Source organism: Paraburkholderia caribensis, assembly GCF_002902945.1.
GTDB classification, from domain to species: Bacteria; Pseudomonadota; Gammaproteobacteria; order Burkholderiales; family Burkholderiaceae; genus Paraburkholderia; species Paraburkholderia caribensis.
The window spans coordinates 1554234-1611632 of the sequence record NZ_CP026103.1 but is presented as its reverse complement, the minus strand read 5'-3'; the positions used below and the strand labels follow the sequence as shown (position 1 = coordinate 1611632).

General features: G+C 61.6%; 50 protein-coding genes and 1 pseudogene (1 of these 51 cut by a window edge). 23 read left to right on the top strand and 28 right to left on the bottom strand.

Annotated elements, in window-relative coordinates; translation table 11 throughout:
- Both C2L66_RS36870 and C2L66_RS36865 read left to right on the top strand, forming a co-directional pair.
- Positions 1-467 carry the end of an L-fuconate dehydratase gene (locus tag C2L66_RS36870; RefSeq protein ID WP_060608955.1) on the top strand. It extends 832 nt beyond the left edge of the window, so only the last 467 of its 1299 coding nucleotides appear in the window; its start codon lies off the left edge, out of view; the stop codon is at positions 465-467.
- A 30-nt stretch (positions 468-497) separates the two neighbouring features.
- Positions 498-1220, top strand: coding sequence for a haloacid dehalogenase type II (locus tag C2L66_RS36865; protein WP_060608952.1), 723 nt, complete (start codon positions 498-500; stop codon positions 1218-1220).
- Between the two features lie 55 nt (positions 1221-1275).
- On the opposite strand, the gene C2L66_RS36860 is transcribed toward C2L66_RS36865, so the two are convergent.
- The 4 genes from C2L66_RS36860 to C2L66_RS36845 form a co-directional block, all read right to left on the bottom strand.
- The gene (locus C2L66_RS36860; RefSeq protein WP_054931061.1) at positions 1276-2304 is read right to left on the bottom strand and encodes an alpha/beta hydrolase; all 1029 of its coding nucleotides are present in this window, start codon (positions 2302-2304) and stop codon (positions 1276-1278) included.
- Between the two features lie 39 nt (positions 2305-2343).
- Positions 2344-2769: an organic hydroperoxide resistance protein gene (locus tag C2L66_RS36855; protein ID WP_035993017.1), complete on the bottom strand. Its 426-nt coding sequence runs from the start codon at positions 2767-2769 to the stop codon at positions 2344-2346.
- 179 nt (positions 2770-2948) lie between these two features.
- Complete coding sequence (locus tag C2L66_RS36850) at positions 2949-3515, bottom strand: TetR/AcrR family transcriptional regulator (protein ID WP_054931060.1); 567 nt, start codon at positions 3513-3515, stop codon at positions 2949-2951.
- Positions 3516-3598: 83 nt separating this feature from the next.
- The gene (locus tag C2L66_RS36845; protein WP_060608950.1) at positions 3599-4519 is read right to left on the bottom strand and encodes a LysR family transcriptional regulator; all 921 of its coding nucleotides are present in this window, start codon (positions 4517-4519) and stop codon (positions 3599-3601) included.
- 72 nt (positions 4520-4591) lie between these two features.
- Between C2L66_RS36845 and C2L66_RS36840 the strand changes: the two genes are divergently transcribed.
- Positions 4592-5332 (top strand): SDR family NAD(P)-dependent oxidoreductase, encoded by a 741-nt coding sequence (locus C2L66_RS36840; RefSeq protein WP_054931058.1) that lies wholly within the window; start codon positions 4592-4594, stop codon positions 5330-5332.
- A 62-nt stretch (positions 5333-5394) separates the two neighbouring features.
- Here the strand turns inward: C2L66_RS36840 and C2L66_RS36835 are convergent, their stop codons facing one another.
- The 3 genes from C2L66_RS36835 to C2L66_RS36825 form a co-directional block, all read right to left on the bottom strand.
- Positions 5395-6045 carry an ureidoglycolate lyase gene (locus tag C2L66_RS36835; protein ID WP_060608948.1) on the bottom strand — a complete coding sequence of 217 codons (651 nt, stop codon included), beginning with the start codon at positions 6043-6045 and terminating at the stop codon, positions 5395-5397.
- Positions 6046-6226: 181 nt separating this feature from the next.
- Positions 6227-7456, bottom strand: a complete 1230-nt coding sequence (locus C2L66_RS36830; protein WP_060608946.1) for an MFS transporter — start codon at positions 7454-7456, stop codon at positions 6227-6229.
- 229 nt (positions 7457-7685) lie between these two features.
- On the bottom strand, positions 7686-8795 hold the full coding sequence (locus tag C2L66_RS36825) for an alkene reductase (RefSeq protein WP_060608943.1): 1110 nt from the start codon (positions 8793-8795) through the stop codon (positions 7686-7688).
- 323 nt (positions 8796-9118) lie between these two features.
- On the opposite strand from C2L66_RS36825, the gene C2L66_RS36820 reads away from it, so the two are divergent.
- Both C2L66_RS36820 and C2L66_RS36815 read left to right on the top strand, forming a co-directional pair.
- Positions 9119-10108, top strand: coding sequence for a zinc-dependent alcohol dehydrogenase family protein (locus tag C2L66_RS36820; protein ID WP_060608940.1), 990 nt, complete (start codon positions 9119-9121; stop codon positions 10106-10108).
- Between the two features lie 45 nt (positions 10109-10153).
- The gene (locus C2L66_RS36815) at positions 10154-11272 is read left to right on the top strand and encodes a Gfo/Idh/MocA family protein (RefSeq protein WP_082670509.1); all 1119 of its coding nucleotides are present in this window, start codon (positions 10154-10156) and stop codon (positions 11270-11272) included.
- A gap of 62 nt (positions 11273-11334) precedes the next feature.
- On the opposite strand, the gene C2L66_RS36810 is transcribed toward C2L66_RS36815, so the two are convergent.
- The 4 genes from C2L66_RS36810 to C2L66_RS36795 all read right to left on the bottom strand — a co-directional run bounded on the left by C2L66_RS36810 (position 11335) and on the right by C2L66_RS36795 (position 16107).
- Positions 11335-12465: an amidohydrolase family protein gene (locus C2L66_RS36810; RefSeq protein ID WP_060608936.1), complete on the bottom strand. Its 1131-nt coding sequence runs from the start codon at positions 12463-12465 to the stop codon at positions 11335-11337.
- Positions 12462-13766, bottom strand: coding sequence for an MFS transporter (locus tag C2L66_RS36805; protein WP_054931052.1), 1305 nt, complete (start codon positions 13764-13766; stop codon positions 12462-12464). Before C2L66_RS36805 ends, C2L66_RS36810 begins: the two co-directional genes overlap by 4 nt.
- 83 nt (positions 13767-13849) lie before the next feature.
- Entirely contained in the window at positions 13850-15124 is a 1275-nt protein-coding gene (locus C2L66_RS36800; protein WP_060608934.1) for a CaiB/BaiF CoA transferase family protein, read from the bottom strand.
- Complete coding sequence (locus C2L66_RS36795; protein WP_060608931.1) at positions 15121-16107, bottom strand: hydroxymethylglutaryl-CoA lyase; 987 nt, start codon at positions 16105-16107, stop codon at positions 15121-15123. The genes C2L66_RS36800 and C2L66_RS36795 overlap by 4 nt, the downstream gene beginning before the upstream one ends.
- Before the next feature lie 193 nt (positions 16108-16300).
- On the opposite strand from C2L66_RS36795, the gene C2L66_RS36790 reads away from it, so the two are divergent.
- Both C2L66_RS36790 and C2L66_RS41025 read left to right on the top strand, forming a co-directional pair.
- A complete protein-coding gene (locus C2L66_RS36790) occupies positions 16301-17077 on the top strand; it encodes an IclR family transcriptional regulator (RefSeq protein ID WP_060610547.1) in 777 nt (258 codons plus the stop codon).
- Between the two features lie 25 nt (positions 17078-17102).
- Positions 17103-17300, top strand: coding sequence for a hypothetical protein (locus C2L66_RS41025; protein WP_148654650.1), 198 nt, complete (start codon positions 17103-17105; stop codon positions 17298-17300).
- A gap of 546 nt (positions 17301-17846) precedes the next feature.
- On the opposite strand, the gene C2L66_RS36785 is transcribed toward C2L66_RS41025, so the two are convergent.
- A complete protein-coding gene (locus C2L66_RS36785; protein ID WP_409372583.1) occupies positions 17847-19118 on the bottom strand; it encodes an IS256 family transposase in 1272 nt (423 codons plus the stop codon).
- Between the two features lie 176 nt (positions 19119-19294).
- Positions 19295-20320: an AraC family transcriptional regulator gene (locus C2L66_RS36780; RefSeq protein ID WP_060608928.1), complete on the bottom strand. Its 1026-nt coding sequence runs from the start codon at positions 20318-20320 to the stop codon at positions 19295-19297.
- Between the two features lie 207 nt (positions 20321-20527).
- Between C2L66_RS36780 and C2L66_RS36775 the strand changes: the two genes are divergently transcribed.
- From C2L66_RS36775 to C2L66_RS36760, 4 genes are read left to right on the top strand one after another with little or no spacing between them, the layout of a single operon-like run.
- On the top strand, positions 20528-21466 hold the full coding sequence (locus tag C2L66_RS36775) for a beta-keto acid cleavage family enzyme (RefSeq protein ID WP_035993073.1): 939 nt from the start codon (positions 20528-20530) through the stop codon (positions 21464-21466).
- Positions 21467-21506: 40 nt separating this feature from the next.
- Positions 21507-22853 carry an MFS transporter gene (locus C2L66_RS36770; protein ID WP_060608926.1) on the top strand — a complete coding sequence of 449 codons (1347 nt, stop codon included), beginning with the start codon at positions 21507-21509 and terminating at the stop codon, positions 22851-22853.
- Between the two features lie 35 nt (positions 22854-22888).
- Positions 22889-23629: a 3-oxoacyl-ACP reductase FabG gene (fabG, locus tag C2L66_RS36765; RefSeq protein ID WP_060608923.1), complete on the top strand. Its 741-nt coding sequence runs from the start codon at positions 22889-22891 to the stop codon at positions 23627-23629.
- Between the two features lie 30 nt (positions 23630-23659).
- Positions 23660-24451, top strand: a complete 792-nt coding sequence (locus tag C2L66_RS36760; protein ID WP_054931022.1) for an SDR family oxidoreductase — start codon at positions 23660-23662, stop codon at positions 24449-24451.
- Between the two features lie 78 nt (positions 24452-24529).
- Here the strand turns inward: C2L66_RS36760 and C2L66_RS36755 are convergent, their stop codons facing one another.
- The gene (locus tag C2L66_RS36755) at positions 24530-25363 is read right to left on the bottom strand and encodes an oxidoreductase (RefSeq protein ID WP_060608920.1); all 834 of its coding nucleotides are present in this window, start codon (positions 25361-25363) and stop codon (positions 24530-24532) included.
- 139 nt (positions 25364-25502) lie between these two features.
- On the opposite strand from C2L66_RS36755, the gene C2L66_RS36750 reads away from it, so the two are divergent.
- Positions 25503-26414 (top strand): AraC family transcriptional regulator, encoded by a 912-nt coding sequence (locus C2L66_RS36750; RefSeq protein WP_060610544.1) that lies wholly within the window; start codon positions 25503-25505, stop codon positions 26412-26414.
- A gap of 79 nt (positions 26415-26493) precedes the next feature.
- Here C2L66_RS36750 and C2L66_RS36745 read toward each other — a convergent pair whose 3' ends face one another.
- The 5 genes from C2L66_RS36745 to C2L66_RS36725 all read right to left on the bottom strand — a co-directional run bounded on the left by C2L66_RS36745 (position 26494) and on the right by C2L66_RS36725 (position 31603).
- Positions 26494-27492, bottom strand: a complete 999-nt coding sequence (locus tag C2L66_RS36745) for a transketolase family protein (RefSeq protein ID WP_060608917.1) — start codon at positions 27490-27492, stop codon at positions 26494-26496.
- A complete protein-coding gene (locus C2L66_RS36740) occupies positions 27489-28334 on the bottom strand; it encodes a transketolase (RefSeq protein WP_060608915.1) in 846 nt (281 codons plus the stop codon). Before C2L66_RS36740 ends, C2L66_RS36745 begins: the two co-directional genes overlap by 4 nt.
- Before the next feature lie 40 nt (positions 28335-28374).
- Complete coding sequence (locus C2L66_RS36735) at positions 28375-29703, bottom strand: MFS transporter (RefSeq protein WP_060608912.1); 1329 nt, start codon at positions 29701-29703, stop codon at positions 28375-28377.
- A 77-nt stretch (positions 29704-29780) separates the two neighbouring features.
- Positions 29781-30530 carry an SDR family NAD(P)-dependent oxidoreductase gene (locus C2L66_RS36730; RefSeq protein WP_054931016.1) on the bottom strand — a complete coding sequence of 250 codons (750 nt, stop codon included), beginning with the start codon at positions 30528-30530 and terminating at the stop codon, positions 29781-29783.
- A gap of 173 nt (positions 30531-30703) precedes the next feature.
- Positions 30704-31603, bottom strand: coding sequence for a LysR substrate-binding domain-containing protein (locus C2L66_RS36725; RefSeq protein ID WP_060608909.1), 900 nt, complete (start codon positions 31601-31603; stop codon positions 30704-30706).
- A gap of 481 nt (positions 31604-32084) precedes the next feature.
- On the opposite strand from C2L66_RS36725, the gene C2L66_RS36715 reads away from it, so the two are divergent.
- The gene (locus C2L66_RS36715; protein WP_054931014.1) at positions 32085-33920 is read left to right on the top strand and encodes an ABC transporter ATP-binding protein; all 1836 of its coding nucleotides are present in this window, start codon (positions 32085-32087) and stop codon (positions 33918-33920) included.
- 6 nt (positions 33921-33926) lie between these two features.
- On the opposite strand, the pseudogene C2L66_RS42020 reads toward C2L66_RS36715, so the two are convergent.
- Together C2L66_RS42020 and C2L66_RS36705 are read right to left on the bottom strand one after the other, a co-directional pair.
- Positions 33927-34325, bottom strand: a pseudogene (locus C2L66_RS42020) (LysR substrate-binding domain-containing protein); the annotation flags it as partial.
- 258 nt (positions 34326-34583) lie between these two features.
- Complete coding sequence (locus C2L66_RS36705; RefSeq protein ID WP_060610542.1) at positions 34584-37262, bottom strand: TonB-dependent receptor plug domain-containing protein; 2679 nt, start codon at positions 37260-37262, stop codon at positions 34584-34586.
- Between the two features lie 1052 nt (positions 37263-38314).
- Here C2L66_RS36705 and C2L66_RS36700 point away from each other — a divergent pair.
- The 9 genes from C2L66_RS36700 (at position 38315) to C2L66_RS36650 (ending at position 51162) form a co-directional block, all read left to right on the top strand.
- A complete protein-coding gene (locus C2L66_RS36700) occupies positions 38315-38926 on the top strand; it encodes a MotA/TolQ/ExbB proton channel family protein (RefSeq protein WP_054931013.1) in 612 nt (203 codons plus the stop codon).
- Between the two features lie 30 nt (positions 38927-38956).
- On the top strand, positions 38957-39376 hold the full coding sequence (locus C2L66_RS36695) for an ExbD/TolR family protein (RefSeq protein WP_054931012.1): 420 nt from the start codon (positions 38957-38959) through the stop codon (positions 39374-39376).
- Positions 39373-40146: an energy transducer TonB gene (locus C2L66_RS42220; protein ID WP_054931011.1), complete on the top strand. Its 774-nt coding sequence runs from the start codon at positions 39373-39375 to the stop codon at positions 40144-40146. Before C2L66_RS36695 ends, C2L66_RS42220 begins: the two co-directional genes overlap by 4 nt.
- Before the next feature lie 120 nt (positions 40147-40266).
- Positions 40267-42147: an extracellular solute-binding protein gene (locus C2L66_RS36685; protein WP_060610539.1), complete on the top strand. Its 1881-nt coding sequence runs from the start codon at positions 40267-40269 to the stop codon at positions 42145-42147.
- Between the two features lie 10 nt (positions 42148-42157).
- Positions 42158-43210: a microcin C ABC transporter permease YejB gene (locus tag C2L66_RS36680; RefSeq protein WP_035996031.1), complete on the top strand. Its 1053-nt coding sequence runs from the start codon at positions 42158-42160 to the stop codon at positions 43208-43210.
- Positions 43164-44276, top strand: coding sequence for an ABC transporter permease (locus tag C2L66_RS36675; RefSeq protein ID WP_060608903.1), 1113 nt, complete (start codon positions 43164-43166; stop codon positions 44274-44276). Before C2L66_RS36680 ends, C2L66_RS36675 begins: the two co-directional genes overlap by 47 nt.
- Positions 44276-45889, top strand: coding sequence for an ABC transporter ATP-binding protein (locus C2L66_RS36670; protein WP_060608901.1), 1614 nt, complete (start codon positions 44276-44278; stop codon positions 45887-45889). Before C2L66_RS36675 ends, C2L66_RS36670 begins: the two co-directional genes overlap by 1 nt.
- 1122 nt (positions 45890-47011) lie before the next feature.
- Positions 47012-49273, top strand: a complete 2262-nt coding sequence (locus tag C2L66_RS36655) for a glycoside hydrolase family protein (RefSeq protein ID WP_060608898.1) — start codon at positions 47012-47014, stop codon at positions 49271-49273.
- A 431-nt stretch (positions 49274-49704) separates the two neighbouring features.
- The gene (locus C2L66_RS36650) at positions 49705-51162 is read left to right on the top strand and encodes a sensor histidine kinase (RefSeq protein WP_054931006.1); all 1458 of its coding nucleotides are present in this window, start codon (positions 49705-49707) and stop codon (positions 51160-51162) included.
- On the opposite strand, the gene C2L66_RS36645 is transcribed toward C2L66_RS36650, so the two are convergent.
- On the bottom strand, positions 51159-51656 hold the full coding sequence (locus C2L66_RS36645) for an acyl-CoA thioesterase (RefSeq protein ID WP_007747667.1): 498 nt from the start codon (positions 51654-51656) through the stop codon (positions 51159-51161). The two genes, C2L66_RS36650 and C2L66_RS36645, sit on opposite strands and share 4 nt — an antisense overlap.
- A 199-nt stretch (positions 51657-51855) precedes the next feature.
- Here C2L66_RS36645 and C2L66_RS36640 point away from each other — a divergent pair, with 199 nt between their 5' ends.
- Positions 51856-52308, top strand: a complete 453-nt coding sequence (locus C2L66_RS36640) for a CBS domain-containing protein (protein WP_060608895.1) — start codon at positions 51856-51858, stop codon at positions 52306-52308.
- A gap of 177 nt (positions 52309-52485) precedes the next feature.
- On the opposite strand, the gene C2L66_RS36635 is transcribed toward C2L66_RS36640, so the two are convergent.
- The 6 genes from C2L66_RS36635 to C2L66_RS36605 form a co-directional block, all read right to left on the bottom strand.
- A complete protein-coding gene (locus C2L66_RS36635; protein WP_060608893.1) occupies positions 52486-53133 on the bottom strand; it encodes a glutathione S-transferase family protein in 648 nt (215 codons plus the stop codon).
- 79 nt (positions 53134-53212) lie between these two features.
- Positions 53213-53959, bottom strand: a complete 747-nt coding sequence (locus C2L66_RS36630; RefSeq protein WP_054931003.1) for an SDR family NAD(P)-dependent oxidoreductase — start codon at positions 53957-53959, stop codon at positions 53213-53215.
- A 134-nt stretch (positions 53960-54093) separates the two neighbouring features.
- Positions 54094-54837, bottom strand: coding sequence for an SDR family NAD(P)-dependent oxidoreductase (locus tag C2L66_RS36620; protein ID WP_054931002.1), 744 nt, complete (start codon positions 54835-54837; stop codon positions 54094-54096).
- 9 nt (positions 54838-54846) lie between these two features.
- Complete coding sequence (locus C2L66_RS36615) at positions 54847-55242, bottom strand: DUF427 domain-containing protein (RefSeq protein ID WP_054931001.1); 396 nt, start codon at positions 55240-55242, stop codon at positions 54847-54849.
- A 16-nt stretch (positions 55243-55258) separates the two neighbouring features.
- On the bottom strand, positions 55259-56392 hold the full coding sequence (locus C2L66_RS36610; RefSeq protein WP_060608890.1) for an alkene reductase: 1134 nt from the start codon (positions 56390-56392) through the stop codon (positions 55259-55261).
- Between the two features lie 52 nt (positions 56393-56444).
- Complete coding sequence (locus tag C2L66_RS36605) at positions 56445-57191, bottom strand: SDR family NAD(P)-dependent oxidoreductase (RefSeq protein ID WP_060608888.1); 747 nt, start codon at positions 57189-57191, stop codon at positions 56445-56447.
- Positions 57192-57399: the final 208 nt, after the last annotated feature.

Below are 57399 nucleotides of genomic sequence, written 5' to 3'. Positions count from 1 at the left end.
GTCCCGACGATGTGCTCGGTCACGCTGCCATTCGTCAGCGGCTGGGATCGATCGGTGTGGCGACGGGCGAACATTGCCAGAACCGCGTGATGTTCAAGCAGTTGCTGCAGGCTCAGGCAATCGATTTCTGCCAGGTCGATAGCTGCCGTCTGGGCGGACTGAACGAAGTACTCGTCGTGCTACTGATGGCGGCAAAGTTCGGCGTGCCCGTATGTCCGCATGCGGGTGGCGTCGGATTGTGCGAGTACGTGCAGCACATTTCGCTATTCGACTATATCTGCGTGTCGGCGTCGCTGGAAAGCCGCGTGCTCGAATATGTCGATCATCTGCACGAGCATTTCGTCGATCCCGTCGTTATTCGCAATGGCCACTATATGCCTCCGCAAAAGCCGGGATACAGCATCGAAATGAAGGCGCCGTCGCTCGACACCTATGTTTACCCCGATGGCGAGGCATGGCAGCCTTGAGCCCGCCGCGCAACTGCAACTGGATTTCCTATGACAACAGCGGACGTAAAGGCTTTCGTATTCGATGTTTTCGGCACGCTCGTCGATTGGCGGAGTGGCGTTGCGCGTGAAGCGGCTGCATTTCTGCAAAGGCATGGACGAAGCGGACAGGAAGCCGACGCATTCGCGGATGCGTGGCGCGCGCAATATCAACCCGCGATGCAACGGGTCCGCAGCGGCGAGCGTCCGTTCACGAAGCTCGATATATTGCACCGTGAGAATCTCGAAGCGGTGTTGCACGAGTTCGGTATCGAAGCCAAACAGATCCCTGCCGCGGAACTCGACGAATTCAATCTCGCGTGGCATCGGCTCGATCCATGGCCGGATACTGTCGAAGGACTTGCACGGCTCAAGTCGCAATACATCATCGCGCCACTGTCTAACGGCAATGTCAGGCTGATGATCGATATGGCGAAGCACGGCGGCCTGCCGTGGGACGCGATTCTCGGCGCGGAAGTCGCGCAAGCCTACAAGCCATCGCCCGAAGCGTATTTGCGCACGGCCGGGATTCTGGCGTTGACGCCGGGAGAGGTGTGCATGGTGGCCGCGCACAATAGCGATCTGGCAGCGGCGCAGAAGTGCGGATTCAGAACGGCATTCATTCCACGTCCCCATGAACACGGCGCCTCGCAAACAACGAATCTAAAGCCGGAACACAATTGGGATTGGGTCGCCAACGACCTGGTGGATCTCGCGAAGCAACTTGGCGTATAAGTGAAAAGCGGCCCGATGGCGCGTCAAGCCATCGGGCCGCTATAAGAACCAGCGTTTACTTCAGCCGCGTCTTGATCTCATTGGCGAGTTGCTTCGTCGCGGCCTGTGTCGGTGCATCGGCAGCGAGTGCGTTGAGCAGACCGAAATCGTGGATCGTGCCGTTGTAGCGGGTCGTCGTCACTTCGTTGCCGGCTGCATCGAGCTTGCGCCCGTATGCCTCGCCTTCGTCGCGCAGCACGTCGAATTGCGCGACCTGGATCAACGCGGGCGGCAGACCCTTCAACTCTTCTTCAGACGCACGCAGCGGCGATGCGTAAATCTGCGCACGCTGGGCAGGGTCCTTCGTGTACGCGTCCCAGAACCACTGCATCATTGCGCGGGTCAGGAAGTGCTTGTCGCGGTACGCGAGATACGAGCCGTCGTTGAAGTTGGCATCCGTGACGGGCCACATCAACCCCTGGAAGCGGATTTGCGGACCGTGCTTGTCCTTCGCCATCAGGCTGACGACGGCGGCCATATTGCCGCCCACGCTGTTGCCCACCACCGCGAGGCGGCTGCCGTCCACGCCGATGTCGCTGCCGTGTTCCGCGACCCACTTCGTCGCGGCGTACGCCTGATTGATCGCGACGGGATAACGAGCCTCGGGTGACGGCGTGTAATTCACGAATACGGCAACCGCGCCGGACTGCACGACGAGATCGCGCACGAGCCGTTCGTGGGTCGGGAAGTCACCGAGGATCCAGCCGCCGCCGTGGAAGAACATGAACACCGGCAGTGTGCCCGTCGCGCCTTGCGGACGGACGATCGTGATCGGCACGCTGATACCGTCCTCTTCGATGGTGCGGTTCGACACGTCGATGCCGGACAGGTCGACCTTAACGCCGTTTTGCGCATCGACCAGCACCTGACGCGCCTTCGCGGGCGGCAGCGTGTTCAGGGCGGGGCCCGTGCCGCTGTTGAGCTGTTTCAGGAATGCCGTCGTGACCCGGTCGGGCGTCGGTTGTGCGGCGGGCGTGGCAGCGGCGGCAATGACGGCGTTGGCTGCGAGGACGGCGGCGAGGACGAGTGGCTTCAGGGCTTTCATTTTTTACGCTCCAATGTTCTGTCTAACAGGCGAAGTCGATCAAACCAGCGTCAACGTGACGTCGATGTTGCCGCGCGTTGCGTTCGAGTACGGGCACACGATGTGAGCCTTGTCGATCAGTGCCTGAGCGGCGTCGCGCGGCATGCCGGGCAGCGAAATTTTCAGTTCGACTTCGATGCCGAAGCCGTTGGGAATCGCGCCGATGCCGACGCTGCCGTCAATCGATACATCTGCCGGAATCGCCGTCTTGTCGCGCGCCGCGACGAATTTCATCGCACCGAGGAAACAGGCGCTGTAGCCGGCCGCGAACAGTTGTTCAGGATTCGCGCCTTCGCCGCCCGCGCCACCGAGTTCACGCGGCGTGACCAGCTTGAAATCGAGCTTGCCTTCGGGGACGACGGCGCGGCCGTCGCGGCCTCCCGTGGCGTGAGCGTGAGCGCGGTACAGAACTTTTTCGATCGACATGATGTAACTCCTGACTGGCAATAGTTGAGTGAACTGCATTTGTGCTATCTACTACTAGATAGACAACCGGGCAAATCTCTGTACTTCAACGACATCTCTTTACATCCGTTATTTATCTACTAGAAGATAGATAACCGGTTCCAACAAAAGGCGGTCAACAGCAACCGCCTCGAATACCACTATTTCGAAACCTTCCACGACGCCTCGACATCTTCCAGCCGTGCCTTCGTCCTGAACAGCCGGCTTGCCAGCACGCTGCCCTGATAAGCGGCGTACAGCGCCCGCGCGGCGTTTTCGGGCTTGCCGTTGACGTGCAAGGTGCGCTCCCTGGCGCCTTGCGCCAGCACCTTCGCGAGCCAGCTTTCGTTGGCCTTGAAGAATGCCTGCACGGCAGTGCGAACATCATCGGGCAACGCCTCGATATCCGCGGCGAGCATGCCGCACAGGCAGATCTGATCGCCTTCGCCAAGGGTTCTGCCGAACAGCTTCGTGTACTTGCCGAGCTTCTGATCCGCAGGAAGAGAGGACTCGATAGAGCCGAGCGCACTGAGTATCTCGTTGCTGTACTGGCTGACGGCTTCGAGCACCAGATCGTCTTTCGACGGGAAGTAATAATGGATGCTCGAAGTCTTCACCCCTACCAGCTCCGACAGGTCGCGATAACTAAACCCGTTGTAGCCGCGCAGCATCATCAGCGTGATGGCGTGCTCCAGAATCTGATCGCGAACTGTAGTGGTCGGTTCCATGGATCGAACTTTATCTACTACTAGATAGACAGTCAAGCACTTTTTTTGAGGGCTTCGAATTCATATGCCGCAATGGCGAAAAATCACGAACGCGTTTGCATGAAGTCGATGAACGCGCGCAGCTTGCGCGGCACGTGCACGCGGCTCGAATAGTAGAGATGAAAGCCCGGAAAGCTGGGCCACCACGGCTCGAGCAGCGGAATCAGGCGGCCGGTGCGGATATCGTCGGCGATGACGGCCTCCAGCGTGCAACCGATGCCCGCGCCGCTGCGAATCGCGGAGAGCAGCAAATCGCCGTCGTTGGTCACAAACGGTCCGGGCGTATCGACGCTGAACTCGCGCTCGTCCGCCTGATACACCCAGCGGAAAATGCCGTTTTGCAGGCGCACATTGAGGCAGCGATGCGCGGCGAGATCGCGTGGCTCCCGCGGCAAGGCTCTTCCGCTCAAATAGTGTGGCGCGGCCACGGTTGCGAGGCGCTGCGTGCCGCCGAGCGGCACGGCCACCACATCCTGCGACAGATTCTCCGAGAGCCGGATGCCGGCGTCGAAGCCGCCGCTAACGATATCGATCAGCGCATTGTCGCAATGCAGTTCCACCGTGATGTCCGGATAGGCTTCGAGAAACGGCGTGAGATGCGGCATCACGAGAATCTCGGCGGCCACGCGCGACACGTTCAGGCGCAACAGGCCAGCCGGTTTGTCGCGCATGTCGTGCACTTCGTTGACTGCGCCGCGCAGTGCCGCAAGCGCGGGCTGCGCGCTTTGCAGAAAGCGCTGGCCGAGCTCGGTCAGGCCGACTTTGCGCGTCGAGCGTTCGAGCAGGCGCACGCCGAGGCGCGCTTCGAGCGTGCGCAGCGTTTGCGAGAGGGCCGACGTCGAGACACCCAGTTCGTGCGCCGCCTTCGTGAAGCTGCGGTGATGCGCAACCCGTGCGAACGCCGCTATGCCCGGCAGCAGCTCGGGAAGATTCGCGGAAATGTGAAGCGCCTCTTCATGGTTCATCCTGTTTTGCCGCTTTATCGGGGGATGATCGGAGCCTAGCATACAGTTTGACTTCACAATCAAGGAGCAAGTATGAGTCGGCTGGCAGGCAAGGTGGCGATCGTCACGGGTTCGTCGAAGGGCATCGGAGCGGGCATTGCGGAGCGGCTCGCGGCAGACGGCGCGAAGATCGTGGTGAACTACACGCGGGACGCTTCGCACGCGGATGCCGTTGTCGCGGGCATCGTTGCGTCCGGCGGCCAGGCGCTGGCGGTTCGCGCGGATGTCGCGAAAGAGGGCGAGCCGAAGGCGCTCGTCGACGCGACGCTCGAAGCGTTCGGCAGGCTAGATATTCTCGTGAACAACGCCGGCATCTACGACATCGATTCGCTCGATACGTTGACGGCCGAAAGCATCGACCGGCATTTCAGCGTGAACGTGCGCGGCCTGCTGCTGATGACGCAAGCGGCGGCGCGCGTGCTGCCTCAGGGTGGCGTGATCGTGAACGTCAGCTCCGGCGTCGCGAAGAGTCCGAATCCGATGGCGCATGTGTATTGCGCGACCAAGGGCGCCGTCGACGTGCTGACGCGCTCGCTCGGCATGGAACTCGGCGCGCGGCAGATTCGGGTGGTCGGCGTTGCACCGGGGTTCACGGAGACGGAGGGCAACAGTCACTTGCCGCGCGACCTCATTCAGCCGTTCATTGCGAAGACGCCGCTTGGCCGCGCCGGTCTGCCGAAGGATATTGCGGCAGCCGTGTCGTTCGCGGTTTCGGATGACGCCGCGTGGGTGACAGGGTCCACCATCGATGTCGCGGGCGGTCTGGTTTTCTAGTTCGATTCCAGTTTGGCCGGCGGTTTCGTCTCGAACCGCCGCCTCGATCTAACGCTCTAGCATCACGGAAAAACGATGGGCGCTTCGAGCAGGCAACCGAACTCTTGCGCAAACTCGACGGACACACGTGCATGGACCGCGCCCTGCTTGTCGAAGAAACGCTGTGTCCCGTCGAGCGTGAAGACGCCTTCGTGCCAGATGTTCGGATGAATATACAGTCCCTGCCGGCCATCGAAGCGAAAGCACACGAACTTCCCGGGCGTCACGTCGTCACCCGGCAAGGCCAGCGGAACATAGAACGGCCGACCATCGAGAGGGAAGAACAGCTGTCCGCCGTCCGGGTGGTAGTTCGCGTGCCAGAGCAGCATGCGTTCGGGCGCTGCGGCGTTGTCTTCGCGCGCTTCGTCAGGCTCCGTCGCGTATGCGAGGACATAGTGGCCGCCCACCGCCTCGTTGCGGCCGTAAAGGATGTCCCCGCGCCATTCGCTGACGAAGACGCCCTCTGTCGTGCCCGCTTCGTCTCCCGTGCCGGGGTCGATCGGTCTCGATCCCGTCGCGGGCCATTGCACGATTTCAACCCGGCATTCGTTAGGGTCGTCTACCAGCCTGCCGTAGCCGTCGAGTGTGACCGGTGTCGCGTCGACGACGGGCATCGCCACGCGCCGAAGACCCTTGGGCAGGGCAGGGTTGAGATAGTCGATCGGAGTGGCCATCGTCGAAGCCTTTCAGAAGTCTGAGTATGGGGGCCGTGCGCAAAGATGATACTCGAACGCCGTTTCGGCTGATTCCTGGCGCGCGATTTCTTTGCACGCAAATAGTCGCTGCAGCCCCAACACACACACCTGGCTCAAACGAGCGACCTGCCGAAAAGCAATCGGGCGGCGCAAATGGCGCTCAACCTTCGAGCGCGCTTGCCAGTGTGCGCCGCGTCGTCGCGAACGATGCGAGCACTGCAAGCCCCAATGCCGACAGCAGCACGCCAAGATGCATCGCGCCCGTAGCACCCGCGTGATCGACGGTCACGCCGCCCGCGAGCGAACCTGCGGCGATCGCCGTCTGCACGGCGCTGACGAACAGCGCCGATGCGGCTTCCGGCTGCTTCGGCGAAGTCATCTGCATCCACATGCTCAGGCACAGCGGAATCGCGCCGTAGGCGATGCCCCACGCGAGTACACCCGCGACCACCGCACCGTGCATGTGGGCGAACGCGGGAAGCGCCACCAGCGACGCCATCACGAGTGCAGTCATCGCGAATAGCGAGAGCCGGGGATGCGATGTCACGAACGCCGACGCGACGAAGTTCGACATGAAGCCGACGATGCCGAAGCCAAGCAACAGCGCCGTCACCCAGGTCGCGCCGAGCGACGCGTTGTCTTCGAGAAAGGGCGCGATATACGTGTACGCGCAGAAGTGAGCGCCGAACAGCAAGGCGACCAGCACGAGGCTGCGCAACACGGTCCCACGCGCCAGCATGCGGCCGAAGTCGGCGATGCGGGCTGCCGCGCGCGGCGGCAGATCGGGCAGCAGCGTCGCCTGCATCAGCAGCGCTGCGAGCGCGAGCGCAGCCGTCGCGAAGAACGAGACGCGCCACGACGCCAGTTCCGCAATGAACGTCCCGAGCGGCACGCCAATGACAGTGGCGAGCGTGATACCCATGAAGATGGTCGCACTGGCCTTGGCGATTTCTTCTTCCGCGACGATCTGTCCGGAGACGCCGAGTGCGACGGTCCAGAACCCGCCAAGGCTGATGCCGAGCAATGCACGTCCGACGAGCATTGTCGTGAAAGTGCTTGCGAGCGCTGCAATGAGGTTCGACGCGACCAGCGCGACCGACAGCAACAGCAGAATCGAACGCCGGTTCAGGCGGCCCGCGGCAAGCAGCAGCATCGGCGCGGAGATGGCGGCGATGAGTCCGGGCGTGGTCGTCATCAGGCCTGCCGTGCCGGGCGTGACGCCGAGGTCTGCGGCGATTTTGGGCAGCACGCCGACGGGCAGGTATTCCGTCGTCACGAAAGCGAACGAGCCGAGCGCGATCGAGAACACGGCGAGCCAGCGTCGCTGGCTTGCGATGGATGAAGACGATATGGGCGCGTCGGCGAGCGACGCGGATTGATCGGTATTCATGTGAAAAGCTCCAGCAAACGCGCAACCGCCGCCACGCGCGAAGTGGATCGCGCGTGACGGCTGCGAAGTGCAATGAGAAAAAAACGGGGAGATGAAGAGGCAGCGTCAATTGAGTCAATTGACTTGAAGCAATTGACGCCGGAAGCGACCGTGCGTGAACGCAGGATCGCTTCCGGCTGCGCTATGAATCAGCTGAATCGGCTGAATCGGCTGTTACTGCCCACGCATCTCACGCTGCGACGGCGGCCTCGTCGTGGAACGGATAATCGGTGTAGCCCACATCCGTGCCGCCGAAGAACGTCGCGCGATCGTACGGGTTCAGCGGCAGACCTTTGCGCAGCCGCTCCGGCAGATCGGGGTTCGCGATGAAATGACGTCCGAATGCGACGAGATCGGCATCGCCCGATTGCAGGATGGCTTCGGCGCTTTCGCCGTCGAAGCCACCCGCCGCGATGATCGGCCCATGAAAATGCGTGCGCAGCGACTTCGCGGCGACAGGTTGCTGGTCGCGCGCTTCGTCCTCGACATTGCCCGCGATGCGCGGCTCGATCAGATGCAGATAGGCGATGCCGAGCTTGTCGAGTTCATCGGCCACATACGTGAACAACGCTTCGGGGTTGCTGTCCGACATGTCGCCCCACGAGCCGCTCGGCCCGAGGCGCACGGCAACCTTGTCCGCGCCCCACACGGAAATCACGGCACGCGTCGCATCGAGCAGCAGGCGCGCGCGGTTGGCGATCGAGCCGCCATACTCGTCCGTGCGTTTGTTGCTGCCGTCCTGAAGGAACTGATCGAACAGATAGCCGTTCGCGCCGTGCAATTCGACGCCGTCGAAGCCTGCCTTCACACCGCGCCCGGCAGCCGCGCGAAAGCTCTCGACGATGCCCGCGATTTCTTCCGTTTCCAGCGGACGGTTCGGCGTGTTGGGCACCCAGCCCGCTTCCGTGTACGCGACGCCGCCGTGCGGCACTTCGGACGGTCCCACGGGACGGCCGCCATTGGGCTGCAACTGTGCATTCGATTGACGGCCCGCATGATAAAGCTGTAGAAAGATCTTGCCGCCTTTCGCATGCACTGCGTCGGTGACGGCTTTCCAACCCGCGATCTGGCTGTCGTCGTACAGGCCAGGCGCGCCGAGATAGCCATTGCCGTTCGGCGCGGCGATCGTGGCTTCGCCGATCAGCAGCGCTCCCCGCGACGTCCGCTGTGCATAGTATTCGGCCATCAGCGGACCAGGGCGCGCGCCGCTCTCGGCACGCATGCGGGTGAGAGGAGCGAGGACCACGCGGTGCGCGATGTCGTACGAACCGACCGCGACTTTCGAAAACAGTTTGGACATTTCAATCTCCACAATCCAGTGATTCAGGGAATCTGCTGCGCAATGCCGGTGACCGGCGACGCTTGACGCTAATGTAGATGCGGCGATACGCCAGAAAAACAGCCCACGGGTTCGCTTACTCTGGACACCCGTGTCCGCAATCGCGCGAGCCTTGCTGCACGGGCTTCGCGCGACTAAGAAGCGATTGTTGGCGGCAAAAGAACAGTGATGTCGGCGGCGCCGCATTTATTCCGCACCTGGCGATTCCGATAATTCGAACCACTTGAAGGGGCGTGTCGTTTCGAGGCGCCTGTAATGGATGGATTGAACGAAAGGAACGAATCATGTCGAAAGTCATTACCTTTGCGCAGCACGGCGGTCCCGAGGTTTTCGAGTACACGGAAATCGGCACGCCCGAACCCGGCGTTAACGAAGTGCGTATTCGTGTGAAGGCCATCGGTCTGAATCGCGCGGAGTCGATGTGGCGGCGCGGCGAGTACGTCGAGCCGGCGAAGCTTCCCGCGCGCGTCGGTTACGAAGCGTCCGGGGTGGTGGATGCCGTTGGCGCGAACGTCACGCACGTGGCCGTGGGCGATAACGTCAGTACGGTGCCTTCGTTTTCGATGAACGATTACGGCGTGTACGGCGAACTCGTGCTGGCGCCCGCGCATGCTGTCGTGAAGAGCCCCGCGTGGCTTTCGCACGAAGACGCGGTGGCAATCTGGAACGTGTTCGTGACGCCCTATGCGGCATTCACGGAAAACGGACGCGTCAAAGCGGGCGATGTCGTGTTGATCCCGGCGGCGTCGAGCGGCGTGGGTATCGGTGCGATTCAGGTGGCGAAGCGTCTGGGCGCGACAGCCGTCGCGCTCACCCGAACGCGTGAGAAACGCGATGCACTTGTCGCGCTAGGCGCCGACCACGTGATCGTCACCGACGAAGAAGATCTGGTCGAAGCGGTGCAGCGCATCACCGAGGGACGCGGCGCGGACCTCGTATTCGATCCTGTCGGCGGCAAGACCTTTGCGCGTCTGATCGACGCGACGCGGCCCGGCGGCACGATCCTGCTCTACGGCGCATTGAGTCCCGACGACACCGTATTGCCCGTGCTGCCGCTACTCTATAAGCGCATCACCGTGCATGGTTACAACCTCTTCTCGACGACCACGGACGCGCAACGTCAGGCCGACGCTGCGGCGTTCATCTTCGACGGGTTGCAGTCGGGCGCGCTCAAGACGGCAATCGCGCGTCGCTTTGCATTCGACCAGATGGCCCAGGCGCATGCGGTGCTGGAACGCAACGAGCACTTTGGGCGCATCGTGGTGTCGGTGTGATACGCGAGTCATCGCCGTCTGTCATTGACTGGAGAATTCAGAATCATGGAAGCGTCACTTAACGTGCCATTGCGCGTCGGCGTGATCGGCGTCGGCAACTGGGCGAAGCACGGTCATTTGCGTGTGCTCGATCTGTTGCCGCAATACACGCTGCAAGCCATTTACAGCCAACGGCACGAAGCCGCTGAAGCCGCGGCGCGCGAATACCGGATCGGGCGCGTGGCTGAGTCGATCGACGCACTTGTCGACAGTCACGACATCGATCTGGTGGTCGTGCTGAACACGGCTGCGCAACATGCGCAGACCGTCAGGCGGGTGATCGCGGCGGGCAAGCATGTGTACTGCGAATGGCCGTTGACGACCACGCTTGCCGAGTCGGAAGAACTGTTGCGACTGGCGGGAGAGCGTGGCGTGCGTCATGTCGTCGGCTTGCAAAGGCGTCTCGCGCCGCATAGCCGTTATGTACGCGATCTGATCCAGCAAGGTTACGTCGGCGAATTGCGTTCCGTGCGCATGCATGTGAGCATGAACTACTTTCAGGCGACGCGGTCACGTGCGCTCGAATGGACTGTGCCGCTGGAGAACTTTTCATCAGTGGTTTCGATTTATGGCGGCCACTTTCTCGACATGCTGTTTTCGGCAACCGGCTGGCCTGTATCTATCGCCGCGCTCACGCCGAACCAGTTTCCGTCGGTGACGATTCGGGAAACAGGCGTTTCGATACCGACATCGACACCCGATCAACTCGTGATTGCCGGCATGTTGGAAGGCAGCGCAGTGGTGTCCGTTCATATCGAAGGCGGCAAGCGCAACGGCTCCGGCGTGCAGATCGACATCACCGGGACGCAAGGCGATTTGCGGATCACGAACGCGTCGGCTTTCGGCGATGTGGGCGACGACTATGCAATCTTCGGCGCGCACGGCGACAAGCAGCCGCTCGAACGGCTCGACGTGCCGGCCCATTATCTGCGCCTGCCGGAATCGGACCTGCCTTCCGCCGTATTGGAACTGGCCGAACTCTATTGGGCTTACGCGCACGACGTGTCGAATGGAACACGAACCGCGCCGACTTTCGCCGATGCAGTCCGTATGCATCATCTTATCGAGAGCGCGCAGAGATCTTTTGTCTCGCGTGAGTTCGCGCAACTGAATGCCACACTGTAATTAACGAATGAAACGGTCGGGCGATGTCGGGCACGAGGCAACATGGTGCGACACGCGTCCGATCAGCCAAGGCGATACACGTTGCTCACCGTGCCCCGGAACAACGCTTCGCGCTCGTCCTGGCTTGCCTGCGCCGTCAATCGCTTGAATGCGTTCCAGCCGTTGCTGTATGGGTACGAGCCCTTGTCGACCGGGAAGTTGCTTTCGAACATGCATCGATTCGCGCCGAACAGTTCGATGCAGGTGTGCATCCACGGTTTCCACGCTTCGGCGAGTTGCGTCGACGACGGCGGCCGCTCACCCTTCTCGAAGTCAAAGCCGTTGATCCGCATCCCCAGTCCGCCGACCTTGACATACACGTTGGGCAGTTGCGCCAGCTTGCGCATGGACTGGGACCAGCTTTCGAACACTTCTTTCCGCTTGTCGTCATAGCTGGCAATCCGCACGACGCCGCCGCAATGATTGATGATGACGGGCAGGTCGGGATTGGCCTTCGCAAGGTCGAACAACTCGGGAAGTTGCGGGAAAAAAAGCCATGCGTCATACGACAGACCGAGCGGCCCCAACTGCGCCACACCCGCGCGGTAGTCGCGGTCGAGCAGCAATCCGCGCGGCGCCGCCGAGACAGGATTCACCAAAGTCTGGTCGGCGTCCCACGTCACGAGATGCCGGACGCCTCTGAACCGGCCCTGTCCCGCCTGGAGATGCGCTTCGAGGACGTCGCGCACCGCCGCACCGCGACGAAGATCCGCATAGCCGACAATGCCTTTTGCGACCTGTGGCTTGCCGCCCTGCGTCGGCGCGGTTGCGGCTGTCACATATTCCACCTCGCCGACCGGCCGCAATGCGTCGGGGCCTGACTGCCGGTAACGGGTGAGCGCCTGCATGTACACGGAAGCCGTGATGTTGTGCCCGGACTGTGCGTCGCGAAGGTACTCGTCAAGCAGGTAGGTCCAGCCCGGGCGATCATAGAAGTGATGATGCGCGTCGATGATCGGCATATCCGGCTCTAGTGCCGTTTCCGTTCCTGAGGCGAGCCATTCGGAACGAACGGGCAGATAGTTGCTGGTCGGATTCATGGGGCGCGTCTCTTCGTTGGCGATTGCATGCGTGGCAAGGACGGGGAGGGCGATCGATGCAGCGGCGGCGCGAAGCAACTGGCGGCGCATCGGCGAATCAATCGTTGCTGTCATCGCGCCTCCCGATTGAAGGCATACAGGGAGAGCGTCAGCATCGTCGTCAAGCCGAGCACGACGGCGAGACCGAACATCCCAGCCGTGTAGGTTCCAAAGCTGTCCTTCAGATAGCCCACCAGATATGGACCTGCGAAGCCGCCAAGTGCGCCGATCGAGTTGATCAGCGCGAGTCCGCCTGCGGCTGCCTGGCCGGACAGGAACCGGGCCGGCAGCGTGTAGAAAATCGTGCGGCCAGCGATCGTACCGATCAATGCCAGCGTGATACCCGTCATCGCGGGCAACAGTTGGTGAAAGTATGTCGAGATACCGAGCGCGACGGCACCGATCAGCAGACCCGCGGCAAGGTTTGCGATATGCCCGCCGCGCCGGTCCACCCGTTTCGCCCACCAGAGCAGTGCGATGGTGGCAAAGAAGTACGGCACGGCAGAAACCCAGCCGGTTTGCGTCACGCTCATGCCGTGCGCTTTGAGCATCTGGGGCAGCCAGATGCCGATGCCGTAGGAGCCCATCGTGAAGCCAAACGAGATCATCGCGAGGAGATAGACACGCACGTCCTTGAGCGCCGCACGGAAATCCTTCTTTTTCTGCGTGGATGAACCTTCGCGATCGAATGCGCTTTGCAGCGCGAGCCGTTCTTCAGGCGAAAGCCATGTGGCATCGGCGGGCTTGTCCGCGAGCATTTTCAGCACCAGGTATCCCAGCACGCATGCCGGCAGACCTTCGATGATGAACATCCATTTCCAGCCTGCCAGACCGAGCAAGCCATCCATGTGAAGCAGCCACGACGATAACGGGCCACCGACGAGTGAAGACAGCGGCGTCGAGACGGTGAACCATGCAAGCACACGCGTGCGGTAGCTGGCGGGGAACCAGACGGCAAGAAAGAATATGACGCCCGGAAAGAAGCCGGCTTCGCCGATTCCGAGCAGCAGACGGATCACGTAGAAACTGGTCGGTCCGGCAGCGAGCGCCGTGGCTGCCGCCAACAGCCCCCACGTGATCATGATGCGTGCCAGCCAGCGCCGCGCGCCGAAGCGGTATAGCGCCAGATTGCTGGGCACCTCGCAGATGCAATAGCCGGCAAACATGATCCCGGCTCCCCAGCCGAACTGCGTTGCAGTCAGCCCAAGGTCGCGGTTCATCGTCAGCGCCGCAAAGCCGACGCTCGTACGATCCAGATAGTTGAAAAAGTAAGCGAGTGCGAGCAGCGGAATAAAGCGCCACGCCGCTTTTCTGACCGCCTGCTGTTCGAGGCTGGCGGGGGTGTCAGCCGTCATGCTCGAGGAAAGGGATGTCATTGTCGTCTCCAGACAATTCACTGGCCGGGCCTGGCCGCAAGGCGGCCGGCGCGGTGCTGTGTTTCTGTGCGATGGGTCCAGCGTCAGGCGCTGGCAAGCTCATTGGGCGAAGGACTCGACGCATCGCCCGACGGGCGGTGCTGGCATCTAACGACACCGGCCTCGACCAGTTGTCTGAGTTCGTCGTCGGTATAGCCGAGCTGCGACAGCAGCGTCTGCGTGTCCTGTCCGAGCGCGGGCGGCGCTGCGCGAAGCCGCAACCGCTCGCCCGCTAACGTCAGTGGGAGCAATGCAGTGCGCGTTGAGACCGGTTCACCCGCGCCGCTTGCATCGGGCGGCAACGTCACGTCGGCGAGCCCGCCCGTCGCGAGCAGATGCGGATCGTCGAACAGGTCTTGCGGCCTGGTAATCGGTGCATAAGGCAAGCCGATGCGCTCGAAGATGGCGCTGATTTCCGCCGCGCTGAACGCCTCCATGTGCTGGCGCAAGCGCGGCAGCAACCAGTCGCGGGCGCGGACACGCTGGTTGTTGGTGGCAATCCGTTCGTCCGATTTCAATTCCGCAAGACCAAAGGCGTCGCAGAACAACGCCCATTGCGTGTCCGACACGACCGCCAGAAAAATCTGCTCGCCGTTCCGGACGGAAAAGACGTCGTACACAGCCCAGGCGGATATACGGCTCGGCATCGGCGACGCAGCCTGACCCGTCACCGCGTACTGCATCATGTGCTGCGCGACGAGGAACACGTTGTTTTCGAACAGGGCACTCTGGACTTCCTGTCCCCTGCCTGTGCGCTCACGCTGCGCGAGTGCCGCCATCGCACCGATAGCGCCGAACATGCCGCCCATGATGTCGTTGACGCTGGTGCCGGCACGCAGCGGCCGTCCCTCGGGTCCCGTCATGTACGCAAGGCCACCCATCATTTGCACGACTTCGTCGAGCGCGGTCCGATGGTCGTATGGACCGGGAAGAAAGCCCTTGTGCGAGACATAGATCAAACGGGGATTGAGCTTGGACAGCGCTGCGTATCCGAGCCCGAGCTTGTCCATCGTGCCGCTCTTGAAGTTCTCGCTGAAGATGTCGGCGCTCGCGAGCAGTTTGTGGACGATTTCAATCCCGCGAGGATCTTTTACGTCCACGGCAATGCTTTTCTTGTTCCGGTTGAAGGTGCTGAAAAAGCCTGCCCCTGATCCACGCAGCGAACGTGTGCTGTCGCCTGTAATCGGCTCGACCTTGATCACTTCCGCGCCAAGGTCCGCCAGCACCATGCCGCAGGTCGGTCCCATCACCATGTGCGTCATTTCGATCACACGCACGCCGCTGTAGGGCAGGGATTGATTCGATTGGATGGCACTCATTGCGCGACTCCCAGCAAACATCCTTCCGGTTGCGGCGCGCTCGGCGCGCGTCCATCTGCGTAGCTGAATCCTTTCGGCAATCCCGCGTCCTGAAGGTGCCCGTACAACGCTTCGCCCGGCAGTGCTTCCGCGAGAATGGCGCGGGCAGCGACGAGCGCGTCAATGTCGATGCCCGTGTCATAGCCCATCGCTTCGAGCAGGAAGGCAAGGTCTTCCGTGACGATGTTGCCGGTCGCGCCCGGCGCGTAGGGACAGCCGCCCAGACCCGCCTGGCTCGCGTCAATGGTTGTCACGCCTGCATCGAGCGCAGCGACGACGTTCGCCAGTCCCTGGCCGCGAGTGTTGTGGAAGTGGGCGCCGCCTGCCCGGATGCCAAGTTCGGTCTGCAAGCGCCGGAACAAACGGCGGACTTGCGCGGGATTTGCATAGCCGCTGGTATCGGACAGGCCCACTTCGTCCACACCGCACGCGGCCATCGAGAGACACATCCGCATTGTCTGGTCGTCGCTCACCGCGCCCGCGATCGTGCAACCGAATGCCACAGATACGCCCGCTTCGATCTGCACACCGGGGAACTGCGCGTCGCGCAAGGCGACGATCTCACGCACCTCGTCGATCATCTGTGCGGTCGTCTTGCGAATGTTGGCCATCGAATGCTCGTCGGTCACCGAAACAGGCAACGTGACCTTGTGCACGCCGGCTTCGAAGGCGCGTTGCGATCCATGAAGATTGGGCGCAAGCACGGCGACGTGTAGGCCGGGGATCGTCAGCGCATGAGCGACGACTTCGTGAATGTCGGCCATCTGCGGAAGCAGTTTTGGCGGCACAAAAGAGCCAACCTCGATCTCCTTCAGCCCCGCGGCGGCCAGCGCGGAAATCCAGCGAAGCTTCGCAGCCGTCGGCATCACGCGCCTGATGTTCTGGAGCCCGTCGCGCGGGCCCACTTCACTGATGAGGACCGAGGGAGCGGGGGAAGTGTTCATGGCTAAGTCCTTTCGGTGGTTCTATTCAACGGAATGATGTTCTATTGAACAGAACTATAGAAGCAGAAACAGGACAATTTAAGGTGGGTAAACCCGAGATCTGGCCGATTTATGAAACTTGCGTTCTGCGTGACAGAACGCTACAGTCGATGCAACGTAGAGACCTGATAAGGAAACAGCCGTGCCCAGCGAAATGCAGGAAACGTCACCGTCGGAGACCGTCGCCTCAAGCGATGGGTCGAGCGGAGTGGCGGTACTCGATCGCGCGTTCGCGATACTCAACGCCTTTGGGCCGACGGATGACCGGTTGTCGCTCGCGGAGCTTTCGCGTCGCACGGATCTGTACAAGAGCACGGTACTGCGTCTGCTGGGTGCGCTGGAGCATGGCGGATTCATCCGCCGACTGAGCGACGGACAGTATGCGATTGGGCCGCAGCCATTGCGCCTGGCGGCGCTGTACCAGCGCTCGTTTCAGGTGGGACCGGTTATCGAGCCGATTCTTCAGCAACTGAGTCGGGACCTCGGGGAGACTGCATCGTTGTATGTGCGGCAGGGTGACCGGAGACTGGTGCTGTTCCGCGTCGAACCGGCGCGCGCGGTGCGCGTGTCGATTCGCGTCGGCGAGGAGTTTCCGATCGACAAGGGTGCGTCGGGGAAAGTTCTGCTGGCGTTCACGGACACGCACGATTCACGTTGGGACGAGGTGCGCGAGCGGTTGTGGGCTGTCTCGCATGGGGAGCGCGATCCTGAGACGGCGTCGGTGTCGGTCCCGGTGTTTGGGGCATCGGGGGAGTTGGTGGGGGCGCTGGCGTTGTCGGGGCCTAAAGCGCGCTTTGATATGGCGTCGACCATCACGGGTGCGCTGATTGCCTTGCTCGAATGCGCAAAGCGCGCGACGGCGGCGCTAGGAGGTGAGGGCGGCCGGTATGATGCGACGATCGAGAAAACGGCTCGGGAGGGGTTTTTGTAGGGGGGGAATTCGTGGCGCGGCCGGTTTGGATTTTGCTTTTGCTTTTGCTTTTGCTTTTGCTTTTGTTTTTGTTTTTGCTTTCGCTTTAGCTTTTGCTTTCGCTGGCATCCGCGAATTGTTAGCGTGCTTCACGCGTCGCCCCTGTGCGGGGCGGCACCTACTTTTCTTTGCCGCCGCAAAGAAAAGTAGGCAAAAGAAAGCGGCTCACACCGCCAGTGCTTGACGTTTGTCCACGGGCCCCCAACGGCCCCACGCTTCACACTGCAGCATATCTATTGCGTGCGTTGCCAACGCTCTGAATGAGCGCCTCACCCGCTGCACACACCCGTGTTTCAGCACGCCACGCCAGAAATTCCACCGCCGCCCGGGTGGCAAACTGTGTGTAGGTTGTCGCGTCGTATAGGTTACCGCTCTTAACGAGTGGGGCGCGTGCGTTGTCGGTCCGGAGTGAGACGTGCGAGGCACTACGGCCTACACACAGGTTGCCACCTGGGCGGCATATGTCATTCGCTGCCGCTTGCTCTTGTACGGGCGCATGAAGTGGGTGATGCGATGGTTCAACGCGCTGGCAACGGGTAAGGAATAGCGCGCTACCGTGCGAAGCGTGGGGACGTTGGGTGCCCGTGGGCAAAGGTCAAGAATTGGCGGTGTGAGCCGCTTTCTTTTGCCTACTTTTCTTTGCGGCGGCAAAGAAAAGTAGGTGCTGCCCCGCACAGGGGCGACGCTGAGCCTGTCCGCATTTTTGTGGGCGAGGCGGTTAAAGGAATCGTTAGCCGCGCGCCTGCGTAAATCGATCGCCAAACAGAATAGCAAACTGGTTCATGGCTGACTTCCAGTCGAAGGCTGAGCGCACGTTTTTGGCCAGGACGTTGCGCAATGCCAGCCAGAGTAGCTTGATTGCAGCCTCGTCATTGGGGAAGTGACCGCGGGTCTTGATGATCTTGCGCAACTGCATGTTCAGACTCTCAATGGCGTTCGTGGTGTACACGACCCGCCGGATCTCGGGTGGAAACACGAAGAACGGCGTGACGTGCTCCCAGGCGCGCTGCCAGGACTGCACGATAGTCGGGTATTTCGCGCCCCATGGCCCATCAGCAAAGGCCTGCAGAGCCTGCTTCGCTGCCTCTTCGCTGGCAGCTGCGTAGATCGGACGCAGCGCCTGGGCGACAGCCTTGCGGTCCTTCCAGCCAGCGTATTCCAGGCTGTTGCGGATCAGATGCACGATGCAGGTCTGCACCGCCGTCTTCGGGTAAGCTGCGCCGATCGCGTCGGTCAGCCCCTTCAGGCCGTCAACGACCGCAATCAGGATGTCCTGGCAGCCGCGGGTCTTGAGTTCGTTGAACACCTTGAGCCAGAACTTCGCGCCCTCGGTCTGCTCAATCCACAGGCCCAGCACATCGCGCTGGCCGTCCGCCTGAATGCCCAGAGCCAGATACACCGCCTTGTTGCTGACCACACCGTCATCGCGGATCTTGACCCGCAACGCGTCGAAGAAGACCACCGGATACATCGTCTCGAGCGGACGGTTCTGCCAGGCCAGCGTTTCGGCCATCACCTCGTCGGTGACCGAGCTGATGAAATCGGGCGACACCTCGGTGCCGTAGCTCTCGGCCAGAAAGGCCTGGATCTCGCGCACGCTCATGCCACGCGCGTACATCGCGATGATGCGCTCGTCAAAGCCGGTGAAGCGGCGTTCGTGTTTGGGGATCAGGATCGGCTCGAAGCTGCCGTCGCGGTCGCGCGGCAACTCGACCCGGACGACGCCACGATCGGTGATGACCGTCTTGCGGCTGGCGCCGTTGCGCTCGTTGGCCTGGCCAGCGGGTTTGGATTCGCCCGGTGGATACCCCAGATGCAGATTCATCTCCGCACCCATCGCGCGTTCGATAATCGCCTTGTTAAACGCCAGCATCAGATCCTGCACCTCGGTCGGCGTCATCGGCCCCTTGACCAGCTCGTCCAGCAGTGCTTTGGGCAGTTCAGGCAGCGGCCCTCGGGCCGCTGCCTGAGACGCCACCGTGCGTTTCTTCTTCATTGGCATATCCATGACTTTTACCTCTCATGATATGCCTCGCCCACAAAATGACGGATAGGCCCGCGACGCTTGAAGCACGCTAACGTAACGCGGATGCCAGCGCAAACCCAAAGCAAAACCCAAAGCAAACCCAAAGCAAACCCAAAGCAAAACCCAAAGCAAACCCACAGCGCCCGAACCGGCTACTTCCTCAACTCCCCCGGCCCCTTCCCCGTCCAGCGCTTCAATGCGCGCCGAAAATTCGCTGCATCGCTAAAACCCAGAAGCATCGCGACATCCTCGGTACTCATCTTCGTCGATTGCAAATACTCCAGCGCGAGCGAGCAACGCACATCATCGACAATCGCAACGAACGACGTTCCTTCCGCTTCGAGATGCCGCCGCAAGGTACGGCTCGTCATATTGAGCCGCGTGGCCACTTCTTCCATGCCGGGAAAAACGCCTGGCGTGCTCATCAGCACCTGATAAACCTCGCCCGCCGTTCCCACTGAAGTCTTGGCCTGCCCGATCAAACGATCGCACGTGTCCTGCAGCAGCGTCGCCGTCAGCCTGTGCGCAAGCTGCGGCTTCTGGTTCAGTATCGCGCTGTCGTAAACAAGCTCGCACTGCGGCGCGTCGAAAAAACACGGGCACCCCAGATACTGCGGATAGAGATCGGCATGCGCGGGCGCCGGATACGAAAAGGACGCCTCGAGCGGCGGACAGCTATGACCCGCGACATCCTGCAGATGCGTGACGTGCTGCGTGAATTGCTGCTCGATGATGAACTCGCGCAACTCGCGCGATGGGCTCGACACGAACGCATCGGGAAACGACCACACGGCTTGATCCGGATACTCGGTCCAATCGATTGTCACCGTCGGCGTTGCAAGCCGATGATATTTGACGCCAAGCCGGAAGTAATCGCGCAACGACAGACACGACATCAGCGCATAGCCATACATGCCATACGCGGACAGATGCAGCCGCGCGCCGGTCTTGAACGGCGTAGCCGGATCGGTCGACAGCAGCACCGCGTTGCGGGCCACGATCGCATATTGACGGACCGATGTCATCACCGACGCGTCGTTGAGCTGATCGACGCTCAGACCGCTGCCCTTCAGGCTATCTTCGGGCGCAATGCCTTGCTCCGCGAGCACGTCGACCAGTGCGGCGATTTTGTACGGCGCGTAAATGCGCTCGTTGATAAGAGGGCGAGTCGATGCCAAGAATGCTTCACAGAATGTCCTTCGAAGACATCCTTGTGTCCGTAAATGACCTTACGGGCGCCATCGTATCCCACTATTATCGGTATCACAAGCGCTGCGTCCCCGGACCGCCGGCGCGTCGGTACAACCACGGAGACAGCGTGCGCCGCGTCCTTTTACTGCGCAGGGACGAAGCGCCGCGCACGCCGAACAGATCAGGATTTCCCAATGAGCGACACCAGCCGCAAGGTCATCATTTCGTGTGCGATCACGGGCGCAACTCACGTGCCGTCGATGTCCGAACATCTCCCCATCACGCCCGCGCAAATCCGGGACCAGGCCATCGAAGCGGCTGAAGCCGGGGCCGCGATCATTCATCTGCACGCACGCGATCCCAATGACGGCCGCCCCACGCCGAGCCCGGAGATCTTCAAGGCCTTCGTGCCCGCAATCGCCGAAGCGACCGACGCCGTCATCAACATCACGACAGGCGGCAGCACGCGCATGACGCTCGAAGAACGTCTCGCGTATCCGCGACTCGCAAAGCCCGAAATGTGCTCGTTGAACATGGGCTCGATGAACTTCTCGATTCATCCCGTCGCGGCAAAGATTGCGTCGTGGCGTTACGGCTGGGAAAAGGATTACGTCGAAGGCATGGAAGACATGATCTTCCGCAATACCTTCAAGGACATTCGCAACATTCTTCTGGAGTTGGGAGACAACGGCACGCGCTTCGAATTCGAGTGCTATGACGTGGGGCATCTGTACAACCTTGCGCATTTCGTCGAACAAGGGCTTGTCAAGCCGCCGTTCTTCATTCAATCGGTGTTCGGCATTCTGGGCGGTTTGGGCACGGACCCGGAAAACATGGTCGTGATGCGCTCGACGGCGGACCGGCTGTTCGGCCGCGAGAACTATCAGTTCTCCGTTCTCGGCGCGGGCCGTCACCAGATGCCGCTCGTCACCATGAGCGCGATCCTGGGCGGTAACGTTCGCGTGGGCCTCGAAGACAGCGTGTATTTGTCGAAGGGTGTGAAGGCGGAGACGAACGCGCAACAGGTCCGTAAAATCCGCCGCATTCTCGAAGAACTGTCGTTCGAGATCGCCACGCCCGCGGACGCGCGCAAGATGCTGGGACTCAAAGGCGCCGACAAGGTAACGCTCTAGAGCGAAGCCAATAAAAAAGCAGAGATACAGGAGACACGTCATGGACACTACTTCCATTGACCATCGCGTTGAACAGCTGCATCGCATTGCCACGCACAAGGCCATGCTCAGGCTGATCCCGCTGATGTGCGCGATCTACTTCATGTCTTTTCTCGATCGCACGAATGTTGCCCTCGCGAAGATTCAGCTCGCGGCCGATGTCGGCATCAGCGCCGCCGCATATGGATTCGGCTCGGGCATATTCTTTCTCGGCTATGCGTTGCTCGAAGTACCGAGCAATCTGGCGGCACATCGCGTCGGTCCGCGACGCTGGATCGCGCGCATTGCAGTGACGTGGGGCATTCTATCGACGGCGATGATGTTCGTGCAGGGCACCACGTCGTTCTATGTATTGCGCGTTCTGCTGGGCATCGCGGAGGCAGGGCTGTTTCCCGCGCTGATGTATATGGTGACGCTGTGGTTCGCGCCGCATGACCGGCCCGTCGTGGTCGGCTGGATCTACATTGCCCCCGCGCTCGCGTTGATGCTCGGCAGTCCGCTCGGCGGCGCGCTGATGCAACTGGATGGTTTCGGCGGGCTGCACGGCTGGCAATGGATGTTCATGATCGAAGGCATTCCGAGCGTGATCGTCGGCATCGTGCTGTTCTTTGCAATGCCGGAGCGGCCGCGAGACGCGCGGTGGCTGTCGGCGGCCGAGCGCGACGTGCTCGAAACGCATGCTGTGATCGACGCGCATGGCCGCGCAGAGTACTCGTCCGCAAACTGGATTGCCGCGCTCAAACGGCCCACCACCGTGCTGATCGGCCTGATTTATTTTTTGAATCAGGTGGCGTTCGTGGGGCTGTACTTTTTCGCGCCCGCCATCGTTCACCAGATGCATGTCGATTCGCCGCTTCTGATCGGTTTTCTGGCCGCAAGCGTCGGGCTCGGCTTTCTGCTTGGCGTGCTGGTTCTGCCGCGCATCCATCGGCGCGTGAACAGTGATTGCGTGTTTCTAGGCGTGCTCACGGCGGGACTTGTCGTCGGCGCATGCGTTTATCTCGCGGTGACGACGCCCGCTGCACGCATCTGCCTGCTGACAGTGACTGCATTTTTTGGCGGCGGCGTGTTGCCGTCGTATTGGGCGATTGCGATGAAGCGCCTGCAAGGCATTCAGGCCGCTGCGGGTCTGGCGTTCATCAACACGATTGGTCTGATCGGCGGGTTTGTCGGACCGTACCTGTTCGGAATGGCCGAAACGTCTTCGGGCCGAAGCGATGCCGGTTTCTCGGTGATTCTGGTCGCCGCGGTACTCGGCCTCGCACTGGTGCCGCTGCTGGCGAAAGCGATCCGCGGCGAGGCTCGTGTAGAGTCGTTGCGCGAGCCGGCCGCACAGATGAAGCCATAGTCGGGTTTGCGTTTTCTGGAAGGAATAAACCAACAATGAAGTTGAACGGAAAAGTTGCGATCATTACGGGCGCGGGGCAGGGAATCGGTGCAGCCACCGCATTGAAGTTTGCGCGCGAAAACGCCGTCGTCATCGCCTGCGACATGAATCTGGATGCTGTCGAAACGGTCGCGCATCTGTGCCGTGAAGCGGGCGCGAAGGCGGAAGCGTTTGCCGTCGATGTCACGCAACGTGCGCAAGTCGATCAGATGGTCGCCAGCGTGCGCGATACCTATGGCCGCATCGACGTGGTCGTGAACAATGCAGGCATCACACGCGATGCGCGCTTGCAGAAGATGACGTTGCAGCAATTCGAAGATGTAATCGACGTCAACCTTCGCGGTGTATTTCATACCGCCCAGGCAGTCGTCGATTCGATGATCGAGCAAGGTTCCGGTGTCATCCTGAACGCAAGCTCTGTCGTGGGCATTTACGGCAACTACGGGCAGACGAACTATGCCGCGGCCAAGTTCGGCGTGATCGGCTTCACCAAGACCTGGAGCCGCGAACTGGGTCCGAAGGGTATCCGTGTCAACGCGGTTGCACCCGGTTTCATCGACACACCTATTCTCAGAACCATTCCTGAAGACGTGCTCGCGAAGATGCGCGAAGACGTGCCGCTGCGCCGGCTCGGCAAGCCTGAGGAAATCGCGAATATCTACGCGTTTCTGGCAAGCGACGAGGCAAGCTATATCAACGGCGCAGTGATCGAGGCGACAGGCGGATTGACCTTGTGATCCGTTTGCAAACAGTGAAGAGGTAGCGGCATGAATATCATTGACCTGTTGAAACCGCGCGCCGGGCTGCGGGTATTCGTATCGGCGGGGGCGGCGGGAATTGGCGCGGCAATCGCCGAAGCATTTCTGCAGGCGCAGGCAAAGGTCTATATCTGCGACGTGAATGCGACAGCTGTCGCCGACGCCAGATCGCGCCTGCCGGACCTTCACGCGGGTATCGCCGACGTGTCGGACCGGGCGCAGGTCGATGCCATCATCGACGATGCGCGGCAGAAGCTCGGCGGGCTCGATGTGCTCATCAACAACGCGGGCATAGCGGGGCCGACGGGCGCGGTCGAAGATCTCGATCCTGCGCAATGGGAAAGCACGGTGTCCACCAACCTCAATAGCCAGTTCTATTTTCTGCGCAAGGCGGTGCCCGTTCTGAAAGAGACGTCTGACTGCGCGAGCATCATCGCCATGTCTTCGGTGGCGGGACGTCTCGGCTATCCGTTTCGCACGCCGTATGCATCGACTAAATGGGCGATCGTGGGATTGGTCAAATCGTTGGCGGCCGAACTGGGCCCGAGCAATATTCGTGTGAACGCGATTCTGCCGGGCGTCGTGGAAGGCGAGCGGATGAGCAAGGTGATCGCCGCGCGCGCCGACGCGCTCGGTATTTCGTTCGACGCGATGCGCGACGAGTACCTGAAGAAGATTTCGTTGCGCCGGATGGTCACGGTCGATGATATTGCCGCTATGGCCTTGTTCCTTGCATCGCCGGCTGGCGGCAATATCACCGGGCAGGCCATTAGTGTCGACGGCAATGTCGAGTACCTGTGAGGCCGACACTCTGCCCGTGTAAAGTTCCCGCCACTGTCATCACCGTTGCGGCGCCGTGTCGATCTTGCACGGGCCGCGCTAGCCGTCCGTCGATCGGCTGACGGTCTCCCAGGCGTCGATTTCACCGCCGATGGCCGAGAGCTTCTCGCGCACGAGACCCAGCGCATCACTGCCTAGCAGCAGATGCGCCGGCGGATTGTCGCTATCCATCACCGACAGCATCGCGCGCGCCGCCTTCACGGGGTCGCCCAGCTGCTTGCCGCTTTTTTCCTCGCGCGCTTTTCTGATCGGATCGAAGATCGGATCATAGTCCGGGATCGAACGGGGCGTCCGGATCATCGACCGGCCGGCCCAATCGGTCCGGAACGATCCCGGCGCAACGGCGGTGACGAAGATGCCCAGGGCACGGACTTCCTTCCCGAGCGCCTCGGAGATGCCTTCCAGCGCGAACTTGCTTCCGCAATAGTAGGTAATGCCCGGCATCGTGATGTGGCCGCCCATCGACGTGATGTTGAGAATATGGCCGCGCCGCCTTTTGCGCATGCCCGGGATCACGGCTTTCATCATCGCGACGGCGCCGAATACATTGACGTCGAACTGCCGGCGCATCTCGCTCAGCGGCGATTCTTCCATCACGCCTTCGTGACCATACCCGGCGTTGTTAACGAGCACGTCGATCGGCCCGGACGTTGCTTCGATGTCGGCGACGACGCCCTCGATAGCATCAAAGTCGGTCACATCGAGCACACGCCCCACGGATCGACCTGGCGCCAGTGCTTCGAATGCATTCCTGGCCTGTTCGCTTCGGACAGTACCGATCACGCGGTGACCTGCGGCAAGCGCTTCTTCGGCCAGCGCGCGTCCGAAGCCGCTGCTGACGCCGGTAATGAGAAGGGTTTTGACGGATGACATGCGTACCTCGTAAAAGAAGAGAGACCGACTGCATAATATTCTTTCTCACTTGTACGATTCAGGTCTTATAGTCTCGACTTATTGCCTATTCCTATGACAGTGGTGAAGCATGGTGAGAAAGGTCGACGGGCTGCAAACCATGATTGCGTTGTTGAAAGCACTCGCGCCCAACGAGGGATACAACCTCACGGCGTTGCCGGACGTGCGAATTCTCCGTTCGGATCGCGCGTTGTCCCGCACGCCCGTTCTCTATGATCCCGGCATCGTGATTGTTTGCCAGGGAACCAAGCGGGGCTATTTCGGCGATCAGGTCTACGTGTACGACGAGCAGCAGTATCTCGCTGTCGCCGTACCGGTGCCGTTCACGATGGAAACCGACGCTACGCCGCAACGCCCGCTTCTGGCCATCTACCTGCATCTGGACTTCGCCGTGGCGGCCGAACTCATGCTGGAGATCGACCGTCATCATGCACCCGTTCAGGCGTGTGCGCCGCAAAGCATGATGTCCAGTCCGATGGACCCCGCACTTCGAATCACCGTGTTGCGGTTTCTGGAAGCGATGAGCCGGCCGCTCGACGCGTCCATCCTCGGTCCGGCGCTGAAGCGGGAATTGTATTTCCGCGTGCTGACGGGCGCGCAAGGCAGCGCGATGCGCGCGGCTTTGGCGATGCAAGGGCAGTTCGGCAAGATCGGCAAGGCGTTGCGCCGCATCCACGCGACCTATGCGCAGCCGCTCGACGTCTCACAGCTTGCGAGCGATGCGGGTATGAGCGTGCCGACGTTTCACAGCCACTTCAAGTCGATTACGCAAACATCGCCTATGCAATATGTGAAATCGGCGCGCTTGCACCAGGCTCGACTGTTGATGCTGCGTCAGGGCATCACCGCCGAAGCAGCGTGTCACGCGGTGGGCTACACGAGCGCGTCGCAGTTCAATCGCGAATTCAAGCGGCTATTCGGGGCGACGCCTGCAGCGGAGACGAAGCGCATGCGTGAGACGTTTTCGATGCCGCCGGCGTTTGCCGATTCCGATTACGTGTCGTCGCACTGACGTATTCGAAAAAACGACCGCAGCCTTCCGGCTGCGGTCGTTCGATCATGCCACTATGGCTCGATTGGAATTCGAGCTGTTATCCGAGCCACGTCTTGATACTGGCGGCCATTGTGTCGGTCGAGATGCCGTAGCGGTCGTGCAGCGTCGGCAATGCGCCGGCGGCGAGGAACTCGTCGGGCAGCGCAATCTGGCGGAACGGCGGCGTCACCCCCGCGCCGAGCAGCGTGCGTGCCACTGCTTCACCCAGACCGCCGATCACCGTATGGTTCTCCGCGACGATCACCATGCGTCCCGTACGCTTCGCTTCGCGCAGGATGGCGGCTGTATCGAGCGGCTTGATGGTCGGCACGTGCAGCACGCCGACGCCGATATTGTCCGCTTCCAGTGCCTTGGCGACTTCGAGGGATCGCATTGTCATGATGCCCGACGAGATCAGCAGCACGTCGTTGCCGTCGCGCAGCAGCTTCGCCTTGCCGAGTTCGAACGTGTAATCGTATTCGTCGAGCACGGCGGGCACGTTGCCACGCAACAGGCGCGCATAGACGGGGCCCGGGTGCGCAGCGATGGCGGGCACCATCTGCTCGATATCGAGCGCGTCGCATGGATCGATCACCGTCATGTTCGGCATTGCGCGCATCAGCGCAAGGTCCTCGGCGGCCTGGTGGCTCGGGCCATAGCCCGTCGTGAGACCGGGCAGCGCGGCGACGATCTTCACGTCGAGGTTGTCTTCGGCGATCGTCTGATGGATGAAGTCGTACGCACGGCGCGTGGCGAACACGGCGTAGGTCGTCACGAACGGCTGCGCGCCTTCATGCGCGAAGCCGGCGGCGGCGCCCATGAGCAACTGCTCGGCCATGCCCATCTGATAGTAGCGGTCAGGAAACGCCTTGCCGAAGATGTGCAGGTCGGTGTACTTGCCGAGATCGGCTGTCATACCAATCACGTTGCTCTTCGTGCGTGCGAGTTCGGCGAGTGCATGGCCGAACGGCGCGGAACGCGTGAGCTGGCCTTCGCCCGCGATCGAAGCAATCATCGCCGATGTCTTCAGGCGCGGCTTCTTCATAAGGGTGCTCATGCTTGCCTCCCGGCTTCGAGTGCTTCGAGCGCGAGTTGCCACTCGTGCGCATCGACGCGAATGAAATGGTTCTTCTCGCGTTCTTCGAGGAACGGCACGCCGCAGCCCATCTTCGTATCGCAGACGATGATGCGCGGCTGCGGCTTGTCGTGAGTGCGAGCGTTGTCGAATGCCTGCGTGACGGCGTCGATGTCGTTACCGTTCACGCGCTGCGTGTACCAGCCGAATGCCTCCAGCTTTTCGACGAGCGGCTCGAAGGCCATGATCTGCGTCGACGGGCCGTCTGCCTGCTGGTTGTTCACGTCGACGATCGCGATCAGGTTGTCGAGCTTCCAGTGCGCGGCGGACATGAGGCCTTCCCAGATCGAGCCTTCGTCGAGTTCGCCGTCGGAGAAGAGCGTGTAGACGAATGCGTCCGAGTGCTTGCGCTTCAGTCCCAAACAGCGGCCGACGGCAATCGTCAGACCGTGGCCGAGCGAGCCGCCCGACATCTCCATGCCGGGCGTGTAGCTCGCCATGCCCGACATCGGCAGACGGCTGTCATCGCTGCCGTAGGTTTCGAGTTCGTCGGCGGGCAGGATGCCGGCTTCGAAGAGCGCGGCGTACAACGCAATCGCGTAGTGACCGTTCGACAGCAGGAAGCGGTCGCGGCCTTCCCATTCGGGATCTTCGGGGCGGTAGCGCATGGCGCCGAAGTAGGCGACGGCGAGCGCGTCGGCAATGTCGAGCGCCTGGCCGATATAGCCCTGGCCTTGTACTTCCCCCATCAGCAGCGCGTTTCGACGAATGCGGTAGGCTCGCTCGGCGAGCGTGACCGTATCGTTGACGGTTTCAGTGTCCATCGATGTCTCCAGTGTTCAAACGAAAAGGTGGCTAAGCGAATTAGCGGTTGACGGATCGGGCCGGTACCAGAAAAACGAGTGCTGCGCCAAACGTGATCGCGACAGAGATGAAGATCAGCCCGGCCGTGGACTTGCCCGTCAGATCGTTCAGCCAGCCGACGATCGCCGGGGAGAAGAAGCCCGCCAGGTTGGCGAAGCAGTTCACGGCGGCGATGCCCGCTGCCGCCGACATGCCGCCCAGCAAAGCTGTGGGCAGCGACCAGAATTGCGACGACGACGCGAGAATGCCGGCAGCCGCAATGCTCAGACAGACAATCGACGCCGCCACGCTGCCGAGCATCGGCAAGGTCGCAAAGCCCGCAGCGGCGATCAGCATCGGAATGGCGAGGTGAAAGCGGCGCTCGCGCCGGCGGTCCGCGCTCATGCCGATCAGCGGCAACGCGATGATTGCGCACAGATACGGAATGGCCGTGAACACGCCCACCCACAGCGGATCGGCAACGCCTGACTTGCGGATGATGGTCGGCAGCCAGAAGGTCAGGCCGTATTGCCCCAGCACGACGCAAAAGTAGATGGAGGCCATCAGCCACAGGCGGCGGTCGCCGATGAACGCGCGGATCGACACGTGTGCGGTCTTATGTTCGGCGTCGGCGGCGACGTTGCGGGCGAGCAGCGCCTTTTCGGAGTCGGTGAGCCACTTCGCCTGCTTGATGCCGTCGTCGAGATACAGCAGGATCGCGAAGCCGAGTACGAGCGACGGCAACGCTTCGAGCAGGAACAGCCACTTCCAGCCGGCCATCGACATCGCGCCTTGCAGCGAATGCATGATCCAGCCCGACAGCGGACCGCCGACCATGCCTGCCAGCGGAATCGCCATGAAGAACAGCGATAGCGCCTTCGCGCGACGCTCGGACGGAAACCAGTAAGTCAGATAGAGAATCACGCCGGGCGCAAAGCCCGCCTCGGCGACGCCGAGCAAAAACCGCAGCACGTAGAAGGCCGTCGGCGACTTGACGAACACGAAGCTCGCCGAGATGACGGCCCACGTCAGCATGATGCGCGCAAGCCAACGGCGCGCGCCGACGCGATGCAAGATCACGTTGCTCGGCACTTCGAAAAGAAAGTACCCAAGAAAGAAAATGCCCGCGCCCATGCCATAGACGGTTTCGCTGAAACGAAGATCGCTGAGCATCTGCAGCTTCGCAAAGCCGACGTTGACCCGGTCCAGGTAGGCGCCGAGATAGCACAGCATCAGAAAGGGGATCAGCCGGCGGCTGACCTTTGCGTACGTCTTCGCTTCGAAGGTCTGCGAATCGTTGCGCGGCAGTACATCACCCGTAACCGGTGACGCGGTGTACTTCGCTTTCATGGAATGTCTCCTGCCATGTTTGCCCCGGGTTTGCCCAGGTGCGTCGATTGCACCGCCTGCTGGCGGCGGCGCGGCTCTCAGTGGATCAGCATCCCGCCATTGACGTCGAGCGTGACGCCCGTCAGATAGCTCGACAGATCGCTCAGAAGGAACAGGCACGCGTTGGCGACATCGGCGGCGTCGCCGAGCCGGCCCAGCGGAATGCCCTTGATGATGTCTTCGCGCATCGCGGGCGTCAGCTTGTCGCCCGTGATGTCGGTCTGGATCAGGCCCGGCGTGATCGAATTGATGCGAATGCGGTTCGGGCCGAATTCGCGCGCCATCGCTTTCGCGAGACCCAGCACACCCGCTTTCGCCGCGCTGTAGTGCGGGCCGCCGAAGATCCCGCCGCCGCGCTGCGCGGACACCGACGACATGCAGACGATGCTGCCGCCGTGCTGTTCCTGCATGGCGGGAATCACCGCTTGCGACATGTACAGCGTGCCGCGCAGATTCACGTCGACGATCGCGTCGAAGTCCTTGCCCGCGATGTCCATCGTGCGAACCGGCTGTGTGATGCCCGCGTTGTTCACGAGTCCGTCAATGCGGCCATAGCGTTCGAGCGTGGTGCGCGCGGCGGCAACGCACGCGTCCTTGCTGGTGACGTCGCAGGCAAGGCCGAGGTGTCCGGCGCCGAGGTCGGCGGCGGCGGATGCCGCGTCTTCCTTGCGCAGATCGAGGATCACGACGCGCGCGCCCTGCGCGGCGAGTGCGTTGGCCGTCGCCCTGCCGATGCCGCGCGGCGAGGCCGCGCCAGTCACGATGACGATCCTGTTCTCGAGCAACATGGGTTGTCTCCTGTGTGTTGATGTGTGCCCCGAGTGTCGGCTGACGGGGCGCGCGCATCAACGCGGAAACGCTCAACAATGGCTGAGAAAAATTCAGGTGAGGGCCGCCGGCGGAATGGACGGCGCTTCGTTGCAGCGCAATAAAACCCTGCAGCTGCGCTGCGGCGCTGGATCTACGACTGGCGCGAAGGCTCGGCAGCGGCCTCGCGCTCGATCCATGCGAGAAAGCGCGCCACGCGTGGCAGCTCCGCATTTTGCGCCGGATAGACGAGGTGATGCGCGCCGACTTCGACGGCATGGCTGTCGTCGAAGACGGGCACCAGCAAGCCGTCTTGAATCTTCACCGAGGCCAGCATCAGGCTTTCGAGCGCAATGCCCAGGCCGAGCGCCGCCGTTTCAAGCGACATGTACGAGCGGTCGAACGAAAAATCGAAGGTCTTGTGCGCCGCGGCTACCCCGGCTCTGCCGAACCATTGCTTCCATTGCACGAGCGGCGACTCCGAATAGATCAGCCGATGCGACAGCAGATCTTCCGGCGTGTTCACAGGATGACGCGCAAGATACGCGGGAGAAGCGAGCGGCGCGATGAACTCGCCGCGCACGGTCTTGACCTCGACGTTGCTCCAGTTGCCGTAGCCGTGCCGGACGTCGATATCGTAGAAGCCATTCGAGAACGAGACGTTCTCGTACGAACATGCGAGGTTCAACTGGATGTCGCCGTTCGCTTCCTGAAACGACGAGAGCCTCGGCATCAGCCACATGAGGCCGAAGCTCGGGCTCGAATGCACGCGCAGAATGTCGACGTCGGCGCGGCTGGACGCTCGCTCGGTGGCGCGGCTCAGATCTGCGAGCGAGCCCGTTACGTCGGACAGATAGCGCTCGCCCGTCGGCGTCAGCACGAGACCGCGGCCCGAACGCTGGAACAGCGGCTGCCCGATGATCGATTCGAGATTGCTCAACTGATGGCTAACGGCTGATGCCGTCAGACCGAGCTCATCAGCCGCGCGATTCACGCTCCCGGTTCGCGCGACGCTTTCGAACGCGATGATCGCCTTGAGCGGTGGAATACGCATAATGAAATTGTTTTCAGTTGTGGTTGAACGAAACCGCCTTGATTGTTACGGCCGACAGGTGCTGCCATTCGGTCGGCAAGCCGCGCAGGTTCGTGGCGCACGACCGCGCAGGTTCGTGGCGCACGACCGCGCAGGTTCGTGGCGCACGACGACAGCGAGCTATGATGCGACAGGGTGGAAGGTCTCATGCTTGCATTTTCAAGCCTGCATGGCGCAGCGCACCACTGCGACGACGGCGCATCCGTATGACCCGCCATCGATGCCGCCCACACAGAGCGATACCAACGCATTATCCGTTTTTCCCTCGCCGTGCGCGATTGCGGCCAGCGCACATCCGGTGCCGCAGTGTCTGGCAGCCAAGGGTCCGGGAACGGCGCTTGCGACGGGCAATCGTCGCCCGGTCGGTAGCGGGATCGTTTGACTATTGATTGGCGCGTTGCACGATTCGTCTGATAGGGGCGAAACACCGGAGCGGTCCACAATGAGTATGCCGAGTTCAGAGGCTGCGAACGCCGGGCCGGCCGGGCGCACGCGCGGGCGGCGCGCACAGGAGCTTGCGGGTTACGCGTCGAGTCCCGTGCGCCTGCTGTTCCGCTACGTTCGACAGCATCCGGCACAGCATGTGGTGATTCTGCTGGGCATCGTCGCCGCCGTCGGCTGCTCGCTGGGGTCACAGTTCGCGATCAGGAATCTGGTCGACGCGCTGCCCGCTGGCCGCGCGCATCCCGCGCACGTGATCCACGCGTTTCTTGTCATCGTCGTGCTGCTGCTCGCCGACAATCTGTTCTGGCGCATCGCGGGCTGGGCAAGCGTGCGGACCTTCGTCCAGGTCACGGGCGATGTGCGGCGCGAACTGTTCGGCTATCTGATCGGCCATTCGACAGGCTATTTCTCGAACGTGCAGCCCGGCACGCTCGCAAGCCGTATCTCCGCCACAGCCAATGCCATATTCACGATCGAGAACCTGACCGCGTGGAATGCGCTGCCGCCGCTGCTGTCGGTCATCGGGTCCGTTGTGCTGATCGGCTGGATCAGCGTGTGGATGGCGCTCGCGCTCGTCGCCATCTCCGTCTGCATGACGGCCTTTCTGTTCTGGCTCGCGAAGCGGGGCGGCGAGCGTCACGTGCACTTTGCGTCGCGTGCTGCGTCCGTCGACGGCGAGATGGTGGACGTGATCGGCAATATGGCGACGGTGCGGACCTTTGTCGCCACGGCGCGCGAGTGTCTGCGGATCGGCAGTTTTCTCGAGCAGGAAATGGCGTCTCGCGAAGCAAGTCTGCGGCACCTCGAAAAACTCAGGCTGGTACACGCGGTCATCACGGTGGTGCTGTCGTGCTGTCTGCTGGGCTGGGTGCTATGGCTCTGGACACAGGAGCGCGCGACGACGGGCGACGTGGTGCTGGTCAGTTCGCTCGGCTTCGCGATTCTGCATGGCACGCGTGATCTCGCCGTGGCGCTCGTCGGCATGATCCAGCATCTCGCGCGGCTTGCCGAGGCCGCGCAGTCGCTGCTCGTGCCGCGCGAGATGGAAGAAACGATTGGTGTCCCGTCCTTGCAGGTCCGCGACGCGAATATCGATTTCGAGAACGTCACGTTCTCGTATCCCGGGCGCCGCCGCGTATTGGATCATTTCAGCCTTCACATCGATGCGGGACAGCGTGTCGGTCTGGTCGGACCGTCGGGTGCGGGCAAAACCACGATCCTGGCGCTACTGCAACGCTCATTCGATCCGCCGCCCGGCTTGGGGGCCGTGTGCATTTCGGGCCAGCGTCTGAGCGATATCAGTCTTGGCAGCTTGCACGATGCCGTCGGCGTCGTGCCGCAGGATATCTCGCTGTTCAATCGTTCGTTGCTCGACAACCTGCGTTACGGCCGTCCGAATGCGACGGAAGACGAAGTGCTGCAAGCCTGTGAGAACGCGAACAGCCTCGATCTGATCCATTCGTTGCCCGACGGCTTGCAGACCAATGTCGGCGAGCGCGGGACGCGGCTCTCGGGCGGACAGCGGCAGCGCATCGCGATTGCGCGGGCGTTCCTGAAAAATGCGCCGATTCTGCTCCTCGACGAGGCGACGTCGGCGCTCGACAGCGAATCGGAAGCGAAGATTCAGGACGCGCTGGACCGGCTGATGAGAGGCCGCACCGTGGTGGCGATCGCGCATCGTCTGTCGACGTTGCAGAGTTTCGATCGGATCGTGGTGATCCAGCATGGGCGGCTGGTCGATGACGGCGCACCCCTGGAACTCGCGGGCCGGCCCGGCATTTACCGCGATGTCCTGCTGCGTCAGGAGCGTCGCACGGCGGGTGCGCGTGCGTGACCGGTCTTACTTCCCCGCCGCACGTTCGCCTCTCGCCGTCGATTCATTTGCCGCAAACAGTTCCGCCAGCCAGTCGATGAACACGCGCACTTTCGTGCTCAAGTGCCCGTTGGGCTGGTACGCCACGAAAACGGGCACAGGGTCCGATACCCAGTCGCTCGGCACCGCCTCCAACGCACCGCTTCGAAGATGCGTGCTGGCGGAGAACGTCAGCGCGTGCACGACGCCGAGACCTGCGAGGCTCATCGTCAGACAGCCCATGATGTCATTCGACGTGAGCCCGCGACGGTTCTGCACCTCGATGCGCTCGCCATCCCTCGCCACGACGATTGGAAAGGGCCGGTTGGTGCGCGACGCGATCGTGCGAATGACGACATGGCCCTGTTCGAGATCCGATGGATGCGGCCGACGAAGGCGAGATTCTCTATGACAGCGACAGCATCATCGAATCCCGCTGCATTCCCGAAGCTCGCGCAACTGGCGGCGCGCGCCATGGAACTCGAAGCATTCTCCAGCACGCTGCCCTTCAGGCAGGCATGAAAGCGAAAAAGCGGCGGTGCGAATCGTCGCACCGCCGGCAAAGCCCCTGAAACAAGGGGTGGAATTGCAACAACAACGTCTCCCGCGGCCGGGAGACTCCTTCATCACACGGTAACGCGTGAATCAGAACCGGTACGTCGCGCCGACCTGGAAGAAGCGGCCGAGATCGGTGTACAGCGACTGGTCGTAACCCGTGATGTCGGGCACGGCCTGCCATTCGACGTCGAACGGCGGCTTCTTGTCGAACAGGTTCGTGATGCCGCCATAAATCGTCCAGTGCTTGAAGCCGCGATACGTGGCCATCAGGTTGAACTGGCTATACGACGCGACCGACAGCGTGCCGCCATCGCCGAATTCTGCCGCGACGGCATTCGTGTACGGCCCCGTGTACTGCCACGTCAGCGTGGTCGTGAACTTCTGGTAGTCCCAGCTCAGGCTCGTATTGCCCTTCCAGCGCGGGTTGCTCGCGCCGAACGGCTGCAGCAGCGCGAGGTTGTTGCCCGCGAAGTCTTGCGTCGGGCTGCCCGGGCTGTTCAGCTTGAAGTGCCACACATAGGCCCAGTCGCCCGATAGCGTGAACGTGCCGTACTTCGTGCCGACCGACTTGCGGAAGTTCATGTCGAAGCCGTCGGTATCGAGCGAGCCGAGATTCACGAACTGCTGCGCGACATAGCGGATCGTGCCGTCCGGATTGCGGATGACGACGGACGGATCGTTCTGCTGAAGCAGCGCGTTCGGGTCGTTCGTGCCGATCACGCCGTCGATGTGAATCTTGTAGAACGACGCGCCGATATCGGTCGACGTATCCGGGGACAGCTGGAAGCCGATGTTGTAGTTCTTCGTATGCTCCGGCTGCAGGTCGGGGTTGCCGTTGATCTGCTCGGTCGTGAAGTGTTTGGTCGGCACGCCGCTCGGATCGTTCGGGTCGACGAGGTTCTGGTGCGCGAGATACGCGGCCTGCGAGTTCTCCACCAGCGTCGGCGCGCGGAAGCCCCGGCTGTACGACGCGTAGGTCGTGAACATCTGCACCGGCTGGAAGCGCAACGCGAAGCTCGGCGAGAACGCGCCGCCGAAGTCGCTGTAGTGGTCGTAGCGGCCCGCCTGCGTGAACGTGAGGTTGCGGATAATCGGAATCTCGATCTGGTAGAACACGGCTGCGACGTTGCGCGAGCCGTCTACGCTCTGCACGTTGGCGGGCGCCGCAATGCCTTCCGACGCAAAGGTGCGCGGATTGATCGTCGAGCTTTCGTGGCGGAACTCCGAGCCGATGCCGAAGCCGACGTTGCCCGTCGGCAGCGTGAACAGATTGCCCGTCGATGTCTTCGCCGTCACGCTATCGAGCTTCGAGATGGCCTGCTGATAGTCGTCCATGAACACGCCGTTCAGGCCATTGGGCGTGGAGGCGGGATTCGCGAAGTTATAGACGCCGTTGCCGAGAATGTTCTCGACACCCGCCACGTTGAGCGAGTTCGAGTAGTGCGTATCGACGGTACTTTGCGAGTGACCGTATTCTGCCGACCAGTCCCAGTCGCCGAGCTTCTGCGTCGTGAACGAGCCTTTGACACCCGTCGACGCCTTCCAGAATGTCGACACCGTATCCGCCGACGCGACGTTGTTGGGGAAGGTGAGGTTGATCGGCGTATCCACGCCGAACGGGTTAAACGGATTCGAGCCGGCGACAGTGCGCGGCAGCGGCGCGACCGAGCCCGTCGTGGGGTTGAATACGTTGGTGGTCGACGAGATCGAAGCCGGGCCCATCAGCTGCACGGTTTCGTTGCGGCTCGCCCAGAAGTCGGCGAAGGCCTGCGTCTCGTCGTTGATCTTGAACGTGCCGCGCACATTGGCGTTCAGGCGCGTCGTCGAAGGGATCAGCGACGTCGCGGCGGCCGTGTTGTACGTGCACGATGCGCCTGCCGTGTTGGCCGCGCTGCTGCCGGGCGGGCACGGGCTGAGCGCCTGCGTGGAGCCGTCGGGCAGGCCCCAGTACGACTGCTGGTTCGGCCCGAGCGGCGCCTTGAGACCGCCCGGGTATTGCGTGAAGTCCTGGTTCTTCGTCATGTCGCGGTCGGCCAGTGTCGAGCCGCTGTCGCGGTAATAGCTCGCCGCCGCCGTGACATTGAAACGGTCCGCGTTGAGATCGCCGAAGCCGGCCAGCACGCTGAAGCTGCCCTGGCCATCGCCGGGATGCTGCGCCTTGCCGAGTTGCCCGTCGACCTGCAGGCCCTGGAAGTTCTTCTTCGTGATGATGTTCACCACGCCCGCGATCGCGTCGGAACCGTACTCGGAAACGGCCCCCGTTTTGACGATTTCGATGTGATCGACCATGTTCAACGGGATCGAATTCACATCGAAGAAGGTGTCGGTGAAGTTCACGGCCTGCGCGTAATTGGCGACGCGCTGCCCATCGACCAGCACCAGCGTGTACTTCTCGCTGAGCCCGCGCAGCGCGATACCCGCACCGCCTGGCGCCGTGCCGTTCATCGTGCTTTGCGACCAGCTGCTGGCGGAGTTCGCCGACGTGCCGCGCAGGAAGTCGGCCACGGTGGTATAGCCGCTCGCCTGAATTTCCTTCGGCGTGATGGTCTGGACTTCGACGTTGCCGACCTTGTCCGACGTGCGGATCAACGACCCTGTGATTTCGACCTTGTCGAGTTTGCTGACGGCCGGTGCGCTGGCCGCAGTCGGCGCGGCTGCGCTATCGGGTTGGCTCTGTGCATGCGCGAGCGGGATGAATGCCGCCGTCAGCACCAGCTCGGCTCCTATGATTGTCCTGATCGCCGAGACCAGTCTCTTCTGTTTCACTTGCGCTCCTTCTTGTCGTTGAGACGACTTCTGTTGAACGATCCGCACGCATGCGAGTCGCTGCGTGCAGTCGTGCGACCGGGTCAGCAAGGTCCTCGCTGCTGACGCGTAACGGCGCCATGTCGCACGTCCCGTCCAGGGCGCATTGCCGATCGTGTCGGCGCGCTCTGGCTGAAAGCGAGCGCTGCCGAAAGCGAAACGCATGCCACGTCGGCGGCAAAAGAGCGGTGCGGTGGCGTTCGATACGAATTAATTCGTGTGCAAAGGATTGATTGGATTCGTAAAAAACAAAGTTAAATGGGAATGCGAAATATCAATGGAAAGTCTTAAAAGAACTTTCGCGCGAGTAACACAGTGGAAGGATTGGTGATACCCGCAAAACGCATTTAGAGCTATTCTTCTATTGGCGTTTACAGTGCGTGAAAAGCACTAACAAAAGGCGCGCTTTTCAAACCGGTGCGAATCATTACATTTCGCTTTTAATCTGTTTAGTAACTAAATCGGGGCATCCGCTTTAGCTGATAAAACGATGCTCATCAAACTTTGTTTGCATCGATGTGATGCTCAATCCCTTATCCTGTGGGCAACATTGCATGAAACGCAAAGACCGAACTCACGCCTCACGGTGCTTTAATGAAAGTGTAAATAACTTGTCTAATTCCAATTGAATAAATGCACTGTTTATTGCCATTCAAATGGGTCGTGCACCAATTGCGCTACTAAACAAAGTTTGATGAGCTGTGTGGATTGCGCGAACCAGGTCTAAGTCCGGGTGTTGCTCTTTAATTTGACGGGTTATATGCACGCGCGAGGATGCTGCATCGTCAGTGGAAATGTTTTAACTGTGAAATTGGGTAATGCCTTGAAATACGGGCCTTTGCGCATCGGGGACGCGGCTTCGGTTGCTTCGTCGCCCGCCGCATACGTGTCGACCTGGTACGGCCTTTGCATTGGAGGGCGCGCCTTTTTCCCGGCAGCCCACGAAGCCGCCGGTCCACTGAAACCCATGCCGTCATGCAACGGCTGTTCGATCGTACTAACCGGAGTCCGCAGTGCTGAATACGCTCATTACCTACTCGATCCAGTCGATGGGTCTGATTCCCCTTCTTGCCTTCATCTTCCTGCTCGGCATCGCGATCATCATCGAGCGCTTTGTGTTCTTCTCGCGCGCCGTGCAGGCGGGCAAGACACTCGAACACGACCTGAAGCTCGTCGATCCCGCCAGGCCGGACGATGCCGCCAAGGTCGCCGAGCACTATCGCGCGACGGTGCAGGGCGAACTCGTGAAAACGGCCATGAAGGCGAAGGGCAAGACGGAAGCCGTCGTGGAGCGCGAGATCGAAGAGACGATCATGTTTCAGCTGCCGCGCCTCGACCGCAATCTGTGGATTCTCGATACGGCTGTGACGCTCGGCCCGCTGCTCGGTCTGCTGGGCACGATCATCGGCATGGTGGAGTCGTTCAACGTGCTCGGCACGAGCGGCACGGCCAATCCGAACGGCGTGACGGGCGGCATCGGCCACGCGCTGACGGCGACGGCCTGCGGCCTGACCATCGCGATCATCTGCGTGATCTTCCTGAACTATTTCAACAAGCGCATCCGCATGACGGTCAATCAGTTCGACCTCATCAAGTCGCTGCTCGTTTCGCGTTTCGCGGCCTGAAACCGCTATCTGCCGTAAAGGAGAAACACCATGCGAAACCATCGCAGCCACTATCTGGGCGGTGAAGAAAAGGCGCGCATCGAGATCATTCCGATGATCGACATCATGATGTTCCTGCTGGTCTTCTTCATGCTCGCGACGCTGAAGATGATCCAGGGCGCGGGCATCAAGCTCGACCTGCCGCAATCGAGCACGGCCGAACAGTTGCAGCAGACGGTGAAAGTGTCGATCGGCGTGACGAAGAACGACGAGCTGTATCTCGACGCCAAACAGGTCACGCCCACCGAACTGACGGCACGTCTGGAAGGGCTCGTGCACGATGCGAAGAAGGTGGACGTCGCGATCGCGGGCGACGAGGGAACGAGCTACAAGAACATCGTGAAGGTGATGGACCTGGTGCGCGCGGCGGGCATCAGTTCGGTTGCGCTGGCCACGAATCCGACGACATGAGCTCACCCGCCATCGATATGAAAGAACCACAACGGCGGCTCAATGGCGCACTGTGGGCTTCGTCGACGCCGTCGCATCATGGCCGCATTTCGATGCGGCTCGCGATCGGCGCGGCGCTGCTGATCGAACTGTTGTTGATCGTTGGGGTATCGCACGTGAAGTTTCAGCAGGACCCGCCGCCTGCCCCGAAAGAAATGCGCGTGCAGATCGCTCCGCCCCCGCCGCCTCCGCCGCCCGAAGTGAAGAAGATCGAGCCGCCGCCCGCGCCCGAGCCGCAAAAGACCGTGCCGAAGCAGGTGCAGCCCAAGCCGCTGCCGGTGCCGAAGCCGCCGCCCGCGAAGCCGTCTGCCGCGCCGAAGGAGGCGAACATCCCGGCCGCTGCGAATCCCGCGGCGAATGCACCCGCGCTCGCGACCGCGCCGCCGTCGGCGACCCCCGCGCCTGCTACGGCGGCCACGGGAACGGCGCCCGTTGCGCCGCCCGCGCTGCATGGCGTGGTCGATGGACGCGGGCATTGCCAGTCGGTGCAGCCGCAGATTCCGCGTCGCGCGCTGGAGCAGGGCATTTCCGCGAACGTGCTTGCGCATTTGTCGATCAACGCGGACGGCAGCGTCGGCGAGGTGAAGATCGTGCGCGTTACGCCGCCAACCACGGTCTTCAACGAGGCGGTGATCGCCGCGGGCCGCGCCTACAAGTGCGAAAAGAACGCGGAGCCGTATGTCGGCGAAGTGGAGTTTTCGTTCAAGACGACGGCATCGGACGACGATTGACGAATTCAACGGCATAACCTGAGAGACAGGCGACGCGCAAAGGCAGCGACCCATTGCCGATGCGCCCGTTCGATGCAGCGCGCGCGGGTTACGAGCCCGCGCGCGCATTCAACCACGCTGATGATGAGACGCACCCTGATCCTTCGTTTTCGCGCGACGGCCGGCCACGCATGCGTGCTCGCGTTGATGGCCGGCATCGCGTTGCATGCAATGCCCGCACAAGCGAGGCCATCGATCGCGCAATACGACGAGCCGAAATACCCGCCGGAGTTCACGCATTTCGACTATGCGAATCCGGATGCGCCAGCGAACGGCACGCTTAATTTTCAGAACTACAACGAAGCGCAAAGTTACGATTCGCTCAATCCGTTTCTCGTGCGTGGATCTCCCGCACCCGACATCCAGCACTTGATGTTCGATACGCTGATGCAGCGTAGCTGGGATGAGCTCGCATCCGAATACCCGTTGATTGCCGACGACGTGGAAGTCGCGCCCGATGGATTGTCGGCGACATTCCATATCGATCCGCGCGCGCGCTTTTCGAATGGCGACGTTGTAACCGCAGCGGATGTCAAATACTCGTTCGACACGTTGAGCAGTGCTGCCGTGTCGCCGCTGTTCAATTCGCAGTTTGCGCTAATCAAGCGCGCGACTGTAGTGGACGCGTCGCACGTTCGTTTCGACTTTCGGCATGCGGATCGCGCTGCGCCGCTGATCGCGGGAGACATTCCCGTCTTTTCGCCGAAATGGAGCGCGCAGCCCGACGGCAAGCGCATTGCGTTCGATCAGTTGACCAACGTGCCGCCTATTGCGAGCGGCCCGTATCTGATCGAGCAACGCAAGAACGACAAGCAGATCGTCTACCGGCGCAATCCCGCGTATTGGGCCGCCGATCTCCCATCGCGACGCGGCATGTACCGTTTCGAGCGCATTGCATTCAAGCTCTATCTCGATCATTACACACAACTCGAATCCTTCAAGGCAGGCGATACCGATGTGCAGGTCGAATACAGTTCGACGCAATGGGCGCGCAAGTACATCGGCAAGAACTTCAACAATGGTTTGCTGACGCGTCAGCTATTTTCCAATCACGGCGCGCAGATGCAGGGCCTGATGTTCAACACGCGCAAGCCGATGTTTCGCGATGCACGCGTGCGTAAGGCGCTTTCGTACGCGTTCGATTACGACTGGATGAACCGGATGATGTTCTACGGGCAGTACCGGCGTCTGAATAGCTACTTTCAGGACAGCCCTTTTGCGGCAAGCGGTTTGCCTTCAGAGAAGGAGCTTGCATTACTGGAACCGTACCGCGCGCAGCTGCCCGCGAGCGTGTTTGCCGCGATGCCGAAGCAACCCGACACGCTGCCGCCGCACACGCTGCGCGACAACCTGAGACAGGCTCGCGACCTGCTCGCCGAAGCAGGATGGCGCGTGCACGACGGCCAGTTGCGCGACGCGAGCGGCACGCCGATGAGCATCGAAATTATCGACGACCAGCCGGGCATGGACCGCGTCATCCTGCCGTTCATGCGCAATCTGCAAACGCTCGGCATCGACGCGCGCTTGCGTGAGATCGACAGCGCGCTTTATCAGAAGCGGCTCGACAACTTCGAGTTCGACATGACCACGTTTATCTATCCGACCGTGACGATTCCGGGCGTCGAACTGGAGCATCGCTTTGGCACGGCATCGGCATCGCAAAGCGGATCGGAGAACTATCCCGGCGTGCGCTCGGCAGCGGTCGATGCGCTGATTCGCGCCGTGTTGCGGGCGAAATCGCTGGAGGAACTGCAAACGGCGACGCACGCACTTGACCGTGTGCTGATCGCCGAGTGTTATCAGATCCCCGAATACTATTCGCCCGCTTCGCGCATTGCATACCGCACTTCCCTCGGCTTTCCTGATCTCGTGCCATACACCTATCAGGCGGAAGACTGGGTGATCAGCTACTGGTATCGCAAGCCGGCGGCTGCGAGCGTTGCGTCCGCAAACGTGCAATGAGGAGCAGACCGTGCTGATGTATATCCTGAAACGGCTGGCCCTGATGGTGCCGACCCTCATCGGCGTGGTCACGCTGACCTTCGTCGTCACGCAGTTCGTGCCTGGCGGCCCTGTCGAACAGATCATGACGCAATTGCGCCACGGCGCGCGCCCGGGCGGCGAGGGCGGCGCGGGGGGCGGCGGCTATCATGGCAGTCAGGGCGTGGACCCTCAGCAGATGGAGCAGATCAAGAAGCAGTTCGGCTTCGACAAGCCGCCGCTCACGCGTTACTTCGCGATGCTCGAAGACTACGCGACCTTCGATCTCGGCCAGTCCTACTATCACCATCAGAGCGTGTGGGGCGTCATCCGTTCGAAACTGCCCGTGTCGATCACGCTCGGATTATGGACGGTGATATTGACTTACCTCGTGTCGGTGCCGCTCGGCATCGCGAAGGCGGTCCGCAACGGGTCGCGCTTCGATACCGTCACGAGTGTCGCCGTGCTGGCGGGCTATGCAATTCCAGGCTTCGTGTTCGGCGTGCTGCTGTTGATGCTGTTCGGCGGCGGCACGTTGTGGCAGGTGTTCCCGATGCGCGGCCTGACCTCGGACGACTTCGACGATCTCAGTGCGATCGGCAAGGTGCTCGACTATCTGTGGCACATCGTCTTGCCGGTGACGGCCGCCGTAGTCGGCAACTTCGCGGTTGTCACGATCCTGACGAAGAACACGTTTCTGGAGGAGATCGGCCGTCAATACGTGCTGACCGCAAAAGCCAAGGGTGTGCCGCAACGCGACGTCCTGTTCAGACATGTGTTGCGCAATGCCGCGATCCCGCTTTTGACTGGCTTGCCCGCGGCATTCGTCGGCGCGTTTCTGAACGGCAATCTGCTGATCGAGACTTTGTTTTCGCTCGACGGCATGGGCCAGCTCTCTTACGACTCCGTGATCCGCCGCGACTATCCCGTCGTGCTCGGCTCGCTATTCCTGTTCACCCTGATTGGTCTTTTGACCAAGCTCATCGCTGACGTGTGCTATGTCCTTGTCGACCCCCGCATCCAGTTCAACCGCACCGGGCGCTAGCAGCGCAGTCGCCGCGCTGCCCGTGTCGCCGTCGCCGTGGCGGCGCGTGTGGCGGCGTTTCAGAAGCCAGCGTCTCGGCTTCTGGAGCGCGGTGATCTTTTCGACTCTTTTCGCGCTGAGCTTGCTAAGCGATCTCGTGGCAAACGACAGGCCGCTTCTCGTGCGCTACGAAGGCCACTATTACTTTCCTATTGCTAAAGAGTACCCGGAGACCCTATTCGGCGGCGACTTCACGACCAGAGCGAATTACCTCGATCCATTCATTCGCAGCCGCATTCAGTCGAATGGCAACTTTGCGATCTATGCGCCAAATCATTACCGCTACGACACGATCGATTATTTCGCCACGCGCCCGTACCCTGCGCCGCCCAATGCCGACAACTGGCTGGGAACGGACCAGTATGGGCGCGATGTACTGTCGCGGCTGCTCTACGGTTTCCGCCTGTCGGTGCTGATGGCGTTGGCGCTCACTGTATCGGGCGTCGCATTCGGCGTTCTGCTGGGTGCCGTGCAGGGCTTTTACGGCGGCAAGGTGGATCTGATTGGTCAGCGGCTGATCGAAATATGGAGTTCGATGCCCGATCTTTACTTGCTGATCATCTTTGCCTCGATCTTCGAGCCGAGCTTGTGGCTACTCTTCATTCTGCTGTCGATGTTCGGCTGGCTGGTGCTGTCGGATTACGTGCGGGCCGAGTTCCTGCGCAACCGTTCACTCGATTACGTGAGGGCCGCGCGCACCATGGGCCTGTCGAATGGACAGATCATCTGGCGCCATGTTCTGCCGAACAGTCTCACTCCCGTCATCACGTTTCTTCCATTTCGCATGAGCGCGGCAATTCTCTCGCTGACGAGTCTCGACTTTCTGGGGCTTGGCGTTCCGCCGCCCATGCCGAGTCTCGGCGAGTTGCTGCAGGAAGGAAAGAACAATCTCGACGCGTGGTGGATTTCGGTGTCGGCGTTCGCGGCGCTCGTCGTGACTCTGCTGTTGCTGACTTTCATGGGCGACGCATTGCGCAATGCAATGGACACGCGTGCGCGTGGCTCCGCATTCGGTGGAGGGCACTAATGACAAAGCCACTTCTGGAAATCGATCATTTGACGGTGTGCTTCGGCGAGCAAGGCGAAAAGCGCGTCGTCGACAATCTTTGCCTGAGCGTCGCTGCGGGCGAGCGCGTCGCGCTGGTGGGCGAGTCGGGCTCGGGAAAGAGCGTGACGGCGCTGTCCGTTTTGCGCCTTGTCGAGCATGCGAAAACGAGCGGGCGCATCATGCTCGACGGCGAAGATCTGCTGCAAAAGTCCGAGCAGCAAATGCGCGGCATACGCGGCGCGGACGTCGCGATGGTCTTTCAGGAACCGATGACCGCGTTGAATCCGCTCTTCACCATCGGGCAGCAGATTGCGGAAAGCCTGCGGCTGCATGAAGGCTTGCGCGCCAATGCTGCACGGGCACGGGGCATCGAATTGCTGGCGCGCACGGGCATTCCCGAGCCGGAGCGGCGCATCGACAGCTATCCCCATCAACTGTCGGGCGGTCAACGTCAACGCGCGATGATCGCGATGGCGCTTGCGTGCAGACCGCGTCTGCTGCTGGCCGATGAACCGACCACCGCGCTCGACGTGACCGTGCGACGGCAGATCGTCGATCTGCTGATCGATCTGCAGGAACAGGAGGCCGCGCATCACGGCATGGCTGTTCTGTTGATCACGCACGACCTCAACCTCGTGCGGCACTTCGCGCAGCGCGTAGCGGTGATGGAAAAGGGCGTGCTCGTCGAAAGCGGCGAGACGAAGGAACTGTTCGACGCGCCGCGTCATCCCTATACGCAAAAGCTTCTTGCGAGCGAGCCGCAGCGGCAGGTCTCGCCGGTCGCGTCCAATGCGAAACGTGTGATGGAAGTGCAAGGGTTATCTGTCGACTATGCGACGAGCGGCGTGTTCAGGCGCCGGGCATTTCGCGCGTTGCACGGCATCGATCTGTCGTTGCGGCACGGCGAGACGTTGGGCATAGTCGGCGAATCCGGTTCCGGTAAATCGACGCTTGCGGCAACCCTGCTCGGCTTGCAACATCCCGCAGCGGGAAGCGTTCATATCGACGGCATGCCGTTGTCGACGTTGCGCACCACGTCGTCGCGCAAGTCGCTGTATGCGAAGTTGCAAGTCGTATTTCAGGACCCGTTCGGCTCTTTGTCGCCGCGCATGGCAGTCGAGCAGATCGTGGGCGAAGGCTTGCGCGTGCATCGTCCGGGACTGGATGCGCATGCGCGGCGCGAACGGGTCGCCGCGCTGTTGCAGGAAGTGGGCATGCCGTGGGACGTGATGCTGCGGTATCCGCAGGAGTTTTCGGGCGGGCAGCGGCAGCGAATTGCGATTGCCCGCGCGCTTGCCGTCGAGCCGGAAATCCTGATTCTCGACGAGCCGACCAGCGCGCTCGACGTGTCGATACAAAAGCAGGTGCTGAGCCTGCTCGCGAATCTGCAAAAGAGCCGCAGGCTGAGCTATCTGTTCATCACGCACGATCTGGCCGTGATACGCGCGATGGCGCATCGGGTGGCGGTGATGAAGTCCGGGCGTATCGTCGAAACGGGCGAAACGCACGACGTGATGGAGGCACCGACGCATCCCTACACACGCAAGCTCGTGGCTGCCTCGATGATGTCTGCAACGCCGCTTGCGGTGTAGTGGGCGGCCATCGGCGCCGCGAAGCGAACTGAATCGTCGCGGCATCGAGGTAAGCCGGCCGTTTGGCTGGCTGCTTCAGGAAGTGACGGGGCGATTATCGGCACACCTCGAGTTGAACGATCCGACATTCACCCGCGAGGTGCTCGCCGCGATTGACGGCGGCACGACGGCCTGAAGCGAATGGCCGTTGCGAGTGCGCGGCTTTTCAATGGCGATCTGAGTCTGCGGGAATCGGGCGCGCAATATTCAATGAGGTGGACGCGCCCTATTTAATCGCGCTGCGGGTTCGCGTAATAATCGGAGGATATTCTTATTAATCGGGATCGATCATTTCCCCGTTATCGTGCGCATTGAAAATTTAAACGCATGAATGGCGCATTCGTATTACGAAAAAGCAGAAAAAATATCCATATCGATCATGAATTTACTTTTTGCGGGCGGTCACGGGTGAATCTTCCCTGATCAATCCCGCTTCACGAAATCAGATCTCAAAATTTCTCCGAAATTACCGGCGACATTACCTTTTGGGTTTTTTTCGGGCGACGTTACATGAATGAAACGTTTATAATTCGTCTGCCTTGAAATTTTCTGTAATTAGTACTTGGTAGGGATCGGACGGAAGTAATTGCTACCTACGGCGCTTGCGCAGAGGTGCCAGTTTGTCTCCGTCCAGACGGGTGGACGCAGGTTCTGCGTAGATGTCGACCGCGGAAATGCAATGCCCGACGTTGCCTGTATCACATTGATGTAGATCAATTTCGTCGAACCCGAAAGGGCTCTCGACGGCATGTTGTTGCCAAAACGCGCAAGACGACTCAGCCGTAGTTGAGGATTCCTGATTGCAGGAGTCGGTCTCGGCTCGTCTATCAAATCATCTGATCTGGTATCAGATGTGTACAGGGAATCGATCCGCGCTAGCGCGGGGTCTCCGCACGTTCCCGGTCATCGAAAGCGAGATTGCATGAACGCGTGTCCTGCTCATGCCTGGACATTGTAGTAAGTAATCCGTAATAAATAGTCGATGCCGGTTTCTTTGTATTTCGAAAACGCCACAGCGGGACGATCTGTCAACGATCTTGCTGGACTTTCGGGGAAAACTGATTTCACCGGGATCAACGGACAATGATGAGCTATTGGAAACTATTGGGTGTTGCCTCGGCAACCGTGCTGGCTTCGTTTGGTGCAGAGCAGGCGTACGCCCAGGCATCGACGATTACCGTTGCAGGCCAGTCATACACACTGTGCGGCAAAGAGAATAGCAACTGCTCGTTCCTCGGAACGGGCTCTGTCGTGTTTGGCGCCGTGCCGCCTAACGCGCCCTCCGTGATGCTCACGGCGCCGCGTACGTTCACGAATGGCGTTGGCTGCTATGTCGGCGCGGTGTCGAATACGGACCCTGCGTACGGCTACGGAAAAGCGTGCTGGGTGCGTGCCGTCGCGGCCGGCTCGCCGGCTGCAACGCCGGCTCCCGCGCCGGCGCCGACGCCGACACCGACGCCTACGCCGACACCAACGCCGACGCCGACACCAACGCCGACACCGACTCCCACGCCGACGCCGACACCGACACCGACACCAACGCCCGCACCCGCACCGTCACCTTCGTCCAGCGCGGCGATCTCGTGCGGAACGGCGGTGCAGAAGGCTGGCGGCACGGCGAACGGCCTGATCACGGCCGACACGCCGACCACCGATGGCCTGCGCGTGTTCCAGAACAACGCGCCGTTCAACCTCACGGTCACGACGAACGCACCGAACGCGGATACCGTGATCTGGTCGATCGCGGATTCGAATGGCGCGATCAGGACGCAGGGCAGTTTCCCGGTGAGCGCTGGCGTGCAGACCAACACCCTCTCGTGCAAGTCGACATGGTCGGGCTATGGCGCGATCACGGCCACGCTGCGCGCGAATGGCGGCACGCTGCCGCGTAGCGGCACGCGTCCGACAGGCATTGCGACGTTCGGCGTGCTGCCGAATCTCGCCTCGGCACTCGGCACGGTCACGTACGCGCATCAGGACCAGCACCGTTTCGGCATGCAAGGGTTCAACGGCAACATCGCGGCACTGCGCGCGCTGGGCATCACGTGGACGATCGACAATCGTCAGCAGTCGCAGATGGAGCCGAATGGTCCTAACACGTACACGCCGAGCGTGAACGATCTCGATCCGTTCTATAAGGCCAATCCCGATCAGATGCGTATCGTGCGGCTCGACGGCATCCCGGCGTGGAATTCGAAGACGGGTCAGTTCACGGACAGCTACTACGCACCGAAGGATCTGACCGCGTACCAGAACTTCATGGCGAAGGTGGGTACGGATACAAGCCTGATCCGCGCGGCCAACTACCCGAACCAGCAGAAGAATTATTATCAGGTGACGTGGGAGCCGAGTCTCGGCTGGGCCGATAGCGACGCGAATTTCGTCGCGATGTACAAGGCTGCCTATGAAGGCATCCACTCGACCGATCCGAACGCGGTCGTGATGGGCACGGGCAATCCGTTCGCCGCGAACTGCACGACGTGCACGACCGGCTATCTGCAGAAGTTCGGTGCACTCGGCCTGTGGAATTACATCGATGCCGTCTCGACGCACGGCTACTGGAATGCGGGTACCTACCCGGCGCATCCGCCGGAGCAATACGATTCGGACCCGAGCGCCGCGAACCAGGCCAATGCGCTGGACAACCAGATGGCGCAGTTGCGTCAGGTGATGCAGAACGGCAAGCCGAACATGAAGCTGTTCTTCACGGAAGCGGGCACGAGCTACGATCCGGGTCTGGCGTATGGTCCCACCGTGCCGTCGCAAAACCAGCTGTTCGCGCATGCGGCCGTTGGGGTGCGCTCGCACATCATCGTGCTGGGCGGCGGCGCGCAGCTCACGACGCTGTTCTACGGCGCGGACTATCCGGGCGAAGTGGGCTACGGTTCGTTCTTCGACCTGAACAATGCGCAGGGCGCGTTCGGCGCGTCGAACCTGTCGCCGAAGCCGGAAGCGATGGCGTTTGCCACGATGACGCGTGTGCTCGACGGCACCAATACGTTGGGCCGCGTGAAGAACACGCCTTCGGGCACCTTCGTGTACGACTTCCAGCAGCTGAACAACGGCAAGGTCGTGACGGCCGCGTGGACGCACAACAACAGCCAGTGGCCCGTCAATGGCGTGTATAGCACGACCTATTCGACGACCTATTCGCTGCAGGTGGACAACGCGGGCACGTCGGGCAACGTCACGAAGATCGACGGGTATGGCAACGTCACGACGCTTCCGTATTCGAACGGCCAGGTGTCGCTCACGCTGACGGAAGTGCCGCAGTACATCGTGTCGAACAACGCGACGGTCGCGAAGAACAATTCGACCGTGCCGGTTGGATACACGGGACAGTAAGCGTCGACGCCTGCTGTCTTCAAGGGACCCAGGAGGGCAACTTCCTGGGTCCCTTGTTCGTTTACGGGTGACGCACGTCGAAGGTGTGGTCGCCATAGCCGGGTCGCCCGGCACGACCAGAACACCGCCTCGACGGGGATCATGCAGAATCTCGACCAGATGGCGCGTCTGCGCACGAATAGCGGCACTGAAATGTTGCGCTAAAATCGTGGCACCGCCGGAACGAAACAGCGCCAGCGGTCTGGTGCGAACACGGCTGCCAGTGCGACCGAAAACAACAACGCCGCTATGCTGATGGGGAACGCGAGTCGCTTGACGACATTCAGGCAAACGTTGTCGGCTCGCTGTCTGGTCGGGTGGACCGAGCTTGCTGCAACTCGACCCGTCAGCCTTCCGAGGAACAATCAGCGGCGAAACACACATAAGGCATTATGTATTCGACCTTGCCAGCGTTCGTATCCGCGCTGTTCCTGGGCTTCGGTGTCTACGTCCTGCTGACTGAAGGCGTGACGCGTCTGTCGACGCCATTCGCGTTGATGTGCATGGCGACCTTCGCGTGGCAGGGCACGTGGGCGTTCCTGTTTCAGACCACGAGCCCCGAAACGGCCGGCATACTGGTCAAGGCAGGCTATTTCTTCATCCTGTTCCTGCCAACAACCTTCTATCACTTCGTGACCGAGCTCGTCGAACGGCGCGACGAGCGGCCTCTACTGACGGCGTCGTATGCGCTGTGCGTGATCCTCGCGGTGTTGCTGATCACGAGCGACGAGGTGGTAGCCGGTTTCGGCGTGCATTTCTTCGGCGATTATCCGCTTGCCGGGCGCTTGCACCCGGTGCACGTGATGCAGACCGTGTTGCTCGCCGCTCGCAGCGGATGGCTGCTGATCGTATCGAGGCGTCAGGCGCGTGCCCGTCACAGACGGCGCTTGCTGGGCCTTTGTCTCGTGAGCCTGTGCCTCTATTCTTTAGCGGCGGGCGACTATGCCGTCAACTACGGCTATGTGTTCTATCCGCCCGGCGTCATCTTCATTGCCATTAGTCTGGGCATTCTCGCCATCACCATTGTCCGGCATGGGCTGATGCGGCAGTACTTTCTCGCCGCGACGGTCGCGCAAGAAGTCGCGATGCCGCTCGAAGTGATCGGCATGCATGCCGATGAACTCGGCAACGCGTTGCCGGAATTGCTACGCGGATATCAGCTTGCCGTGCGGCACCAGTTGCTCGTCAACGGGCTGTATCCCGGACAGTCCGAGCGGCTGCCGACCCTTACCCGCGCGATTCGCCGTCAGATCGACAGCACGAGTACCGTGGTCGAGATGTCGCTTGCTTCGTTCACACTGGACCGGCTTGATCGCCGCAGCTTCGGCCCGCAGTCGATCAGGCACTGCGTCGAATCGGCGCTGGAGCGCTATCCGTTCCTGCCGGGCGAGCGCGGTCGCGTCTCCGTCATCCCGATCGACCCGCAGTTGCGATTCTCGGGCACGGATTCGCTGTTCGCGTTCGTCATCTTCAACCTGTTGAAAAATGCGCTGTACGCGATCGAGTCGAGCGGCTCGGGCAGCATCACGATCAGCGCGGGGCGCGACGGCGGTTTTTGCGTCGTTCACTTCAACGATACCGGTCCGGGTATCGCAGCCGACGTGCTGCCGCATATCTTCGATCCGTTCTATTCGACCAGGCCGCACGGACACGCAGGCGGCATGGGGCTCGATTTCTGCAGGCGAGTGTGCGACGCGTTCGGCGGCACGATCTCGTGTGCATCGACACCGGGCGTGCTCACCACGTTCACGCTCAGATTGCCGGAGCCGGGTTCGGCGGCGGACCGCGCAGTGCACGATCCGCCGGCGCGGGCCCGGCGCTCGCGCGCCGGGCAGGGTGGAATCGACTAGTTCGTGACGGACGGCAGGATCACTTCATATTCCTTGACCCGTTCGATGATTCCTTCCGGGAAACGCCGGATCCGTTTGTCCATTCCGGCAAACAGAATCTGCTGATATCCGTGCGACACAGGCCGTCCATCCACGCAGAAACGGAACAGCAGGTACGCCGAACATTGCCGGACCTGGAACGTGTTCAGGTAGCAGTCGACGCGCTGGAACGGAAACGTCTCCTGCACGTATTCCTGATGCGCGCGTTTCGTGACAAAGGTGCCCCCGGCGGCCAGCAGATTGTTGTGAATGCACTCATGGAACCAGCGTTCCCGGCAGACGCCCTGCCACTCGAAGTAACGGGCGAAATACGTATTCATGAAGGCATTGGAATCCTTGAGGTAGATGTCGATGACATGGTGAAAGGTTTTCTGGGGGGCCCCCTCGAGGTTATCGGCCGACAACAGTTCGGAAGTACGCGACAGAACTTGAGGGATGGCTTCGCGAGTCAACATGCATTGCTCCTTGGGATGCCGCTGGCGGCGGCAACGCATTCCTCCTGCATGAAGGAACGCCCCAATTCTGGCCCCTCGACTGGAGTTTCCATTTCTAATGCCGTTAAAGGACTGGTGGGGCGGTGAACGGGCGGCACTGACTGGAGCGTGCGCGGTTCCGCGCCGCACCTGTTTCCCCGCAATAACAGAGAGTTCAACGATGAAAGTAGAAGATCTGATGACGAAGCGCGTCGTAACGATCGGTTTCGACGACACGCTCCAAACCGTCAAGGACATATTCGAGCAATCCGGGTTTCATCATCTGCTCGTCGTTGAGGATCGGGAACTGCAAGGCGTCGTATCCGACCGCGATCTGTTGCGCGCCTTGAGTCCGTTTATCGATAGCGTGGTCGAGACTCAGCGCGATACCGCCACGCTGAACCGGCGCGTGCATCACATCATGAGCCGCAAGCCCATTACGCTGCGGCCGGACGCCGAGGTGAGCGAGGCCATCCAGTTGTTTCTGTCGCATCCTGTCTCTTGTATTCCGATTGTCGACGGCGGGTCGAGGCCGGTGGGAATCGTCAGCTGGCGCGATGTGCTGAAGGTCTGTTCGGAGATGCTGAAGCCGCCGCTGGATGAAGGCGGCGCCGGGCCCGAAGCGCGCGGCTAGCCTTGCTTCGCTTGTCAGCCAGAGCGCGATATTCCTGCGGCGCCATGTCTGTGGCGGCGCATTGCCATTATTGGCAGTCATTCGACAACGCCTGAGTGCCGGCGAATCAGCAAGCTACGGCGATGCCTGAAAACTCAGGCACCGCCGCTACGACCCAAATAGTACTGTTGCAGTTCTTTACGCCTTCGAGGAAGGACGCGTCGACACCTTGCCGTACCACGCCTGCAGCGCGTCGAATTCTGCTGGAACGTTCATCTTCATACCGCCTGCCGCAAAGTCGATCGTCACCAGCGTCGTGATGTCGGCCGCCGAGAATTCATCACCTGCGACGAACGGCACTTGCTTGAGACGATCGTTGAAGTCGGCAAAGAAGTTGGCCACACGCAACTGGCTGCGTTCGACGATCTCGGGAATCTGCTCGTAAGCATGCGGACCGGACAACGCACGGCCTTTCAAGCCGGCCACGGCGTTGCGCACGCCTTCCATCACTGCCGCGAATCCGTCGAGTTCGGCGCGTCGTTCCCACATTGCAATCAGCGCTTTCTGTTGTGGTGTCGTGCCCAGCAGAGCGGGCTTCGCCGGATACGCTTCTTCGATGTAACGCCAGATTGCAGGGACTTCACCAATCGTCGTACCGTCTTGCAGAACGAGCGCGGGAACCTGAAGACGAGGATTGATCGCGGCATAAGCAGCGGAGAATTGCTCTTTCGCGCCAAGATCCACCGCTTTAGCCGGGATCTCGATGCCTTTCTCGGCAAGAAAAATGCGAACGCGGCGAGCGTTCGGAGAAGCCTTTGATTCGTAAAGCGTGAGTTCGGTATTCATTTTATTTTCCCAGTTTCGATGAAAAGCTCGCGGAGGCTTCAGCCCCAGACGCGAGCGTGCCGGTGATATCGCGGCCCGATCAGAGCTTCGATCCGCCGTCGACACGCAACGTGTCGCCTGTGATCCAGCGCGCGTCGTCGGAGGCGAGGAACACAGCGGCGCCCGCGATATCGCCCGGCTGCGCGACGCGTTTGAGCGCCTGCATGCCCAGCGTGAAGTCGCGGCCGGCGTCCGTTCTCGCGAAGTTCGACATGTCCGTTTCGACGACACCCGGCGCGATCGCGTTGACGCGAATGCCGCGTTCGCCGAGCGCGGACGCGAAGTGACGCACGAGCGTGTCGACGGCGCCTTTGGTCGACGCGTACGCGGACAGGTTATTGACGGAAGCGCGTGCCGCGAGCGAAGACAGCAACACGATGCTGCTGCCTTCACCCAGCACGGGCAGCAACTGCTGCACGAGGAAGAACGGTGCGCGCACGTTGACGGCGAACAGGTCGTCGAAATCTTCGACGGTCGTTTCCTCGATCGGCGCAGCCTTCGAAATGCCTGCATTCGCGACGAGGATGTCGAGGCGCTCGCCCGTCAGCGACCGCACGCGCCTGGCGAGTTCGTGCGGCCCGTGCGCGTCGCGCAGATCGGCGGCGACCTTGTCGGCCTGTCCGCCTGCCGTGCGGATCGCTTCGACGACGGCGTCGGCGGCCTGCTCTGCGCTGCTGTAGTGGACCAGCACGCGCGCGCCGGCTTGTGCGAGCGCGATGGCCGTGGCGCGGCCGATGCCGCGGGATGCGCCTGTCACGAGCGCGGTCTTGCCTGTCAACTTGTTCATGATGAGATTCCGTTGAATGTGATGGGAGTGCATCACGCGTAGCGTGCGGCAGCTTCCGGGAGAAACAGATCGACGTGTGCGTCGAAGCGTTCGGGGTACGGGTACAGCGAGCCGTGATTGGCGTCCGGATAGACTCAGGACGCGGTCCGGCCGCCGTTCACGCGCAAGACCTCGCCCGTCATGAATCCGGCCGATGCCACATACACGATCGCCTCGGCTATTTCATCCGGGGTGCCAGCGCGCTTGAGCGGCACGGTGTCGAGAAAGGCGGCTTTGCGCTCGGATGTCTGCGTGAGACGGTCGAGCATTGGCGTTTGCACGGGCCCCGGCGCGACGGCGTTGACGCGCACGCCAAACGCAGCGGCCTCGAGAGCCGCCGACTTCGTCAGGCCTTCGACGGCGTGCTTGCTCGCGACATAAAGCGATGCGCCCGCCGCACCGCGCGCGCCCATTGTGGATGACACGTTGACGATGCTGCCGCTGCGTTGGGCCGACATGGCGCGCAACTCGTGCTTCATCGCTAGCAGGGTGCCGAGCACGTTCGCATCGAAAACGGCGCTATAGCGCTCGACGGTCTGGTCGACAACGGGCGCGGATTCACCTTCCGTGCCTGCCGCGTTCACGGCAATATCGAGTTTTCCGAAGCGCGCGACCGTGCGCTCGACGAGCGCCTGCATGTGGTCTTCCACGCGTACATCGGCGACGATGAATTCCGCTTCTGCGCCCAACGAACGGAGCGTTCCGGCGAGCGCCTGGCCCTCGTCCGCGCGCCGCCCGGAGATCACGATGCGTGCCTTCGCGTGTGCGAAGGCGAGGGCGGTCGCGCGTCCGATACCGCTCAACGCGCCTGTCACGAGTACGACGGTTTGCTCGTTCATGTCGGTTCCTTATTCACGTTCTTCGATCGAATCGACACGGTCGCTGTAGAACGCAAGGTGCTCGCGGATCGATTCGACAGCGGGATATGGCGACTCGTAAGTCCAGATCGCGTTGACCGCGCGCTCGCCGCCCGAGGGGATCGAGAAGTACGCGGCGTCGCCCTTATATGGGCAGTAGGTCGAATGCTCAGTGCGTTCGAGCAGGGCGATGTCGACATCCTTTCTCGGGATGTAAAACACAGGCGCATAGTGAGCCTCGCGCAGCGTCAGCGCGTCGCGCGTGTCTGCGACGACGCGGCCCGCGACCGTGACGACGACGCGCGAAGGATTGCGTTCGATTTCAATGGGGTGATCGGGACCGGGAATCTTCACGGTTCTTGGGTTCGGCGTGTTGTTGCTGGACATGTTTTAGCTCCTTGAGTCAGGCGGTTTCATCGCTCGATGCTTCGGCGGTGGTGTCGTCGTAGGCGGGAAAGTCGGTGTACGCGCGTTCGTCGCCGCCCCAGAACGCGTCGCGCTGGTAGGGCGCAAGCGGCAAGTCGCGCCGCAGGCGTTCGGGCAAGTCGGGATTCGACGAGAACCAGCGGCCGAACGCGACGAGATCGGCGTCGCCGCGTTGCAGGATCTGCTCGGCGCCTGCGCGGTCGAAGCCGCCCGCCGCGATGATCGGGCCGTCGAATACCTTGCGAAGGAACGACGACGCGACGGGCGCCTGACCTTCGACGAGCGTTTCCGTGCCCATCACACGCGGCTCGATCACATGCAGATAGGCGAGGCCATACGCATTGAGCCGTTCGGCGAAGTATCCGAAGGTCGCCTCGGGGTTGCTGTCGGAGATTGCGCCCCAACGGCCGCTCGGCGACACGCGCACGCCGACGCGGTTCGCGCCCCACACGGAGGCGAATGCATCGACGAGTTCGAGCGGGAAGCGCGTGCGTTTTTCAAGCGTGCCGCCATAGGCGTCCGTGCGTCTGTTGGTGCCGTCCTGAAGGAACGTGTCCGCGAGGTAGCCGTTCGCGTTGTGCAATTCGACGCCGTCGAAACCGGCGGCTTTCGCGCGCTCTGCCGCACGTCTGAACGATTCGACGATGGCGGGAATCTCGCTGGTTTCGAGCGCGCGATGCGGCGAGTTGGGCACCCAGCCGTTCTGCGTGAACACGGTCGTTTCGTACGGCACGACGGACGGCGCAACGGGCGCATTACCCCAGCTCAGATCGACGTGCGACTGGCGCCCGTCGTGCGCGATCTGCATGAAGATGCGCGCGCCATTCGCGTGAACGGCGTCGGTGATCCGCTTCCAGGCTTCGACATGTTCGTCGGTATAGATGCCGGGTGCGCCGAGATAGCCGCGGCTGTCATAGGAGGGATGTGCGCTTTCCGTGATCAGCAGGCCGCCTTGCGATGCGCGCTGCCGGTAGTACTCGACCATCATCGCGCTAGGGCTGTCGTCGGAGTCGGAACGCAGACGCGTCATCGGCGCATGCACGATGCGGTGTGACAGTGATATCGGGCCTACGTTTGTCGACGAGAACAGTTTGAGATTCGAGCCGGTCATTTCGATGCCTTAATTGGTATAAATCGGATGCGTTGCGATTGTTGTATGCCCGTCAGAGCTTCGATCCGCCGTCGACGCGCAGCGTGTCGCCCGTGATCCAGTTCGCCTTGTCGGAAGCAAGGAACGTCACCGCGCCGGCGATGTCATCGGGTTGCGCGACGCGCTTCAGGGCCTGCAGGCTCAGCGTGTAGTCGCGGCCTGCATCGGTGGTCGCGAAGCTCGACATGTCGGTTGCGACGACGCCGGGCGCGATCGCATTCACGCGCACGCCGCGCTCGCCGAGCGCCGATGCGAAATGCCGCACGAGCGTATCGACGGCACCCTTGGTGGCCGCATAGGCGGCCAGCTCGCCAACCGATGCGCGCGCCGCCAGCGACGACAGCAGTACGACGCTGCTGCCTTTGCACAGCACTGGCAGGAGTTGCTGGACGAGGAAGAACGGCGCGCGCACGTTGACGGCAAAGAGTTCGTCGAAGTCTTCGACCGTCGTGCCTTCGATGCTTGCAGCCTTGGCGATGCCCGCGTTCGCGACGAGCACGTCGAGCCGTCCGCCGATGATGGCGCGCACGCGCTGGGCGAGCATGCGGGGACCGTCGGCCGTGCGCAGGTCGGCGGCGATTTTCTGCGCGTGGCCGCCGGCCGCGACGATCCCATCGACGGTCGCGTCGGCGGCTGCTTCATTGCTGCTGTAATGCACGAGCACCTGCGCGCCGGCGCGGCCGAGCGCAAGCGCAATGGCGCGGCCAATGCCGCGGGATGCGCCCGTGACGAGCGCGGTTTTTCCAGTGAGGTCGGTCATGGCAAAGCTCCGTCTGGTTGATCGGCGGGACCTTCCGGCAATAACAGGCAGGCATGGCTGCAACACTGTCTTCGCCGGCATCCGCATCGGGCGATACGACTGCTGGCATGTAATCTAGACTTCGCTTGCGTAAAGAAAAAAGACTTTGTAGGCTGGCGGGCATGCTCAGGAAGCATGGCTCGGGAGGCGTTCAAAACGGGCGAACCAG

Bases quoted from the DNA above. Each gene is read 5' to 3' on its own strand.
- C2L66_RS36640 (WP_060608895.1), top strand. From the start codon at position 51,856: ATGAAAGTAGAAGATCTGATGACGAAGCGCGTCGTAACGATCGGTTTC.
- C2L66_RS36835 (WP_060608948.1), bottom strand. From the start codon at position 6,045: ATGGCCACTCCGATCGACTATCTCAACCCTGCCCTGCCCAAGGGTCTT.
- C2L66_RS36840 (WP_054931058.1), top strand. From the start codon at position 4,592: ATGAGTCGGCTGGCAGGCAAGGTGGCGATCGTCACGGGTTCGTCGAAG.
- C2L66_RS36670 (WP_060608901.1), top strand. From the start codon at position 44,276: ATGACAAAGCCACTTCTGGAAATCGATCATTTGACGGTGTGCTTCGGC.
- C2L66_RS36725 (WP_060608909.1), bottom strand. From the start codon at position 31,603: ATGCGTATTCCACCGCTCAAGGCGATCATCGCGTTCGAAAGCGTCGCG.
- C2L66_RS36865 (WP_060608952.1), top strand. From the start codon at position 498: ATGACAACAGCGGACGTAAAGGCTTTCGTATTCGATGTTTTCGGCACG.
- C2L66_RS36675 (WP_060608903.1), top strand. From the start codon at position 43,164: ATGTCCTTGTCGACCCCCGCATCCAGTTCAACCGCACCGGGCGCTAGC.
- C2L66_RS36745 (WP_060608917.1), bottom strand. From the start codon at position 27,492: ATGAGCACCCTTATGAAGAAGCCGCGCCTGAAGACATCGGCGATGATT.
- C2L66_RS36695 (WP_054931012.1), top strand. From the start codon at position 38,957: ATGCGAAACCATCGCAGCCACTATCTGGGCGGTGAAGAAAAGGCGCGC.
- C2L66_RS36650 (WP_054931006.1), top strand. From the start codon at position 49,705: ATGTATTCGACCTTGCCAGCGTTCGTATCCGCGCTGTTCCTGGGCTTC.
- C2L66_RS36730 (WP_054931016.1), bottom strand. From the start codon at position 30,530: ATGTTGCTCGAGAACAGGATCGTCATCGTGACTGGCGCGGCCTCGCCG.
- C2L66_RS36855 (WP_035993017.1), bottom strand. From the start codon at position 2,769: ATGTCGATCGAAAAAGTTCTGTACCGCGCTCACGCTCACGCCACGGGA.
- C2L66_RS36605 (WP_060608888.1), bottom strand. From the start codon at position 57,191: ATGACCGACCTCACTGGAAAAACCGCGCTCGTCACGGGCGCATCCCGC.
- C2L66_RS42220 (WP_054931011.1), top strand. From the start codon at position 39,373: ATGAGCTCACCCGCCATCGATATGAAAGAACCACAACGGCGGCTCAAT.
- C2L66_RS36825 (WP_060608943.1), bottom strand. From the start codon at position 8,795: ATGTCCAAACTGTTTTCGAAAGTCGCGGTCGGTTCGTACGACATCGCG.
- C2L66_RS36630 (WP_054931003.1), bottom strand. From the start codon at position 53,959: ATGAACAAGTTGACAGGCAAGACCGCGCTCGTGACAGGCGCATCCCGC.
- C2L66_RS36635 (WP_060608893.1), bottom strand. From the start codon at position 53,133: ATGAATACCGAACTCACGCTTTACGAATCAAAGGCTTCTCCGAACGCT.
- C2L66_RS36735 (WP_060608912.1), bottom strand. From the start codon at position 29,703: ATGAAAGCGAAGTACACCGCGTCACCGGTTACGGGTGATGTACTGCCG.
- C2L66_RS36795 (WP_060608931.1), bottom strand. From the start codon at position 16,107: ATGAACACTTCCCCCGCTCCCTCGGTCCTCATCAGTGAAGTGGGCCCG.
- C2L66_RS36790 (WP_060610547.1), top strand. From the start codon at position 16,301: ATGCAGGAAACGTCACCGTCGGAGACCGTCGCCTCAAGCGATGGGTCG.
- C2L66_RS36845 (WP_060608950.1), bottom strand. From the start codon at position 4,519: ATGAACCATGAAGAGGCGCTTCACATTTCCGCGAATCTTCCCGAGCTG.
- C2L66_RS36750 (WP_060610544.1), top strand. From the start codon at position 25,503: ATGATTGCGTTGTTGAAAGCACTCGCGCCCAACGAGGGATACAACCTC.
- C2L66_RS36655 (WP_060608898.1), top strand. From the start codon at position 47,012: ATGATGAGCTATTGGAAACTATTGGGTGTTGCCTCGGCAACCGTGCTG.
- C2L66_RS36715 (WP_054931014.1), top strand. From the start codon at position 32,085: ATGAGTATGCCGAGTTCAGAGGCTGCGAACGCCGGGCCGGCCGGGCGC.
- C2L66_RS36620 (WP_054931002.1), bottom strand. From the start codon at position 54,837: ATGAACGAGCAAACCGTCGTACTCGTGACAGGCGCGTTGAGCGGTATC.
- C2L66_RS36810 (WP_060608936.1), bottom strand. From the start codon at position 12,465: ATGACAGCAACGATTGATTCGCCGATGCGCCGCCAGTTGCTTCGCGCC.
- C2L66_RS36615 (WP_054931001.1), bottom strand. From the start codon at position 55,242: ATGTCCAGCAACAACACGCCGAACCCAAGAACCGTGAAGATTCCCGGT.
- C2L66_RS36610 (WP_060608890.1), bottom strand. From the start codon at position 56,392: ATGACCGGCTCGAATCTCAAACTGTTCTCGTCGACAAACGTAGGCCCG.
- C2L66_RS36685 (WP_060610539.1), top strand. From the start codon at position 40,267: ATGATGAGACGCACCCTGATCCTTCGTTTTCGCGCGACGGCCGGCCAC.
- fabG (WP_060608923.1), top strand. From the start codon at position 22,889: ATGAAGTTGAACGGAAAAGTTGCGATCATTACGGGCGCGGGGCAGGGA.
- C2L66_RS36760 (WP_054931022.1), top strand. From the start codon at position 23,660: ATGAATATCATTGACCTGTTGAAACCGCGCGCCGGGCTGCGGGTATTC.
- C2L66_RS36815 (WP_082670509.1), top strand. From the start codon at position 10,154: ATGGAAGCGTCACTTAACGTGCCATTGCGCGTCGGCGTGATCGGCGTC.
- C2L66_RS36775 (WP_035993073.1), top strand. From the start codon at position 20,528: ATGAGCGACACCAGCCGCAAGGTCATCATTTCGTGTGCGATCACGGGC.
- C2L66_RS36860 (WP_054931061.1), bottom strand. From the start codon at position 2,304: ATGAAAGCCCTGAAGCCACTCGTCCTCGCCGCCGTCCTCGCAGCCAAC.
- C2L66_RS36770 (WP_060608926.1), top strand. From the start codon at position 21,507: ATGGACACTACTTCCATTGACCATCGCGTTGAACAGCTGCATCGCATT.
- C2L66_RS36850 (WP_054931060.1), bottom strand. From the start codon at position 3,515: ATGGAACCGACCACTACAGTTCGCGATCAGATTCTGGAGCACGCCATC.
- C2L66_RS36805 (WP_054931052.1), bottom strand. From the start codon at position 13,766: ATGACATCCCTTTCCTCGAGCATGACGGCTGACACCCCCGCCAGCCTC.
- C2L66_RS36785 (WP_409372583.1), bottom strand. From the start codon at position 19,118: ATGCCAATGAAGAAGAAACGCACGGTGGCGTCTCAGGCAGCGGCCCGA.
- C2L66_RS36645 (WP_007747667.1), bottom strand. From the start codon at position 51,656: ATGTTGACTCGCGAAGCCATCCCTCAAGTTCTGTCGCGTACTTCCGAA.
- C2L66_RS36820 (WP_060608940.1), top strand. From the start codon at position 9,119: ATGTCGAAAGTCATTACCTTTGCGCAGCACGGCGGTCCCGAGGTTTTC.
- C2L66_RS36830 (WP_060608946.1), bottom strand. From the start codon at position 7,456: ATGAATACCGATCAATCCGCGTCGCTCGCCGACGCGCCCATATCGTCT.
- C2L66_RS36800 (WP_060608934.1), bottom strand. From the start codon at position 15,124: ATGAGTGCCATCCAATCGAATCAATCCCTGCCCTACAGCGGCGTGCGT.
- C2L66_RS36740 (WP_060608915.1), bottom strand. From the start codon at position 28,334: ATGGACACTGAAACCGTCAACGATACGGTCACGCTCGCCGAGCGAGCC.
- C2L66_RS36755 (WP_060608920.1), bottom strand. From the start codon at position 25,363: ATGTCATCCGTCAAAACCCTTCTCATTACCGGCGTCAGCAGCGGCTTC.